This window comes from Cryobacterium sp. TMT2-15-1, assembly GCF_004402345.1.
GTDB lineage: Bacteria > Actinomycetota > Actinomycetes > Actinomycetales > Microbacteriaceae > Cryobacterium > Cryobacterium sandaracinum.
Window position 1 is genome coordinate 1 of record NZ_SOGD01000032.1, and the last position, 57191, is coordinate 57191.

50 protein-coding genes and 3 pseudogenes (1 of these 53 running past the window's edge) are annotated in these 57191 nt (G+C 66.9%); 30 read left to right on the forward strand and 23 right to left on the reverse strand.

The annotated features are described in order from the left end of the window. A partial coding sequence (locus E3O62_RS08320; protein ID WP_134398180.1) for an HNH endonuclease signature motif containing protein occupies positions 1-823 on the forward strand: 823 nt, incomplete at its 5' end. Positions 824-949: 126 nt separating this feature from the next. Beyond that, complete coding sequence (arfB, locus tag E3O62_RS08325) at positions 950-1372, forward strand: alternative ribosome rescue aminoacyl-tRNA hydrolase ArfB (RefSeq protein ID WP_134398182.1); 423 nt, start codon at positions 950-952, stop codon at positions 1370-1372. 103 nt (positions 1373-1475) lie between these two features. Here arfB and E3O62_RS08330 read toward each other — a convergent pair whose 3' ends face one another. Then, positions 1476-3359, reverse strand: coding sequence for an FAD-binding monooxygenase (locus E3O62_RS08330; protein ID WP_134398183.1), 1884 nt, complete (start codon positions 3357-3359; stop codon positions 1476-1478). Positions 3360-3634: 275 nt separating this feature from the next. After that, the gene (locus tag E3O62_RS08335; protein WP_255573791.1) at positions 3635-4483 is read right to left on the reverse strand and encodes a Cof-type HAD-IIB family hydrolase; all 849 of its coding nucleotides are present in this window, start codon (positions 4481-4483) and stop codon (positions 3635-3637) included. Positions 4484-4694: 211 nt separating this feature from the next. On the opposite strand from E3O62_RS08335, the gene E3O62_RS08340 reads away from it, so the two are divergent. Continuing rightward, entirely contained in the window at positions 4695-7682 is a 2988-nt protein-coding gene (locus E3O62_RS08340) for an aminotransferase (protein WP_134398187.1), read from the forward strand. 230 nt (positions 7683-7912) lie between these two features. Beyond that, a complete protein-coding gene (locus E3O62_RS08345) occupies positions 7913-9286 on the forward strand; it encodes an NAD-dependent succinate-semialdehyde dehydrogenase (RefSeq protein ID WP_134398188.1) in 1374 nt (457 codons plus the stop codon). Between the two features lie 188 nt (positions 9287-9474). Here E3O62_RS08345 and E3O62_RS08350 read toward each other — a convergent pair whose 3' ends face one another. The 3 genes and pseudogenes from E3O62_RS08350 to E3O62_RS17100 form a co-directional block, all read right to left on the reverse strand. Further along, positions 9475-10257, reverse strand: a complete 783-nt coding sequence (locus E3O62_RS08350; RefSeq protein WP_134398190.1) for a sulfite exporter TauE/SafE family protein — start codon at positions 10255-10257, stop codon at positions 9475-9477. 386 nt (positions 10258-10643) lie between these two features. Next, positions 10644-11012, reverse strand: a complete 369-nt coding sequence (locus tag E3O62_RS16790) for a hypothetical protein (RefSeq protein WP_198410897.1) — start codon at positions 11010-11012, stop codon at positions 10644-10646. A 67-nt stretch (positions 11013-11079) separates the two neighbouring features. Further along, a pseudogene (locus tag E3O62_RS17100) lies at positions 11080-11858 on the reverse strand (IS1380 family transposase); the annotation flags it as partial. 260 nt (positions 11859-12118) lie between these two features. On the opposite strand from E3O62_RS17100, the gene E3O62_RS08370 reads away from it, so the two are divergent. After that, on the forward strand, positions 12119-13486 hold the full coding sequence (locus E3O62_RS08370; RefSeq protein WP_134398195.1) for an NAD-dependent succinate-semialdehyde dehydrogenase: 1368 nt from the start codon (positions 12119-12121) through the stop codon (positions 13484-13486). 665 nt (positions 13487-14151) lie between these two features. Here E3O62_RS08370 and E3O62_RS16795 read toward each other — a convergent pair. The 3 genes and pseudogenes from E3O62_RS16795 to E3O62_RS08385 form a co-directional block, all read right to left on the reverse strand. Further along, positions 14152-14301, reverse strand: coding sequence for a hypothetical protein (locus E3O62_RS16795; RefSeq protein ID WP_198413769.1), 150 nt, complete (start codon positions 14299-14301; stop codon positions 14152-14154). A 382-nt stretch (positions 14302-14683) separates the two neighbouring features. Next, positions 14684-15586, reverse strand: a complete 903-nt coding sequence (locus E3O62_RS08380; RefSeq protein WP_134398197.1) for an IS982 family transposase — start codon at positions 15584-15586, stop codon at positions 14684-14686. A gap of 112 nt (positions 15587-15698) precedes the next feature. Beyond that, a pseudogene (locus E3O62_RS08385) lies at positions 15699-15941 on the reverse strand (IS1380 family transposase); the annotation flags it as partial. A 285-nt stretch (positions 15942-16226) separates the two neighbouring features. Here E3O62_RS08385 and E3O62_RS08390 point away from each other — a divergent pair. After that, positions 16227-17252: an aldo/keto reductase gene (locus E3O62_RS08390; RefSeq protein WP_134394550.1), complete on the forward strand. Its 1026-nt coding sequence runs from the start codon at positions 16227-16229 to the stop codon at positions 17250-17252. Between the two features lie 109 nt (positions 17253-17361). Next, positions 17362-17859, forward strand: coding sequence for an SRPBCC domain-containing protein (locus tag E3O62_RS08395; RefSeq protein ID WP_134394549.1), 498 nt, complete (start codon positions 17362-17364; stop codon positions 17857-17859). Positions 17860-17891: 32 nt separating this feature from the next. Here E3O62_RS08395 and E3O62_RS08400 read toward each other — a convergent pair whose 3' ends face one another. Both E3O62_RS08400 and E3O62_RS08405 read right to left on the reverse strand, forming a co-directional pair. Then, complete coding sequence (locus E3O62_RS08400) at positions 17892-18398, reverse strand: hypothetical protein (RefSeq protein WP_134394548.1); 507 nt, start codon at positions 18396-18398, stop codon at positions 17892-17894. Between the two features lie 343 nt (positions 18399-18741). Further along, positions 18742-20355, reverse strand: a complete 1614-nt coding sequence (locus E3O62_RS08405) for an isocitrate lyase (protein WP_134398201.1) — start codon at positions 20353-20355, stop codon at positions 18742-18744. Positions 20356-20722: 367 nt separating this feature from the next. Between E3O62_RS08405 and E3O62_RS08410 the strand changes: the two genes are divergently transcribed. Next, the gene (locus tag E3O62_RS08410) at positions 20723-21421 is read left to right on the forward strand and encodes a haloacid dehalogenase type II (RefSeq protein ID WP_134398202.1); all 699 of its coding nucleotides are present in this window, start codon (positions 20723-20725) and stop codon (positions 21419-21421) included. A 313-nt stretch (positions 21422-21734) separates the two neighbouring features. Next, positions 21735-22112: a rhodanese-like domain-containing protein gene (locus E3O62_RS08415; protein ID WP_134398203.1), complete on the forward strand. Its 378-nt coding sequence runs from the start codon at positions 21735-21737 to the stop codon at positions 22110-22112. Between the two features lie 93 nt (positions 22113-22205). Here the strand turns inward: E3O62_RS08415 and trxA are convergent, their stop codons facing one another. After that, a complete protein-coding gene (gene trxA / locus E3O62_RS08420) occupies positions 22206-22586 on the reverse strand; it encodes a thioredoxin (RefSeq protein ID WP_134394544.1) in 381 nt (126 codons plus the stop codon). Between the two features lie 179 nt (positions 22587-22765). Between trxA and E3O62_RS08425 the strand changes: the two genes are divergently transcribed. From E3O62_RS08425 to E3O62_RS08440, 4 genes are read left to right on the forward strand one after another with little or no spacing between them, the layout of a single operon-like run. Beyond that, positions 22766-24127, forward strand: coding sequence for a rhodanese-like domain-containing protein (locus E3O62_RS08425; protein ID WP_134398204.1), 1362 nt, complete (start codon positions 22766-22768; stop codon positions 24125-24127). Between the two features lie 4 nt (positions 24128-24131). After that, positions 24132-25196: a HoxN/HupN/NixA family nickel/cobalt transporter gene (locus E3O62_RS08430; RefSeq protein ID WP_198413770.1), complete on the forward strand. Its 1065-nt coding sequence runs from the start codon at positions 24132-24134 to the stop codon at positions 25194-25196. Continuing rightward, a complete protein-coding gene (locus E3O62_RS08435; RefSeq protein ID WP_370448900.1) occupies positions 25193-25504 on the forward strand; it encodes a rhodanese-like domain-containing protein in 312 nt (103 codons plus the stop codon). The genes E3O62_RS08430 and E3O62_RS08435 overlap by 4 nt, the downstream gene beginning before the upstream one ends. Continuing rightward, positions 25504-26274 carry a sulfite exporter TauE/SafE family protein gene (locus tag E3O62_RS08440; RefSeq protein WP_166784666.1) on the forward strand — a complete coding sequence of 257 codons (771 nt, stop codon included), beginning with the start codon at positions 25504-25506 and terminating at the stop codon, positions 26272-26274. Before E3O62_RS08435 ends, E3O62_RS08440 begins: the two co-directional genes overlap by 1 nt. On the opposite strand, the gene E3O62_RS08445 is transcribed toward E3O62_RS08440, so the two are convergent. Next, the gene (locus tag E3O62_RS08445; protein ID WP_134398205.1) at positions 26271-26552 is read right to left on the reverse strand and encodes a metal-sensitive transcriptional regulator; all 282 of its coding nucleotides are present in this window, start codon (positions 26550-26552) and stop codon (positions 26271-26273) included. The two genes, E3O62_RS08440 and E3O62_RS08445, sit on opposite strands and share 4 nt — an antisense overlap. A 60-nt stretch (positions 26553-26612) precedes the next feature. Here E3O62_RS08445 and E3O62_RS08450 point away from each other — a divergent pair, with 60 nt between their 5' ends. After that, complete coding sequence (locus tag E3O62_RS08450) at positions 26613-27113, forward strand: hypothetical protein (RefSeq protein ID WP_134398206.1); 501 nt, start codon at positions 26613-26615, stop codon at positions 27111-27113. Between the two features lie 108 nt (positions 27114-27221). Here E3O62_RS08450 and E3O62_RS08455 read toward each other — a convergent pair whose 3' ends face one another. Then, entirely contained in the window at positions 27222-29033 is a 1812-nt protein-coding gene (locus E3O62_RS08455; protein WP_134398207.1) for a DEAD/DEAH box helicase, read from the reverse strand. Positions 29034-29088: 55 nt separating this feature from the next. Between E3O62_RS08455 and E3O62_RS08460 the strand changes: the two genes are divergently transcribed. The 3 genes from E3O62_RS08460 (at position 29089) to heR (ending at position 32594) form a co-directional block, all read left to right on the forward strand. Next, positions 29089-30777, forward strand: coding sequence for a long-chain-fatty-acid--CoA ligase (locus E3O62_RS08460; RefSeq protein ID WP_134398208.1), 1689 nt, complete (start codon positions 29089-29091; stop codon positions 30775-30777). Between the two features lie 187 nt (positions 30778-30964). Further along, positions 30965-31750, forward strand: coding sequence for a hypothetical protein (locus E3O62_RS08465; RefSeq protein ID WP_134394537.1), 786 nt, complete (start codon positions 30965-30967; stop codon positions 31748-31750). A gap of 58 nt (positions 31751-31808) precedes the next feature. Beyond that, positions 31809-32594: a heliorhodopsin HeR gene (gene heR, locus E3O62_RS08470; protein ID WP_134398209.1), complete on the forward strand. Its 786-nt coding sequence runs from the start codon at positions 31809-31811 to the stop codon at positions 32592-32594. A gap of 120 nt (positions 32595-32714) precedes the next feature. Here heR and E3O62_RS08475 read toward each other — a convergent pair whose 3' ends face one another. Then, positions 32715-33665, reverse strand: a complete 951-nt coding sequence (locus E3O62_RS08475; protein ID WP_134398210.1) for an FAD-dependent oxidoreductase — start codon at positions 33663-33665, stop codon at positions 32715-32717. A gap of 102 nt (positions 33666-33767) precedes the next feature. Between E3O62_RS08475 and E3O62_RS08480 the strand changes: the two genes are divergently transcribed. Both E3O62_RS08480 and E3O62_RS08485 read left to right on the forward strand, forming a co-directional pair. Continuing rightward, complete coding sequence (locus E3O62_RS08480; protein WP_134394534.1) at positions 33768-34610, forward strand: NAD(P)-dependent oxidoreductase; 843 nt, start codon at positions 33768-33770, stop codon at positions 34608-34610. Positions 34611-34642: 32 nt separating this feature from the next. Continuing rightward, a complete protein-coding gene (locus E3O62_RS08485; protein ID WP_134398211.1) occupies positions 34643-36322 on the forward strand; it encodes an alkaline phosphatase D family protein in 1680 nt (559 codons plus the stop codon). A 42-nt stretch (positions 36323-36364) separates the two neighbouring features. Here the strand turns inward: E3O62_RS08485 and E3O62_RS08490 are convergent, their stop codons facing one another. Next, positions 36365-36997 (reverse strand): histidine phosphatase family protein, encoded by a 633-nt coding sequence (locus E3O62_RS08490; protein ID WP_134394532.1) that lies wholly within the window; start codon positions 36995-36997, stop codon positions 36365-36367. 114 nt (positions 36998-37111) lie between these two features. Between E3O62_RS08490 and E3O62_RS08495 the strand changes: the two genes are divergently transcribed. Together E3O62_RS08495 and metH are read left to right on the forward strand one after the other, a co-directional pair. Further along, positions 37112-37438, forward strand: a complete 327-nt coding sequence (locus E3O62_RS08495) for an antibiotic biosynthesis monooxygenase (protein ID WP_134394531.1) — start codon at positions 37112-37114, stop codon at positions 37436-37438. An 82-nt stretch (positions 37439-37520) separates the two neighbouring features. After that, positions 37521-41132: pseudogene (gene metH / locus E3O62_RS08500) on the forward strand (methionine synthase). On the opposite strand, the gene E3O62_RS17105 reads toward metH, so the two are convergent. Genes E3O62_RS17105 through E3O62_RS17330 form a run of 3 tightly spaced genes read right to left on the reverse strand, consistent with a single transcriptional unit; the run spans position 41020 to position 44500 of the window. Continuing rightward, positions 41020-41940, reverse strand: coding sequence for an ECF transporter S component (locus tag E3O62_RS17105; protein ID WP_241973387.1), 921 nt, complete (start codon positions 41938-41940; stop codon positions 41020-41022). The pseudogene metH and the gene E3O62_RS17105 sit on opposite strands and share 113 nt — an antisense overlap. Next, positions 41937-43946 (reverse strand): ATP-binding cassette domain-containing protein, encoded by a 2010-nt coding sequence (locus E3O62_RS08505; protein WP_241973388.1) that lies wholly within the window; start codon positions 43944-43946, stop codon positions 41937-41939. The genes E3O62_RS17105 and E3O62_RS08505 overlap by 4 nt, the downstream gene beginning before the upstream one ends. Beyond that, complete coding sequence (locus E3O62_RS17330; protein ID WP_134398212.1) at positions 43946-44500, reverse strand: hypothetical protein; 555 nt, start codon at positions 44498-44500, stop codon at positions 43946-43948. Before E3O62_RS17330 ends, E3O62_RS08505 begins: the two co-directional genes overlap by 1 nt. Before the next feature lie 173 nt (positions 44501-44673). On the opposite strand from E3O62_RS17330, the gene E3O62_RS08515 reads away from it, so the two are divergent. Further along, positions 44674-45915 (forward strand): alkaline phosphatase PhoX, encoded by a 1242-nt coding sequence (locus E3O62_RS08515; RefSeq protein ID WP_241973389.1) that lies wholly within the window; start codon positions 44674-44676, stop codon positions 45913-45915. 179 nt (positions 45916-46094) lie between these two features. On the opposite strand, the gene E3O62_RS08520 is transcribed toward E3O62_RS08515, so the two are convergent. Continuing rightward, a complete protein-coding gene (locus E3O62_RS08520) occupies positions 46095-46388 on the reverse strand; it encodes an Lrp/AsnC family transcriptional regulator (protein WP_134398213.1) in 294 nt (97 codons plus the stop codon). A 138-nt stretch (positions 46389-46526) separates the two neighbouring features. On the opposite strand from E3O62_RS08520, the gene E3O62_RS08525 reads away from it, so the two are divergent. Both E3O62_RS08525 and ctlX read left to right on the forward strand, forming a co-directional pair. Further along, positions 46527-47558 carry an ornithine cyclodeaminase gene (locus tag E3O62_RS08525; RefSeq protein WP_134398214.1) on the forward strand — a complete coding sequence of 344 codons (1032 nt, stop codon included), beginning with the start codon at positions 46527-46529 and terminating at the stop codon, positions 47556-47558. 5 nt (positions 47559-47563) lie between these two features. Beyond that, on the forward strand, positions 47564-48514 hold the full coding sequence (ctlX, locus tag E3O62_RS08530) for a citrulline utilization hydrolase CtlX (RefSeq protein WP_198413771.1): 951 nt from the start codon (positions 47564-47566) through the stop codon (positions 48512-48514). 18 nt (positions 48515-48532) lie between these two features. On the opposite strand, the gene E3O62_RS08535 is transcribed toward ctlX, so the two are convergent. The 3 genes from E3O62_RS08535 to E3O62_RS08545 are packed head-to-tail and all read right to left on the reverse strand — an operon-like array spanning position 48533 to position 51031. Beyond that, positions 48533-48760: a hypothetical protein gene (locus E3O62_RS08535; RefSeq protein WP_134398216.1), complete on the reverse strand. Its 228-nt coding sequence runs from the start codon at positions 48758-48760 to the stop codon at positions 48533-48535. Between the two features lie 6 nt (positions 48761-48766). Then, on the reverse strand, positions 48767-50206 hold the full coding sequence (locus E3O62_RS08540; protein ID WP_134398217.1) for a glycosyltransferase: 1440 nt from the start codon (positions 50204-50206) through the stop codon (positions 48767-48769). A 9-nt stretch (positions 50207-50215) separates the two neighbouring features. Next, positions 50216-51031: an alpha/beta fold hydrolase gene (locus tag E3O62_RS08545; protein WP_241973390.1), complete on the reverse strand. Its 816-nt coding sequence runs from the start codon at positions 51029-51031 to the stop codon at positions 50216-50218. A 381-nt stretch (positions 51032-51412) separates the two neighbouring features. Here E3O62_RS08545 and E3O62_RS08550 point away from each other — a divergent pair, with 381 nt between their 5' ends. The 3 genes from E3O62_RS08550 to E3O62_RS08560 all read left to right on the forward strand — a co-directional run bounded on the left by E3O62_RS08550 (position 51413) and on the right by E3O62_RS08560 (position 53628). Next, the gene (locus E3O62_RS08550; protein ID WP_241973391.1) at positions 51413-52270 is read left to right on the forward strand and encodes a transglycosylase SLT domain-containing protein; all 858 of its coding nucleotides are present in this window, start codon (positions 51413-51415) and stop codon (positions 52268-52270) included. Between the two features lie 79 nt (positions 52271-52349). Then, positions 52350-53000: an HNH endonuclease signature motif containing protein gene (locus E3O62_RS08555; protein WP_134398219.1), complete on the forward strand. Its 651-nt coding sequence runs from the start codon at positions 52350-52352 to the stop codon at positions 52998-53000. A gap of 163 nt (positions 53001-53163) precedes the next feature. Continuing rightward, positions 53164-53628 carry an isoprenylcysteine carboxylmethyltransferase family protein gene (locus E3O62_RS08560; protein ID WP_134398220.1) on the forward strand — a complete coding sequence of 155 codons (465 nt, stop codon included), beginning with the start codon at positions 53164-53166 and terminating at the stop codon, positions 53626-53628. 129 nt (positions 53629-53757) lie between these two features. Here E3O62_RS08560 and E3O62_RS08565 read toward each other — a convergent pair whose 3' ends face one another. Beyond that, positions 53758-54063 carry a hypothetical protein gene (locus E3O62_RS08565; protein WP_104101449.1) on the reverse strand — a complete coding sequence of 102 codons (306 nt, stop codon included), beginning with the start codon at positions 54061-54063 and terminating at the stop codon, positions 53758-53760. A gap of 115 nt (positions 54064-54178) precedes the next feature. On the opposite strand from E3O62_RS08565, the gene E3O62_RS08570 reads away from it, so the two are divergent. The 3 genes in view from E3O62_RS08570 to E3O62_RS08580 are tightly spaced (each overlapping or abutting the next) and all read left to right on the forward strand, a layout consistent with a single transcriptional unit that may run on beyond the window. Beyond that, on the forward strand, positions 54179-55681 hold the full coding sequence (locus E3O62_RS08570) for a DUF3375 domain-containing protein (RefSeq protein ID WP_134394521.1): 1503 nt from the start codon (positions 54179-54181) through the stop codon (positions 55679-55681). Then, positions 55674-56375 carry a DUF4194 domain-containing protein gene (locus E3O62_RS08575; RefSeq protein ID WP_134394520.1) on the forward strand — a complete coding sequence of 234 codons (702 nt, stop codon included), beginning with the start codon at positions 55674-55676 and terminating at the stop codon, positions 56373-56375. The genes E3O62_RS08570 and E3O62_RS08575 overlap by 8 nt, the downstream gene beginning before the upstream one ends. Beyond that, a protein-coding gene (locus tag E3O62_RS08580; RefSeq protein WP_134398221.1) for an ATP-binding protein crosses the window boundary here: on the forward strand, positions 56372-57191 show its 5' portion. The gene runs 2561 nt beyond the window's last position; 820 of the gene's 3381 nt are visible here — the first part of the coding sequence; its start codon is at positions 56372-56374; its stop codon lies beyond the right edge, outside the window. Before E3O62_RS08575 ends, E3O62_RS08580 begins: the two co-directional genes overlap by 4 nt.

Genomic DNA, 57191 nt, shown 5'->3' on the forward strand with positions numbered 1-57191 from the left:
GCTCCGCGGCGGCGTCACCGCGGAACTCCGCGGCATCATGAACGCCCTCTTCGACACGTATCTCTCCGCGCACGCGGCGCCCGCATTCCCCACGGCCGAAGAACAAGCGCGCATGGCTTCAGGCCAGCTGATCCCGGGGGCGGAGGCGGCGGCCCTCAGCGACGACCGTGACGGTGGTCAGAAACGTGCCGACATCCTCCGCGGTGTGTTCGAAGCCGCCACCCGTGACGCGGGGACCCCGACCATGGGCGGCGCCGCCCCCACCGTGATGATCCACGTCAACCAGGCCGACCTGGCCGCCGACCAGGGGGTGGGCTGGATCGACGGCGTCGAAGCGCCCATCTCGCTGGTCAGTGTGAAGCAGGCGCTCTGCGCCGGCGGATTCCAGGAGATCCTGTTCGGCGAGAACAACGAGGTCCTTGCCCTCAGCACCGAGAACCGTTTCTTCAACCGGGCACAACGCCGCGCCCTCGCCGCCCGCGACGGCGGCTGCACCATCCCCGGCTGCACCATCCCGGCGGCGTGGTGCGAGGTGCACCACGTGATTCCCTGGTACCGCGGCGGAAAAACCACGATCGACAACGGGGTCCTGCTGTGTTGGTACCACCACCACACTATTGATACTTCCGGCTGGCAGATCCGGATGGTGAGAGGCAAACCGGAGGTCCGGGCACCGTACTGCTACGACCCCACCCGCACCTGGCGGCCTGCCGGGGAACACCGGGCCGGGCCACCACGGTCTCGACAGGCTCGACCACCGGGTGCGTATGTCCCCGGAAACATCGCACCAGGGTCTCGACGGGGTCGACCACCGGCGACGTGAGTGTCCGGCGGCGTGAGTCACCGGGCTCGACCACCGGGGCTCGATCATGGGGCTCAACCACGGGCGAGTTCGGCCGCCGGGGCGCTCCGGCCGACACTGTCGTCCGGATCGTGGCACGCTGATCACATGGATCTGGAGGTGGTGCCCGCGCTCACCATTCCCGAGCGCGAGCTCGGCTGGCGGTTCTCGCGGTCGTCCGGGCCGGGCGGCCAGCACGTCAATACCTCCGATAGCCGCGTCGAACTCTTCTGGAACGTGGCCGAGTCGACGACGCTCTCCGACGATCAACGGATGCGCCTGCTCGCCCGCCTTGCCAAACGTCTCGTCGACGGGGTGATCACCGTGACCGCCTCCGAACGGCGTTCCCAGGTGCGCAACCGCGAGCTCGCCCTGGCGAAGCTCGCCGGTCTCGTGGCCGCGGGCCTGGCTCCCGATGCGGCACCGCGCCGCCCGACCAAGCCCACCCGAGGTTCGGGTCGACGGCACCTCGCAGCGAAGCAACAGCGGTCGGCCACCAAGAGGCAGCGGCAGCGGCCGTCCGCCGAGTAGCCGCGAGTGCGGGTGAATCGCCGTTTGGCCCAGCCGAAGCCGACGTTTCACCCGCACTCGCGGCCGACGGGGTGCCCCGCAGCTGGGAGCCCGCAACGAAGACCTACCGCACCAGCAGCATCTGTCGGAAGAACGCCGCGAGCTCAGCGGTCGCGGTCAGCGGCAGCACGTTCGCCACATACATGTCCGGGCGCACCACCACGATGGCGCCCCCGCGGTCGATCCCGCGCAGCTCGAAGATGTCGCGCGCCGGGTCGGTCGCATAGAGCTTCTCGTAGTCGATCAGCTCAAAGGGGCCTGTTGTCGGCAGGAAAACGCCCGGGACCCGGCCGATGTCCACCCCGGTGTGCTCTTGCTGGTAGACCACCTTGATGTCGAAGACACTGTCGATGTCGCTCCCGGTGGGGGTGTGCGCGAGCAGCGGCGACTCGAGTGAGGTGCGGATCCACTCGGCCCACTCGGTCAGCGCCGAGGCGTCGCCGGACACAGCGGCATCCGCGAACGCGTACAGGCGCCACCGGCCGTCGGCGCGGTGGTGGTGGCCGAGTTGCACGGGGTTGGCATCTCCGACGCGCACCACCGGCGCGGACTTGAAGCGTTTACCGAGCGGGAATCCCGTGGCGAGGTTCTGGTGTGTTGCCTGGCCGGTCAGCATCGACGGCGGGTATTCCGTCATGAAGCCCGATGGGAACTCGGCCGTCTTCGTGTAGAACTCCTCCAGTGGAACCTCCAGGTCCTCCGACTTCGTCGCCATCAGGGTCGACCAGGTCTTGTCGAAATCGATCAGGTTCTTCGCGATGACCTGGCGCTCGGCAGAGTAGGTGCCGAGCAGAGATTCGGGGCTGCGGCCTTCGATCACGTAGCCGAGTTTCCAGGCCAGGTTGAAGCCGTCCTGCATCGACACGTTCATGCCCTGGCCGGCCTTGGCGCTGTGCGTGTGGCAGGCGTCCCCGGTGATGAACACCCGCGGAGTACGTGTGCCGATCTCGTGGGGGAGGAGGTCGTCGAACCGGTCGGTGAGACGATGGGCGACCTCGTACACGCTGTGCCAGGCGACATTCTTCACGTCGAGGGTATACGGGTGGAGGATGCCGTTGGCCTTCGCGATGATCTCCTCGATCGTCGTCGTGCGCACTGCGCCGTTGTCGTCAGCGGCCACCTCGCCGAGATCCACATACATGCGGAACAGGTATCCGCCCTCGCGCGGGATGAGCAGGATGTTTCCGCCGGATTCGGACTGGATCGCGCACTTCATGCGGATGTCCGGGAAGTCGGTGACCGCGAGCACGTCCATCACGCCCCAGGCGTGGAATGCCTGGTCGCCGGCGAGCGTACAGCCGATCGAGTCGCGCACAGCGCTGCGGGCACCGTCGGCGCCCACCACGTACTTGGCGTGCACGACCCGTTCCTGGCCCTGCTTCTCCCCGATGGTGTGCACGAGCGTCACCGTGACGGGATACTCGCCCTTGTCGGTGTTCTCCAGGCTGCGGAAGTCGAAGCCGAAATCCGGCTCCATCCGCGTAGGGGAGTGCGCCATCACCTCGGCGAAGTAGTCGAGCACACGCGCCTGGTTGACGATCAGGTGCGGGAATTCGCTGATGCCGGTGGGGTCGTCTACGGCACGGGCCGAACGGATGATGCGGGTCACGTCGGCGGGGTCCGGTGTCCAGAATGCCATTTCGGTGATGCGGTAGGCCTCGGCGATGATGCGCTCCGCGAAACCGAACGCGTGGAAGGTCTCGACGCTGCGGGCCTGGATGCCGTCAGCTTGCCCGATCGCGAGGCGCTCACCGCGGCGCTCCACGATGCGGGTCGTGATACCGGGGAACTGGGAGAGCTGCGCGGCGGTGATCATGCCGGCCGGGCCCGTTCCGACGATGAGCACGTCGACGTTCTCGGGGAGCTCGCGTGGGCGATTGAGGCCGACCCCGGCGGCATCCTGGATGCGGGGATCGGTGGACACGTATCCGTGGTGGTGAAACTGCACGGCTTCCTCACTTCTTTGTGGGCTCTGCGTGGGTGAATCGGACATCACTGTCGCAACGTTCATGTCCTGACGTGTTCTATAATCGAACACAAAGTTCTATTATCGCTTCTTGGATCATATATCATCCGGTCGGCCAGGACCAGATGGGAGGCGGCGAACCAATTCGACGGAGAATCTCGTTGACAACAGCCATTCCGTCGTGTTCGGGCCCGATAGGGGCTAAAACTCCGTCGACTTCGTTCGGGACGGAGGTGCGGCAGGGAGCTACCGGGCGATCAGGCGGTCACGTGCGCGCTGTGCAGGTGCGGTAGGGCGGCGAGGATGCTGCTGACCACGCCGGCTTCCGAGCTCGACGGCGCGATGTTCGCGGCGCGCGCCAGGATGCTCGGGTGGCCGTTGGCCATGGCGTAGGAGTGCCCGGCGGCATCGAGCATCTCGGCGTCGTTGAGGTAGTCGCCGAACGCCATCGTCTGGGCCCGGCTGATTCCGAGCTGCTGCTGGAGCCGCTCCAACGCTCGACCCTTGTTCGCTCCCTGGCGCATCACATCGACCCAGTTCTCACCCGAGACCACGACCTCCGCGGGCAGCCCAAGGCCGCGCAAGGCCGGTCCGCTCCGCTGTTCGGCGCGGGCAGGGTCGTAGATCGCCAGTTTCAAGATGACATCGTCGAGAGCGGCTGCATGCACATCCGCTACGACCTCGACCGCTGCGTAGTACCGGCGAACCTGGTCGACGAAGTGCTCATCGCTGCGCTCGACGTAGGCGCTCCGGGCGCCGCAGACGACGAGCCCCAAGTCGGCGCCCGCGGCGGCGGTGCCGCGCACCCAGTCCACGATGGGGCCGATGATCTCGGACACGACGGGTTCGACGTCGATGCTGATGCCGTCCTGCACCACGTTGGTTCCGTTTTCCGCGATGTAGATGAGTCCGTCGTGCTCGCCGAAGATGCCGTGCAGTGTCTGATACTGGCGTCCGCTGGCCGGCACGAACAGGATTCCGGCCCGATGGAGGTCGTCGAGGAGCGGCCAGAACGCGTCGGGCACGTTGCCGTCGTCGTCGAGAAGAGTGCCATCCATGTCTGAAACGATGAGACGGATGTCGGAGGGCTCTGCTGGGTGGGTCACTGCGGCGGCTTTCGGTCGATGTTCGATCCCGGAAACGACGAGTGTTCGCGTGCGTCCCTCGGTCTGAGACGACGACGCTGTCTCTCTTGATGATGTCATCCCTGCCCGCCGAGAGCCGAGTTGCGCGCGGACTGAGCGTTGGGCGCATAGAACGAGCGGCCCTGGTGCCAAACTGACAGGATTCATTGCACTATCTGCGAGGAGCGTCGACGTGCCTGGTTTTGATTTCTTCAGCGGCCAGGGGCTCGTGCGCCCGGATATCACCGCGGCCGACGCCGAATCGATGGCGTCCTCGCTCTTCGGGATCACCGGCACGGCCCGCGAACTCGGCAGCCAGCAGGACCGCAACTTTTTGATCACCACCACTGCTGCCGCCACTGCCGCCACCACTGCCCCCACCGGTGACTCCGCGGGTGGAGCGACGCAGCGCTACGTGCTCAAGGTCGACAACCCGGCCTTCTCCGCCGCCGAGCTGGCCGCGCAGGACGCGGTGATGGTGTTCCTGACTGAGCGCGGCATGCGCGTGCCACAGCCCGTGCGGGGGCTGAACGGCCTCAGCCGCCAGCACTGGCACGCAACGAATGCCACCCTCGTCCCGGTGCGGCTGCTCACCTTCGTCGAGGGCCCGTCACTCGAGGCGCGGGGCTATCTGGCCCCGCCGGTGGTCCGGGCGCTCGGCCGGCTCTCGGGCACCACGTCGCTCCACCTGCGTGACTTCGCGGCGGACGGCCTCGACCGCACGCTGCAGTGGGACCTGCGCAACGCGAAAGCCGTGATCGACCTGCTGGTGCGCTGGGTGCCGGCGGAAGAGACCCGGGATCAGCTCCGCGCCATCGCCGACAGCGCCGCCGCACGCCTGGCGACTGTGGCGTCCGCACTGCGGCTACAGACCATCCACGGGGACATCACCGACGACAACGTGATCTGCCGGGTGCTGCCGAACGGCCACCACGTGCCCGAGGGGGTCATCGACTTCGGCGATCTGGCCACCGGCTGGCTGGTCGCGGAGCTGGCGGTCACGGCGGCATCCGTTCTGCACCACATGCCGGACGATCCGCTGGCGGCCCTCGAGGCGATCGTCGCCTTCGACGAGGTCGTTCCCCTGACCGAGGCCGAGATCACCGCGCTCTGGCCGCTGATCGTGCTGCGCGGGGCGGTGCTGGTGGCCAGCGGCGAGCAGCAGGTGCAGATCGACGCGGACAACGACTACGCGAGGCACCGGATGGACGCCGAGTGGCAGGTCTTCGCCGCAGCCAGCGCGGTCGGCTGGGAGGAAGCGGACGCGGCCATACGGCAGGCGCTCGGCCGGCGGCGGCATACTGGTGCCGAACACACGACCGTGCCCGAGACGACCGTGCCGATGATCTCCGCGCTCGCCGACGGCGACTACGAAATGCTCGACTTCGCCGTGACCAGCCCGGCCCTGGCCGACGGCCTCTGGCAGACAACGGATGCCGAGTGGCGGCTCGCGCAGGCCGCCCTCGCCCGACGCGGCGCCGCCGTCGCTCCCTACGGCCAGTTCCGGCTCACCCGAACCCCGCCACACTCGCGCCGGGAACCCGACACGTTCGCGCTGTTCACCGAGGTCTTCCTGCCTGCCGGTTCGGTGATCGTCGCTCCGGCGGCTGCCTCGGTCACCGAGATCGGAGGCGACACCCTGCTTCTGACGCTGGCCGGTTTCGGGCTGCGCATCGGCGGCATCGTGTCGAACCTCGTGCCGGGGGCCGCGGTCGCCGCGGGGGAGCCCGTGGGTGTTGCGGGCCCGGTTGCTCGGGTGACCGTGCAGAAGCTCGCTCGCCCGGGTCTGACGGCCCCGCACTTCGCCCAGGCCTCCCGGGCCGCCGCGTGGGCAACTCTCGCACCGGACCCGGCGCGGCTGCTTGGGTTGGCGCCGCAGGCATCCGTCGTCGATCCGGCGATCGAACTTGCCCGGCGCGGTGCCGTGATGGCCGCGGCGCAGGAGAAGTACTATGAACGGCCGCCGCAGATCGAACGCGGCTGGCAGGAACTGCTGATCGACACTCACGGGCGCTCCTACGTCGACATGGTCAACAACGTCGCCGTGATCGGGCACAGCCACCCCCGGTTCACCCGTGCCGTGAGCGATCAGCTGGCGTTGCTCAACACGAACTCCCGGTTCCTCTACTCGGCGCTGGCCGACCTCTGCGAACACATTGTGGCGACATCACCGGATCCCATCCTCGACACCGTGCTTCTGGTCAACAGCGGCAGCGAGGCCGTGGACCTGGCCCTGCGCCTGGCCCGGATCCACACCGGCCGCAGCAATGTCGTCGCCTTACGAGAGGGCTACCACGGCTGGACGTCGGCCTCCGACGCGGTGTCGACCTCTGCCTTCGACAACCCCTTCTCCTTGGCCTCCCGGCCCGACTGGGTGCACATCGCGGATGTTCCGAACTCCTATCGCGGGACGCATCGCGGTGCCGGGGCGGCAGGGGAGTACGCGGCCGACCTGGCCCGGATGCTGGCCGATCCGGACGGCCCGGGGGAGGACCTGGCCGCGTTCATCTGCGAGCCCGTGCTGGGCAATGCCGGCGGCGTCGTGCCCCCGGCAGGGTACCTCGCCCGTGTCTATGAGCAGGTCCGTGCACGCGGCGCGCTGTGCATCGCCGACGAGGTGCAGGTCGGCTACGGCCGGCTGGGCAGCCACTTCTGGGGCGTGCAGCAGCAGGGTGTCGTGCCCGACATCCTCACGGTGGCCAAGGCGATGGGCAACGGATACCCGCTCGGCGCGGTGCTCACCCGCCGGGACATCGCCGAATCTCTGGCCGGAGAGGGCAACTTCTTCTCCTCGGCCGGCGGCAGCCCGGTCAGCTGCGTCGCGGGGCTGGCCGTGCTCGACGTCATCCGGGACGAATCCCTCCAGCAGAATGCGGATGCCGTCGGCCGGCACCTGGCAGGCCGGCTGGCAGAGCTCGCGGAACGGCATCCGTTGATCGGGATGGTGCACGGCCTGGGCCTGTACATGGGGGTGGAACTCGTGCGCGACCGGGACACCCTGGAGCCGGCGGCCAGCGAGACCGCCGCCATCTGCGAACGGATGCTGAAACTCGGCGTGATCGTGCAGCCCACCTCGGAGAGACAGAACGTGCTGAAGATCAAGCCGCCCCTGTGCTTGAGTCGGGAGAGCGCGGACTTCTTCGTCGACCGGCTCGACGAGGTGCTGCAGGGCGGTTGGTAGCGTGCACGACGTGCGTGATCACCCCCGCGCCGAGCTCGCGGCGCTCTGCGCTGTGCAGCCTGACAGCTGAACGGAATCCGGTGGCAGACCCGGAAGGCCGAAAAAGGTTCACCACAATGGCTGCCCAAAACCCTTGACAGCGGCAGACTGTAACGACACGGGCGGGACCGGCTCCGGCAGCAGCGGTCCCGTCTCAATCGGCGTCAACGAAGCAAGCCTGGGGAGAAAATATGAACAAGTACACAGTCACGAACCCCGCCACCGGGGACAGCGGACCGAGTTTTACTCTGGCAACGGATGCTGAGGTGACCGAGGCCATCGGAGCCGCAGACCGTGCCCACAGCGAGTTCTCTCGCCGCACGTCGGTCGCCGAGCGCGCGGCCCTGATGCAGCGTGTCGCGGACCTGCACACCGAGCGGCGTGAGCATCTGGCCGAGCTCATCGTGCGCGAGATGGGCAAGCCCGTCGCGCAGGCCCTCGGCGAGGTCGACTTCGCGGCCGACATCTACGCGTACTATGCGACCCACGGCGAGGCCTTCCTCGCCGACGAACCGATCGAGCTGCTCGGTGGTGAAGGCTCGGCGTTCATTCGGAGTGCCTCCCTCGGAGTGCTCGTCGGGATCATGCCGTGGAACTTCCCCTACTACCAGGTCGCCCGCTTCGCCGGTCCGAACCTGGTTCTCGGCAACACGATCCTGCTCAAGCACGCCTCGCAGTGCCCCGAGTCCGCTGCCGCGATCGAGGCGATCTTCACGGATGCCGGTTTTCCCGACGGCGCATACCGCAACGTCTACGCCTCCAGCGCTCAGATCTCCGACATCATCATTCCAGACCCCCGGGTCTGCGGTGTGTCGCTGACCGGTTCTGAAGGCGCGGGTGCGGCGGTCGCGGAGGCCGCCGGCCGCAACCTCAAGAAGGTCGTGCTCGAACTGGGCGGATCCGACCCCTTCATCCTGCTCAGCACGGAAAATATGGACGAAGCGGTCGACGCCGCCGTCGACGCTCGCCTCGACAACTCCGGCCAGTCCTGCAACGCGGCTAAGCGCTTCATCGTGATCGACGGCCTGTACGACGCCTTCCTGGCGAGCTTCACGGCGAAGATCACCGGCAACGTTCCCGGAGACCCCACGTCGCCGGACACCACGCTCGGCCCGCTGTCCTCCCTCGGTGCCGCCGAGGACCTCGAGGAACAGCTCCAGCGCGCCGAAGCCCAGGGCGCAACCGTCACCGCGCGGGGAAATCGCAGGGGCGCCTTCTTCTCGCCGACGGTCCTGACCGACGTGTCCCCTCAGAGTGACGCTTACCGGGAGGAGTTCTTCGGCCCGGTCGCCGCCGTCTATCGCGTGGCGGACGAGGCCGAGGCCGTGCAGGTGGCCAACGACGTCCCGTACGGCCTGGGTTCGTATCTCTTCACCACCGACCCGGAACAGGCCCTGCGCGTGGCGGACCAGATCGACGCCGGAATGGTCTTCATCAACGGCTCGCTCCTCGACGGAGCAGAGCTGCCCTTCGGTGGAGTGAAGAGGTCTGGCTTCGGCCGTGAACTGGGACGCTTCGGCATCGCGGAGTTTGCCAACAAGAAGCTCATTCGCATCCTCAGGTGACACGCGGTGGCGCGCCGCCCGTCTCAGACGGTGGCGCGCCACCCGCCTGCGCCAGACTGCGGCATCCGGTCTCCCTGACGAAGTCGACGGAGATTTGGACAACACGGCTCCAAACCTGCCCACAATTGCGCGCTGCCTCAAAATCTCCGTCGAATTGGTTCGGCGCCGGGTCCGGGCGGCTCCGCTCCCTAGCTCAGGAAGAGCACCACCGCGGCGGTCACCGCGACCACGACCAGGATGGTGCGCAGTACCGGCGCGGAGAGCGTGCGGCCGATACGGGCACCCAGCCAGCCGCCCGCCGCGGAGCCGATGCCGATGAGGAGCGCGATTTTCCAGTCCACGGTTCCGCTGGAGATGAAGATGATCGCCGACACGATGTTCGCGACCCCGGCGAGCACGTTCTTGGCGCCGTTGGCCCGGTGCATGTCCGTGGACCAGAGTATGCCCAGCAGCGCGAGCAACACGACCCCCTGGGCGGCACCGAAATACCCGCCGTACACGCCCGTCGCGAGCACCCCGAGGATGAGCCCGAGGGTGAGGGGACGCGTATCCGTTTTGGTCAGCAGTGTGCCGGCGGGCGCCGCCGCCTTGCGTCGCACGAAGCCGGCCACTCGGGGCTGGATCGCCGAGAGCACCGCGGCCAGCAGCAGCAGGAAGGGCACGACGCCGGCGAACGCCTGTGCGGGCAGGGTGAGCAGGAGCAGACCGCCGACGATGCCGCCCACGGCGGAGAAGATCGCCATCACAGCTACGGGGCGCCACTGCGACCGCAACTCGCGTCGGTAGCCGTGGGCGCCGGCAATGGACGCAGGGATCAGGCCCACGGTATTGGACACGTTCGCCGTGATCGGCGGCACGCCCAACGCCAGAAGAACAGGGAAGGTGATGAGTGTTCCGGCGCCGGCGACCACGTTGATGACTCCCGCGGCGAGCCCGGCAATGAGGATGATCGAACCTTCAAGCAAAGTCACATCTACCCCCACCCGCCGTTGGACCGTGCAGGTCAAGGCTAGTTCAGGAAAGCTGGTTCAGGTGGCGGCCGGCGCCGGGGCAGTGGATGCTGCGGCTGTGGCTCGCAACACCGGCTCCCCATCGCGACGGGCATCGCGACGTGACTCAGAACGGGGTCGGAATCTGTCGAACCGTCAGCTTCGGCCCCCGGTCGTCACCGCGGTTCCGGCGCCGGGGGAGCCTGACGTCGAGCCCGGGGAACGGCACGTACGGCAGATTGCTGAGGAGGTGGCTGATGACGTTGAGGCGGGCCCCCTTCTTGTCGTCGGTGTGCGCGACATGCCAAGGGTGCCCAGGCGGTGTCGGTCGCCGCAAACATGGCGTTCCTCGCGCGGGCGTAGTCGGATCAGCGGCTGTAAGAATCGTGATCCATCGGCGAGGGCTTCCACGTCTTGCGCGGATTGTTGATTCGACTCTCGAGCCGCCGAGTCTGATCATTTTTACTGACCTCAAGCCAATACATGAGCAGGATGATTCCGGAGTCGACCATCGACTGCTCGCCCAGCGGCGTCATCCGCAGGAAGTGCTCGGTCTGATCCGGAGTGCAGAAACCCATCACCCGCTCCACGCCCGCATGTTTGTTCACGCTGCGGTCAAAGAGGACCACCTCGCCGGCCGCGGGGAAATGCTCCAGGTAACGCTGGATGTACAGTTGGGACTTCTCGCGATCAGTGGGAATGGGTAGTGCCGCGACTCGGAAGACCCGGGGGCTCACCTGCGCGGTGGTGCGTTTGACGGTGCCGCCCTGCCGCCCGTGTCACGCCCCGCGAACACAAGGCAGCCAGGCGCCCGGTGCTGTCCTCTGCCTTCTTGCGGGACGTGAACGCGGTGAACGGGACCTCGGCGACTACAGCGTTACTGATCCGCATTTTGGTGCCTTCGTTATAGATCGCGCTGGTGTATCAAATCGCTGTCCAGGCGCTGTCGGGGATCGTTCCGATCGCACGTTTGATGGCGGGATCCATGCGCGCGGTGACGGAGACGTCGGCACCGCAGCGCAGTCGTTGACTGTTGATGCCCGGTGCTGACAGGTCTGTTTTCACGGTCGCGATGAACACGTCGAGGCGGCGCACTCCGGAGTAGCCGTAGCCGGATCCTTCCTTCTGGTACCCGTGGACTTCGATGATGGTGTCGTCAATGTCGAGGAAGATGTAGCCGTCGGTGTCGTGCACGAGCAGTGGGATTTCGGCCGCGAGGCCACCCACGAAGCGTGAGGCGAAGGCGTCGAGCTGCCGGACGTGACCGAACGTGAACTCGCGCTAGAACGACCCCAACGTCGACGGCGCGTAACACTTGGTGAAGACCTTCCCCATGCCGCCGTGACGAAGAATCGCAAAGTCGTCGATCGAAGCTACGCCGGCGACCATCCCTCCGACCAGCGAGGTGACTTTGAAGCCGGCCTTGGCACCCTTGTCGGTGGGGACGGTCAGCCACTCATCGACCAGGGTCGCCAGCCCCCTCGGGCGGCCAATTTCATGTTTGGGACCAACCCGGCGCACGACACAAGATTAGGGTCGGTGAATGATGCAGAAACGGCGGGGTTGGTGTGAGTAGCTGGCAACTACAAGATGCTCATCTGTTTGGTAAATTCACACTTTAGACAAGTCATATTTAAGCAGATCAGCTAGGTATTCTCGGTATAGCGCCCCCGTAAAATCTCACGTTGATCCGTGGATTCAGGCTGAAAAGACCACACCGAGACGAAACGAGCCGCCGCAACTTCCGCTGGCCTCATTCGCCTTGACAAATGCCGCGAACATGGTTGGCTCGTGGCAGCGCCAATTTCCGGAACAGTAGTTCAACCGTGAAAGGAGGTGGCTCATGAGCCACCAAGCCGTTGTCAACCCCGCCACAGGCGAAACCATCAAAACTTACCCCCAGCTTTCTGCTGATGAAATCGAGCAGGTTATCGCATCGGCGGATGAGGCCCACCACGGCTGGTCACGCAGCTCTTCAACCAACGAGCGGGCCACACTCCTGCGCAGGGTCGGTGATCTGCATGAGGAGCGCCGCGACAAGCTGGCGGCCATCATCGTGCGCGAGATGGGAAAACCCATCGACCAAGCGCTCGGCGAGATCGATTACTCCGCCGACATCTACCGTTACTACGCCGACAATGCGCAGGAATTTCTGAAGGACGAACCGATCACCCTTCTCAGCGGCAAGGGTTCCGCGTTCATGCGCTCCAACTCTCTTGGCGTGCTGATTGGCGTCATGCCATGGAATTTCCCCTACTACCAGGTTGCGCGCTTCGCTGGACCTAACCTCATGATCGGCAACACGATCATCCTCAAGAATGCCGCCCAATGCCCGGAGTCGGCCGCAGCGATTGAGCAAATCTTCCATGATGCAGGCTTCCCGGCTGGCGCTTACACAAATGTGTATGCGGACAGCGAGCAGGTCGCCACGATCATCGCCGACCCGCGGGTACAGGGCGTCTCTCTCACCGGTTCGGAGGGCGCCGGCGCTGCCGTCGCCGAGGTGGCCGGTCGCCACCTCAAGAAGGTCGTGCTGGAACTGGGTGGGTCAGACCCGTTCATCCTGCTGAGCACCGACGACATGGCCGCGACAGTGGCTGCCGCCGTCGCCGGTCGCCTCCGCAATAGCGGGCAGGCCTGCGACGCAGCTAAGCGATTTATCGTGATTGATGAACTTTACGATGAGTTCACGGAGAAGTTCACCGCCGCCATCCTTGCGAACTCACCCGGAGACCCGACCGTTCACGGTGCCGTCTTCGGACCCCTCTCGTCCCTCGGCGCGGCCGAGCATCTCGAGGAGCAGGTCGAGCGCGCGGTCGCGCAGGGAGCGACCCTGGCGGCCACTGGCAAACGCTCGGGTGCCTTCTACCCGCCTGCCGTGCTCACCGGTGTCACGAAGGACAACGACACGTACCACGAGGAGTTTTTCGGCCCCGTAGCAGCCGTCTATCGGGCAGGCTCAGAAGATGAAGCCATCGCCCTCGCGAACGACACTCCGTTCGGGCTCGGCTCCTACCTGTTCACGACCGATCCCGAACAGGCACTGCGGGTCGCCGACCGAATCGAGGCTGGCATGGTTTATGTCAACCTCGTCGACGCCGGCAGCGCAGAGCTGCCGTTCGGCGGGGTGAAAAGAAGCGGCATGGGGCGCGAACTCGGACGATACGGTGCCAGCGAGTTCGTGAACAAGAAACTCATCCGTATCGGCTAGACCCGCCGCAGACTCGGCGAACGCCGTTCAGTCGCCGAGTCTGCGGTGCGCGAGACCTGCTCGTGCCGCCTCGTGGTCGTCCTGGCGTTCACGCAGCGCCTAGCGACTCCCGTACCCGCGTTTTCCGTGGGCAACCGCGAGTTCGACTTTCGCTTGACCATCGCTCACCAACAGCGAGAGTACCGCGATTATGCGTCCGCCTCCGTCGCCTTGGTGTGGATCTTCACAGTCTGCGCCCGGGCGGGTAATTGTTCCAGGTGCCCTAGCCGGGGTGCCGGGTAAAAGTCGTCGGATATTCGACGAGTTCTCAAGCCACCCTTGGCCGAGGGTGCCTCCGCCAGGGATGCCGACTCACACGCGTTCTGCCACCGGTTCTCCGGGTTGCGCAGACCAGCGCCCACCACCTCTGACGCGGAACGGTGATCAGCCAGGTCGGTGCTGGCCCGCGGACGCCGCGGCCACACTTGCTTACCCGGCGTGATCGCCTCAAACAATGGCCGGCTCGACACGTGCGGGTGCCGCAGCCGGACCCGAAGCGCTGACGTCACCGTGGTTAGCCACGAACAGCATTCATAGATTCGCGCAACGTCGGGCGGATCGCCGCCTCGACTTCGTCCCAGCCCGGCCACATCGGATCGGAGACTCGAGAAATTCACAAGCCACACCTATTTGATGCCGCTGCGCGCGAATCCCTGCACGAAGAAGCGCTGGAACACCAGAAACAGCACCACCATGGGCACCACGTTGATAAGGGCGAACGCCATTGATGCACCGAAATCAAACAGCGGCACCATAATCACCTGCACGGGGATCATCAACGTTGTCAGGGCGATAAGAAAAGCGACGTACGAACCGCGAAACTTGAGATGCGCCAGGGCATACCCGCCTCACAGGTTGACGAGCATCGTGAGAACTGCCACCGTGATCGAGATCGCCAAGGAATTGCTAAACCATGTGGCAATCGGGAATCCTGCGAGGACGCGCTCAAAGTTTCCGATCGTAAGGGTACGCGGCCAGACACGCAGTGTGCCACCCAGCAGCTCGGACCGCGACGAGAACGCGACTACAAGCATCCAGTACAGCGGGAACAGCACAACGAAGCTGAAGAGGATCGCCGCAACGATGCGGGCTACGAGCCCCCGTCGCGAGCCTCTGCGTGACCGCGGCGCCCGAGGCGGTGCTCTAGATGAGTGAGTCCTAATGGTCGTAGGCGATGAGGGATCGTTTGTTGGGGGTTCCGAGGAGCCAGTTGTGCCAGATTCCGGCTGCGAGGGCGAGTAGTCGGCCGGCGACGCGGGAGTAAAGGCCCGGGATGGTGCGTCCGCCGTGGTCTTCGAGGGTGAGTTGGCCTTTGAGGGTGTCGAAGACCTCTTCGACCCACTGGCGGATTCCGCCGAGTTTCCCGAAGCGTTTCTTCTCGTCCTTGCGGTCGGGTCGGATCAGGTGTGCGCCGAGTTCGTCGGTGATGAACCCTTCGAACTCGCGGCCGGCGAACCCTTTGTCTCCGACGATGACTTGGCCCTGCTGGATCAGGTGTCGGTCGTGGCGGAGCATGGCTTGGGCAGCTTCGCGTTCGCCGATTTTGGGGTTGGCCAGGCCCCAGACAACGGGCATTCCGTCGGGGGTGCAGATCAGATAGAGGCGGAATCCCCAGAAGTAGCGGGAGTGGGAAGCGCAGTATCCGTAGCCGGCGTGGCCGGCGAGGTCGGCGCAGTTCACGCTCTCCCGGGACTTGCCGCAGGGCACCGGGGTGGAGTCGATTAGCCGCGTGATCTCGCCCCAGGACGGGGTATCCCGGGCCAGTTCGGTGATCACTGCGGAGAGGAGCCCGGTGGCTTGGCAGACGCGTTTGCCCCACCCGGATTGTTGGGGCAATCGCGGGAACATGCTCTTCAGATGCGTGTTCGCGTAGCGGATCCATTTTCGGTCCGAGGCGATGCCGAGCAAGTGTTGGGCGACGATAAGGCAGAGCAACTCGATGTCGGTCAGGGCCGGTGGGCGCCCGGGCCGGCCGTGTCTGGAGCACCCCAGCGCGGGGATGATCCGGTCGTCTAGATGGACGTACAGTGTGGTCAGGAGGGTGTTTAGATCTGTCTTCACAAACAGGGTTTGACACCTTCCGCCTTCGATTAACAGCGTCCACGCGGCGCAAATCAGATCCAACTAACCGGGCGCCATCCAAGCCAAAAGATTAGGACTCACTCATTTAGCCGGCATTCACGAGCGCTATCGCGGCGTGAGCGCGGTGGGTTGTGTCGGCGGCGACGGTGTGGACGGTGTCGACGGTGCTGGTGGTGAAGTAGGCATGGAATCGATGGGTGTCGAACAGGGTCGGCTGGCCGAAGTTTTTCTTGTTCAGTTCCGGGATCCGTCGCACGACCAGGCGCACGGTGTTCTGCTCGGCCTTCTTGCGGGACGTAAACGGGGTGAACGGAACCTCGGTGAACGATGCAGAAACGGCGCGGTTGGTGCGGGCTGCTTGCTTCTACAAGATGCGCATCTGTTTGGTAAATTTGAACTTCAGACGAGTCCAATATTGCTTGATCAGATGGGCAGTCTTGGTTTAATGCGCCGTCAAAACCTCAGGTCGATTGGTGGATTCAGGCTCAGGGCAGGTGTCGAACAGGGGTGCCCGGGGTGGCCCTCAGGTCAACGGACGGGCGGTCTCGACGTAGTCGAGCGTGTGAGACTGATGGCAGGGTCTCGGGCACCCCGCCTCGAATAAGAACAGGAATCGCACATGGAATATCGCACACTCGGCAACAGCGGCGCGGTCGTTTCGACCTACGCCCTCGGCACCATGACTTTCGGCGCGGAGGCCGATCAGGAGATGGCACACACACTCCTGGACACATATGTAGAGGCAGGCGGCAACTTCGTCGACACCGCGGATGTCTACAGCGCCGGGGTCTCGGAGGAAATGATCGGGTGCTGGCTGGCATCGCACCCGACCGAGCGTGAGCAGATCGTTCTCGCGACCAAGGGCCGGTTTCCGATGGGCACCGGCCCCAACGATCGGGGAACCAGCCGCCGGCATCTGAACCGGGCACTCGACGATTCGCTGCGCCGGCTGGGCACGGATCACGTCGACCTGTATCAACTGCACGCCTGGGACGCGTTGACGCCGCTGGAGGAGACCCTGCGCTTTCTCGACGACGCCATCCGGAGCGGGAAAATCGGCTACTACGGCTTCTCCAACTTTCTGGGTTGGCAGCTGACGAAGGCCGTGTACGTGGCGCGAGCGCTCGGTTTCACGCCGCCGGTCACCCTGCAGCCGCAGTACAGCCTCCTTGTGCGCGAAATCGAATCGGAGATTGTGCCGGCTGCGCTCGACGCGGGCCTGGGGCTTCTGCCCTGGTCGCCCCTCGGCGGAGGCTGGTTGTCGGGTAAGTACCGGCGCGACACGCACCCCACCGGAGCCACGCGCCTCGGCGAGGATCCCGCGCGCGGAATGGAAGCCTGGGGTCCGCGCAACAAGCAGGAACGCACCTGGCGCATCATTGACGCCGTCGCTGAGGTTGCAGCCGAGATCGGTGCCACGAGCGCGCAGGTGTCCCTCGCCTGGCTTGAGGTGCAACCGGCGGTGACCTCGGTCATCCTCGGGGCGCGGAGCGTGAAGCAGCTGGCGGAAAACCTGTCCGCGGCCGACGTGCAACTGAGCCCAAAGCACCTGGAACTGTTAGGCGCACTCAGTTCACCGGTCGTTTCCGACTATCCCTACGGTGAGGCGGCGGTCGCGCAGCGCTTGCGGGTGGTCGGCTTCTAGGCCCGGTGCTCGAGCCGGGCTATTTTCATACCCACGGGGTATTCACCACGGAAGCCATAAGCGACATCCTGTTCTGAGACCAGGAAGCGAAAACCCCGAAGGAGACATCATGACCGTCATCAGTTCGAACACCGACACCGAGGCGCTGACCCTCACCTTCGTGGCCGATTTCGACGCGAGCCCGGAGCGGGTGTGGCAGCTCTGGGAGGATCCGCGTCAGCTCGAGCGCTGGTGGGGCCCGCCGACCTGGCCGGCCACCTTCGAGCGGCACGACTTCGTGCCCGGCGGCCGGTCGAACTACTACATGACCGGCCCGGACGGCGAGAAGGGGCCCGGCTGGTGGGTGACCACGCTGATCCAGCCGCCGCGCCGGTTGGAATTCGAGGACGGCTTCGCCGACGAGAACGGTGACCCGATTCTCGAGATGGGCTCGGTGCGGGCCGTGGTGACTCTGGAGGAGGCCGACGATCGTACCCGCATGACCACGGTGTCGACGTTTGCGAGCCTCGAGCAAATGCAACAGATTTCCGAGATGGGTATGGAGGAGGGTATGCGCCAGGCCCTGGGGCAGATCGACAGGCTTCTCGCCGAAGACGGCAGCGCCTGACCGGAGCGCCGTCGCCGGCGGTCGCGCCTCGCTCAGTGCACCAGCGCCTTGAGTGCGATCAGTGCCAAGCCCATACCCGCTGTTCCCGCCGCGGTGGCGAGCTTCGCGCGTGAACCGGCCTGCCGTTGCCGGGCAGCCCACCAACCCAGCACCGCGAGGGTGACCACAGCAGCCCACAGAGAGAGGTCTACGGCCGCATCCATCGACCACCCGAGGAGTGCCGCGACGATCAGGCAGGCTACCGGAACGATGAGCGCCCATAACAGCCCGGCTGAGCGTTGTAGCGCCTCACGGATCGCCTCCCGCCAGCTCATGTCCCGATTGCCGACGACCTCGGCGTACACATGCGCGCCCCAGAACACCAGGACGGTTCCCACGGTACGGGCGATGAGGGCCGGCAGGCCGGGGTTGTACAGGGAGAACGCGGAAATGAGACCCGCGGTCAGCACAGTGCCGTAGACGGCCTCCGCGTTCATGGCCCGCGACACCCACGGGTAGCGCCGCAACCGGGCATCCAGGTCGAACCCCGAAGGCTTCATCGCCACCGCCATTTCCGCATTGGCAACGCGCTGCCGCCGCGGTCAGCATAGTCGGGCGAGCTGCGGATGACCCTGCATCAGCAACCACGCCGCGCCGGGCGCCGCGCACGCGGACATGCTGACGGGATTCGGACGCGACGCGGCGAAGAACGGGGCCCCGGTGACCGCTGCTCAATCGGCATCGGCAGGCGGTCGGCCAGGCTCGAGCGGGCGACGACCAGGTGGAAGCCATTGCGGGCAAGGATAGGCACAACGTCGGCCCGACGGCCACGGTGGAGGGTCAGCGAAGAAGCCCCAGTGCTGCGACTGGGGCTTCTTCATTACGACTTCTGCAGAACTCGGACTAGTGGCTCAGTGCCGGTTCCTCGAACTGGTTCATCGTGTTGTTGGTGCCGCCGGCCTTCAGCGCGGCCTCGCCGGCGAAGTACTCCTTGTGGTTGTCACCGATGTCGGAGCCGGACATGTTCTGGTGCTTGACCGTGGCGATCCCCTCACGGATCTCGCGACGCTGCACACCCTTGACGTAGGCGAGCATGCCCTGGTCGGCGAAGTAGCCCTTGGCCAGGTCATCGGTGGACAGCGCGGCCGTGTGGTAGGTCGGCAAAGTGATGAGGTGATGGAAGATGCCGGCCTCGGCCGAGCCGTCGCGCTGGAAGGTGCGGATGCTCTCGTCGGCGATCTGAGCGAGCTCGGTCTCGTCGTAGGCGACGCTCATCAGCTTCGCGCGGTCGTAGGCCGACACGTCCTTGCCCTCGGCGAGCAGGTTGTCGTACGCCTGCTGACGGAAGTTGAGCGTCCAGTTGAACGACGGGCTGTTGTTGTAGACCAACTTGGCGTTCGGGATGACCTTGCGCACCTCGTTCATCATCCCGGCGATCTGGGCGACGTGCGGCTTCTCCGTCTCAATCCAAAGCAGGTCCGCGCCGTTCTGCAGCGAGGTGATGCTGTCGAGCACGCAGCGGGCTTCACCGGTTCCCTGACGGAACTGGAACAGGTTGCTGGCCAGGCGCTTGGGGCGCAGCAGCTTGCCGTCGCGCTTGATGACGACATCCCCGTTACCCAACTCGGCCTCGGTGATCTCGTCGACGTCGAGGAAGGAATTGTACTGGTCGCCGAGGTCCCCGGGCTGGTAGGTCACGGCGAGCTTCTGCGTCAGGCCGGCACCGAGCGAGTCGGTACGCGAGACGATGATGCCGTTGTCGATGCCGAGCTCGAGGAACGCGTACCGCACGGCGTTGATCTTCGCGATGAAGTCCTCGTGGGGAACGGTGACCTTGCCGTCCTGGTGGCCGCACTGCTTCTCGTCCGAGACCTGATTCTCGATCTGGATGGCGCAGGCGCCTGCCTCGATCATCTTCTTGGCCAGAAGGTACGTCGCCTCGGGGTTACCGAAACCGGCGTCGATGTCCGCGATGATCGGCACGACGTGGGTCTCGTAGTTGTCGATCTGTTCCTGGATGTCCGCGGCCCTGGCGTCGTTGCCGGCGGTACGGGCCCCGTCCAGGGCGGTGAAAAGCAGATCCAGCTCGCGGGCGTCGGCCTGGCGAAGGAAGGTGTAGAGCTCCTCGACCAGCGCGGGAACGGCTGTCTTCTCGTGCATGGACTGGTCGGGCAGCGGGCCGAAGTCGCTTCGCAGAGCAGCGACCATCCAGCCGGACAGGTACAGGTAGCGCTTATTCGTGGTCTTCAGGTGCTTCTTGATCGAAATCATCTTCTGCTGGCCGATGAAGCCGTGCCAGACTCCCAGGGACTGTGTGTAGACGGAGGAGTCAGCGTCGTACTCCGCCATGTCCTTGCGCATGATGTCGGCGGTGTACTGGGCGATTTCGAGGCCGGTCTTGAAACGGTTCTGTGCACGCATGCGGGCGACCGACTCAGGGTTGATCGCGTCCCAGCTGCTTCCGGCCGCGTTCTTGAGAGCTTCGACAGCCTGGGTGTCGTCTTGATAGATGGTCATGTGCATTCCTTCGACGTTGAATTGTGCAGAGCGTTGGACGGCTTCCGGCGGCCCGTTATCGGCTGCTACTTGAAGACTGCTGCAATAACAAGCGGTCTTCTTCACGATCCCCAGCAGAACTTTTGTGGTTCTTCTGCGTTTGAGAAGAAATCCCGGAGTGAGCCGGTCCGGGTCCGGGAATATGCCGAAATCGACGACCCAGGGGGGATCGGTGGGAAGGCCACCCCGGTGGATCCCTCCCCGCGCGACTAGGGTATTGCGCGGAAGAAAACTTTGACAGGAGGACCAGCCGAGCCCTGACCGTGGCTGGAATATTCCTCGCGGGAAAGGCACGGCGGCAGAACCGCACCAAGCAAAGGAAATCGCTATGAACAGCACACCCTCAGTGATCGTTTTCGACGTCAACGAAACCCTCTCCGATATGTCCCCGCTGAGCGCCCGGTTCGTGGAGATTGGAGCCCCGGCCTACCTGGCCCGGGTCTGGTTCGCCTCGCTGCTGCGGGACGGCTTCGCCCTCGCCGCCGCGGGCGGAACCGCACAATTCTCCACGATCGGATCCGAGATCCTGCGCGGGGTCCTCCGCAACGTCGACCTGACCCGTAGCCTCGACGACTCGGTGCACCACGTGATGGCCGGCTTCGAGACGTTGAGCCTGCATTCGGACATTGCCGACGGCATCCGTGATCTGAAAACTGCGGGGTTGCGCCTGGTGACCTTCTCCAACGGATCCGCGCAGGTGGCCGAGTCCCTCCTGACCCGGGCGGGTCTCCGAGGCGAGTTCGAGGCTCTGCTCACGGTGGAAGACGCCCCGGCCTGGAAGCCGGTTCGGGCCGCCTACGACTACGCCGCGGATGTCTGCGGAGTGAAGCCGGGCGACCTTCTCCTGGTGGCCGTGCACCCCTGGGACATCCACGGGGCCGCGCAGGCAGGCCTCCGCACCGCGTGGCTGAACCGCGCCGATGAGACCTACCCCAGCTTCTTCGCGGCACCCGACCACACCATCACCGCCCTCGGCGAACTGGCCACCCAGCTCGCCCACGACTCGCACCCCACCCATCGCCCCTAGCGAATTCACGGAGATTTTGGCTCTGGAGTCCAGGCCAACACCGGCCCACAATCGGAAAATCTCCGTCGAATTCGTTGGGCCGGGCCGTGGTCTGGGGGCACGGGCTGCCGGGAAGGATACCGAGGCCGATGGTGGCGCTCGTGATACCCTAGGGGGTATATTAATACTTTCATTGAATCGAGAAGGAGTTACCTATGTGCAGCCCCATTCGTTGTAACCGTTGCGGCAAGATCACCTGGACCGGCTGCGGCGAGCACGTCGACAGCGTCATGGCCGACATCCCGCCCGCTCAGCGCTGCGCCTGCAACGAGGCATGAAGAACCTCGTCGCAGCACTCGTCCTGGCCGGTGCGGCCCTGTTCGGCCTCACCGCGTGCTCAACCCCGGCCGCCCCGGCGGCTGAGTCCGCCATGGCGGCCGACACCGTCGTGATCGACGTGCGCACCCCCGGGGAGTACGCCGCCGGTCACCTCAAAGGCGCGCTGAACATCGATGTGCAGTCATCCGACTTCGACAGCCAGGCCTCGGCGTTGCCGACCGACGAAGACTACATCGTGTACTGCCGCTCGGGCAGCCGCTCGGCCGCCGCGGCGGCCCGTCTGGCCGATCTCGGGTTCACCTCGGTGACGGATGCCGGCGCCATGTCTGCCGCCACCGTCTCCACCGGTCTCCCGATCGTCACGACCCCGTAGTACCCGCACCACCGGCAGCACTCACAACACCGCGAAGGGCACCCACGAGCGTGGGTGCCCTTCGTTGTGTCATCGGTAGGGCGGAGGGGCCGGTCAGGCAGACGCCCGGTCGGCGGCCTGGCGGGCGGCGATGCTGGCGTGCACCTCGTCCATGTCGAGGCTCCGCACGGCGGTGATGACCTCTTCCAGGGAGGCGGCGTTCAGGGCGCCGGGCTGGGAGAACACCAGCACCTTGTCGCGGAAGGCCATCAGCGTCGGGATCGAACGGATGCCTGCGGCCGCGGCCAGGCTCTGCTCGGCTTCGGTGTCGACCTTGGCGAACACGATGTCGGGGTGCTTCTCGGACGCGGCGGTGAAGGTGGGCGCGAACATGCGGCACGGGCCGCACCAGGCCGCCCAGAAGTCCACCAGCACGATGGAGTTGTCGGTGATGGTCTGGTCGAAGGTTTTCTCGGTGGTGTCAATGGTTGCCATGACTCCAGAATATACCCCATGGGGTATTGTGGTCAAGCGGCGGACGACGCCCGGGGCGGAGCGCCAGGTTGCTTTTCGGATACCCCTGGGGGTATCGTGTTCAACGTGCGATCCGATCGCACGCACGACGCAGGCAAAACGTCAGCACGACGCACGCACGACTTGGAGGACTTCGAACCATGGACGTTATCGTTATCGAAACCCCGCAGCTGGGAGACCGCAGCTACCTGGTGCACGACGGCGCGGTCGCGCTGGTCATCGACCCGCAGCGCGACACCGACCGGGTGGAGGGCGCGGCGCGCGAGGCCGGGGTCACCATCACCCACGTCGCCGAGACCCACCTGCACAACGACTACGTGACCGGCGGCTTAGAGCTCGCCCGGGTGCACGGCGCGAAGTACCTGGTCAACGCCGCCGACACCGTCACTTTCGAGCGGGAGCCGGTCACCGACGGCCAGGTCATCCCTATCGGCGGCCTGACCGTCACCGTGGTGGCCACGCCGGGGCACACCCACACGCACGTGTCCTACATCGTCAGCGACGGCAGCGAAGAGGCGGTCTTCTCCGGCGGCAGCCTGCTGTTCGGCTCGGTCGGACGCACCGACCTGGTAGCCACGACCGACACGGTCGGGCTCACCCACGACCAGTACGAGTCGGTACGCCGGCTCGTGCACAAGGCCGAGCACGACGCCGCGCTCTTCCCGACCCACGGGTTCGGCTCCTTCTGCTCCAGCGGACCCGCCACCGGCGCCGGCGCATCCACCATCGGCGAACAGCTCACGGCGAACCACGCCCTGACCGACTCCGATGAGGAGCACTTCGTGCGCGACCTGATCGCCAACCTCACCGCCTACCCCTCCTACTACGCGCACATGGCCCCCGCGAACACGCAGGGTCCCGGCCCCGCGAACCTGCAGGTGCCCGAGTCCCTCGACGCCGCCGAGCTCACCCGGCGCCTGGCCGAGGGGGAGTGGGTCGTCGACCTGCGCAACCGGGTCGCGTTCTCGAGCAACCACCTGCAGGGTGCCGTGAGCTTCGAATACGGCAACGGCTCGAACTTCACGACCTATCTGGGCTGGGTTCTGCCCTGGAACGAGCAGCTCACCCTGGTCGGCGACCGCGCAGACGTCGAGGACGCCATCCGTGACCTGTCGCGCATCGGCATCGACTCGCCGGATGCCGCCATCGGCACCGAGCCGCACGCCCTGGCCCCGGATGCCCCGGTCGACTCCTACCCGCGTGTGGGCTGGGTCGGGATGCTGCAGGGCCGCGCCGAACAGGATGTCCTCCTGGACACCCGTCGCGCCGACGAGTTCGCCGGTTCCCACCTACTCGGTGCGGTGAATGTTCCGCTGCACGAGTTGCTCTCCCGGATGGACGAGGTCCCGGCCGGCACAATCTGGGTGCACTGCGGTTCCGGCTACCGTGCCGGGGTCGCCGCCAGCCTTCTGCAGCGCGCCGGCCGTGAGGTCGTGCACGTCGACGGGAACTTCGACGAGGCCGCGGGTGCCGGACTCACCCTGGCCGAGCTGACCGTCTAACCCCATGACGGGGAAGCGAACGGCGATCCACCCGGCCGAGAAGCGCAGTCTTCTCGGCATGGGCGCCGCCGTGGTGGCCCTCCACCTGGGCGGCTGGGGAACCCTGTTCCTGCTGGTGTTGCCGCAGCTGTCGCGCACGGGCGGCGACACCGCGGTGATGCTCGGACTGGCGGTCAGCGCCTACCTGTTGGGGGTGCGGCACGCCGTCGACGCCGACCACATCGTCGCGATCGACAACACCACCCGTCGCCTGGTCGGCGCCGGCCGCCGATCGGTGTCGGTCGGGTTCTGGTTCGCCCTGGGGCATTCCTCCGTCGTCGTGGTCTCCGTGGTCCTGCTGGTGCTCGGCGTCAACGCCTTCGCCGGAGGCCTCGCGGACGACACTTCCGCTCTCCGGCAGGTCACCGGCGTGTGGGGTGCCGCCGTCTCCGGCGTCTTCCTGATCCTGATGGGCGCGCTCAACCTGTCCTCCCTGAAAGGGCTGCGCCAGGTGCTGCGCGACGTGCGGACCGGGCGCTTCGTGCAGAGCGAGCTCGATGGGCACCTCGACAATCGCGGCGTGATCAACCGGCTGCTCCGGCCGATGTCCCGGCTCGTGGACCGGCCCTGGAAGATGCTGCCGATCGGCCTGCTCTTCGGCCTCGGCCTCGACACCGCCGCCTCGATCAGCCTCTTCGTCTTCGCCGGGGTGCTCACGCCGGGCCTGCCCTGGTACGCGGCCCTGGTGCTCCCCGTCGTCTTCACGGCCGGCATGACCCTCTTCGACAGCGCGGATGGAATCCTGATGAACCACGTCTACCAGTGGGCCTCCGCCGACCCGCTGCGGAAGGTCCATTACAATCTGATCGTCACCGGCGTATCCGTCTTCGTCGCCTTCTTCGTCGGCGGGATGGGCCTGATGGCCATGCTCACCGACCTCGGCATCGGCGGCGGAACCCTCCAAATGCTCACGGCCGTCGACCTCACCTTCCGGGGACCGGTCCTGTTCGGCGTTTTCGCGCTGACCGGACTCCTCCTGGTTCTGTGGGCTCGTTTCCGCCCTAGTCTGTCCCTGGAAAGGCACTCATGATGGAACTCACCCCGCAGCAGGTCTTCAGCCGCCTGGCCGCGGTGCAGATAGTCGATGTTCGGGAAACCCCCGAGCTTCTCGACGGCATGATCGCCGGAGCCCGGCACATTCCGCTCAGCACGATCACGGAGAACACCGCCGCTCTGGACCCGCAGCGACCCGTAATCCTGGTCTGTCGCAGCGGGAGTCGCAGCGCCAGCGCCGCCGACTACCTCGCTGCCGCCGGGTTCGACACGATCAATATGACGGGCGGGATGCTCGAGTGGACCGCTGAACGGCTGCCGACTGTTCTGCCTCAGCGACCGTGATCATTGCCGCACTCGTCCTGGGGCTCATCGTCGGGTCCCTGCTGGGCCTGGTCGGCGGCGGCGGGGCAATCATCGCCGTGCCGGCCCTCGTCTACGGGGTCGGCCTGCCGTTGGAGGAGGCGATCCCCACCTCCCTGATCGTGGTCGGAGCGGCCTCCGCCGTCGCCGTTCTCCCGCGGCTCCGTCGCGGCGTCAACTGGCGGCTGGCCTTGATCGTCGGCTCCGCCGGGGTGGCGACTGCCTACCTCGGCACTATGGTCAACCGGCTGCTTGACCCGGGGAGTCTGCTCCTGGCCTTCGCCGTGATCATGGTGATCGCCGGCATCCGCATGCTCATGCCGATCCGGGGTGGCGGCGGCCCCTGTGCGCTCCCGGGCGGGGGAATCAGGTGGCGCAGCTGCCTGCCCCGCGCGCTCGCCACCGGTGCGGTGGTCGGTTTTCTGACCGGGTTGCTCGGCGTCGGCGGAGGCTTCCTCATCGTGCCCGCGCTCACCCTCATTCTCGGCCTGCCCATGAGCGTGACCGTGGGAACCTCGCTGGTCATCATCGTCATCAACTCGATGGCCGGGTTCACCGCGCACCTGGGTGACGTGCAGATCGACTGGGCCGTGACCGGCGCGTTCGCCGTGACGGCCATGGCGGCGTCACTGATCGCCGGCCGGCTCGCCCGCGGACTGTCCGACACGGTGCTGAAACGCGGATTCGCCGTTCTCGTCCTGATCGTCGCGGTCTACGTGGCCGTGCAGGCCGTGATCGTGCTGGTCGACTAGGACAGGGCCAGGAACAGTTTCTCGAGTTCCTCCACGCGGAGGGGCTTCTTGTCACCGGTGTCGCCCTGGTCGGTGAGACACTCCTTCATCGCGGAGCTGATGATCGTGAAGCCGGCGCGGTCGATGGCGCTGGAGACGGCGGCCAGCTGGGTGACGACCGCCCGGCAGTCGGCGCCTGATTCGACGGCGGCGATCACCGCGGCGAGTTGCCCCTGGGCTCGCTTGAGCCGGTTCATGGTCTTGCGCAGATCATCTGGCTTTGTCGGGTCTGACTTCATGTGTATAAAATACCCCATGGGGTATCAACTCTCAATAACAATCGAGGAATCAGCCACACCATGAGAATTTCGGCAGCGTTCACCGAACTCCGCACCTGGCCTCGTCGAAGACGGATGGTCGCAGCCGGCATCGGCGCGGCGGCGTTCACCGCGCTGACCCTCGCGTCGGGCTCCGTTGCCGTGGCCGGCGGATCACTGATGTTCCCCGGTGCCGTCTGGGCCTATGCGGTCACGGTCGTCGGGGCCGGGCTGATCGGCCTGGTCGTCGCCAGCTACTTCGACGCCCCGATCGGCGGGGAAGCCACCCGGTGTGACGTGCGCTGGCCCGTGCTCGGCCTGATCGCGGTCTACCTCACCACCGAACTGTGGGAGGCCGTGCCGCTTATCGCCGGCGCGGTTCGCCCGGTCGTCGCCGTCGCCGCGATCGCGCTACTGGTGTGGGCACTGCTCGAACGCCTGGGCAGTGAGCACCGTGCCGTCAACGACCGGAATGAAAACGACGAGGACGGCGAGGTCTGCACGACCTGCAAGCCGCTGTTCCCGGCGACGCGGAGCCGCTGACGCCGTCCGGGCACCTGAGCGTCCACCCAACCGGCAACCCACGGGAACCGGATAGCCCTCGGCAGGGCAGCGGGGCGCGGATACCCCGTGCCCTGCCGAGGCAGGTGCCTAGTAGCTGCGCGGCTGGCGCGGCGGGCGTTCGGTGCGACCCTCGCGACGGACCGGTCCGCCGCCGTCGGCACGGATTTCGATGAGCTTGCCGCTGATGCGGGTGTTCTCCAGTCGGCCGAGCACGTCGCCCGGCATGTCGGCCGGCAGCTCGACGAGCGAGTATTCCGGGTTGATCTGGATGTGACCGAAGTCTTCGCGGCTCAGGCCACCCTCGTTGGCGAGAGCGCCGACGATCTGGCGCGGTTCCACCTTGTGGCGCTTGCCGACCTCGATGCGGTACGAGGCCATCGCGCGGTTGTTGTCGCGGGGGCGGCGTTCCACCCGTTCCACCCGTTCGCCTCGCTCTGCGCGTTCGTCACGGCGGTCGCCGCGACCGGCGTCGGCGCGGGCGCGCTCTGCCCGGTCGCCGCGGTCGGCGCGCTCGGGCCGCTGCGCGCGGGCATCCGCCTGGGTGAGCAACAGGGGAGTCTCCCCCTGGGCGACGACCGCCAGGGCCGCCGCGACATCCGCTTCGGGCACGTCGTGATGGGCGACGTAGTGACCGATGATGTCGCGGAAGGCGCCGATCCGTTCGGCCTGGCCGAGGGCCTCGGTGATGGCATCGTCGAAGCGTGCCAGACGGGTGACATTGACGTCTTCGAAGCTGGGCAGCTGCATCTGCGTCAGCGGCTGGCGGGTCGCCCGCTCGATGGCGTTGAGCAGGTGGCGCTCGCGCGGCGTGACGAAGCTGATCGCTGCGCCGCTGCGGCCGGCGCGGCCGGTGCGGCCGATGCGGTGCACGTACGACTCGGTGTCGATCGGGATGTCGTAGTTGACGACATGGCTGATGCGGTCGACGTCGAGGCCGCGCGCGGCGACATCCGTTGCGACCAGGATGTCCAGCTTGCCGGACTTGAGCTGGTTGACGGTGCGCTCGCGCTGCACTTGGGCCACATCGCCGTTGATGGCAGCGGCGGAGTAGCCGCGTGCGCGCAGCTTCTCGGCGAGCAATTCGGTCTCGTTCTTGGTGCGGGTGAAGACGATCATGCCCTCGAAGTTCTCCACTTCGAGGATGCGGGTGAGCGCGTCGACCTTCTGCGGGTACGACACCATCAGGTAGCGCTGGGTCGTGTTCGCAGAGGTCGTGGTCTTGTTCTTGATCGTGATCTCTTCGGGGTCGTTCAGGTACTTCTTCGAAATCCGCCTGATCTGCGGCGGCATGGTCGCCGAGAACAGGGCGACCTGCTTGTCGTTCGGGGTGTCGGCGAGGATCGTCTCGACGTCCTCGGCGAAGCCCATCTTGAGCATCTCATCGGCCTCGTCGAGCACCAGGTACTTCAGCTGCGACAGATCGAGGGTGCCCTTTTCGAGGTGGTCCATGATTCGACCGGGGGTACCGACCACGATGTGCACGCCGCGGCGCAGGGCGGAAAGCTGGACGCCGTAGCCCTGTCCACCGTAGACGGGCAGAACGTGCACGCCGCGCATGTGGGCGCCGTACTTCTCGAAGGCCTCACAGACCTGGAGGGCGAGTTCGCGGGTGGGGGAGAGTACGAGTGCCTGCGGGGACTTCTGCGCCATGTCGAGGCGCGCGAGGATGGGCAGCGCGAACGCGGCCGTCTTACCGGTTCCGGTCTGGGCGAGGCCGACGACGTCACGCCCGGCGAGAAGAGGGGGGATGGTGGCAGCCTGGATGGCGGAGGGAGTTTCGTACCCGACGTCCTTCAGCGCCTTGAGCATCGCATCATTGAGCCCGAGGTCGGCGAAGGTTTTCGTGTCGCGGGCAGTATCTGCCTCGCTCTGCGTAGAGGTGGTGTCAGGGGTGTGCATACTACAACGGTAATCCATCGGAGAGAGCCCCCCGTTCGTGCGCGAGGATAAGACCATGTCGACTATGCAGCAGCAACCCTGGGTGAAGAACTACCAGCCGGGTGTCCCGGCCGAAATCGAGCTCCCCACGGAGTCGCTCGTGGCGATGCTCGAGCGGTCCGTATTCGAGGCCGGAGACCACCCCGCACTGGAGTTCTTCGGGCGCCGCACCACCTACACCGAGCTCGGCGACCAGATCGACCGGGCTGCGGAGGGGCTACGGCACCTCGGGGTGCGTGCGGGCGACCGGGTGGCCCTGATCCTGCCGAACTCCCCTCAGCACGTCGTCGCCTTCTACGCGGTGCTGCGCCTGGGCGCCGTGGTGGTCGAGCACAACCCGCTGTACACCTCGCGGGAACTCCGCCACCAATTCGAGGACCACCAGGCCCGCATCGTGATCGCCTGGGACAAGTCCGTGGCCTCCGTTCGCGCCTTCCCGCACGACATCGAGATCGACCACATCGTCTCCGTGAACCTGCTTCTGGCGTTCCCGACCCTCAAGCGCCTCGCCCTGCACCTGCCGGTGAAGAAGCTGCGCGAATCCCGCAAGGCCCTCACGGCTGCCGCGCCGGGCACGATCCCGTGGAAGGAACTGCTCAGCCACGACCCGATCGACCCCGAGCATCCCCGCCCGTCGGTCGACGACCTCGCGGCCCTCCAGTACACCTCGGGCACCACGGGCCAGCCCAAGGGCGCCATGCTCACCCATTTCAACCTGTACGCCAACGCCCTGCAGGGCGAGGCATGGATGCACGGGGCCGAGTACCGCAAGGAGGTCTTCTACGCGATCCTGCCGATGTTCCACGCGTTCGGCATGACCCTGTACCTGACCTACGGCATCCGTAAGCAGGGTCTGCTCGTCTTGTTCCCCAAGTTCGACCCCAACTTGATCCTCGACGCCATGAAGAAGTCTCCCGCCACGGTGTATTGCGCGGTGCCGCCGATCTACGAGCGCACGGCCGTGGTGGCGAAGGAGCGCGGAATCTCGCTGCGCTCCTGCAAGTACTGCATCTCGGGTGCGATGAACCTGCCCGACCATGTCGTGGAACTGTGGGAGTCGGTGTCGGGCGGGCTGCTGGTGGAGGGCTATGGCATGACGGAGACGTCGCCGGTGGCCCTCGGCAACCCGTTCCACCCCACCCGCCGGCCCGGCACGGTCGGCGTGCCCTTTCCCTCCACGCTGATGAAGGTGGTCGACCTGGACGACCCCGCCGTGGAGGTGGTTCAGGGCCGGCCCGGAGAGCTGCTGCTGAAGGGCCCCCAGGTTTTCCAGGGCTACTGGAACAACCCCGAGGAGACCGCAAAGGCCCTCCTCCCCGGCGGCTGGCTGCGCACGGGGGACATCGTGACCGTCGACGCAGACGGCTTCACCACGATCGTGGACCGCGCCAAGGAACTCGTCATCACCGGCGGCTTCAACGTCTCGCCCTCGGAGGTCGAGGCGGTGCTGCGACTGCACACGGATGTCGTCGACGCCGCCGTCGTCGGCAAGGCTCTCGAACGCGGCGGGGAAATGGTCGTCGCGGCAGTCGAGCTGAAGCCCGGAGTGCCGATCGATGAGGATTCATTGCGGGAGCACTGCCGCGAGCACCTCGCCGCCTACAAGATCCCGCGCCGGATCGTTTCGATCGAGGACATGCCCCGCTCCATGCTTGGCAAGATCCTGCGCAAGCAGGTGCGCGAGCAGGTTCTGCCGGGGCTCTGAGGCTGGGCCCGTTCGAGGGAAGCCCCGAGCGTTCGGGCCGTTTTTTCAGGGGGCACTAGCACTGGGGATGCTGTCGCTGCGGGCAGTGTCCCTTCCCTATGGCAGCGTATTGTACATGTCCATTTCACAGCCGCCAGCAGCCCCGGCACAGCAGACCCCCGTCCCGCCCCACGTCCCTGGAAGCCCGATGCCGGTGAAGAAGTCCGGCAACGGTCTCGGCCTCGCCGCTCTGATCGTCGGTCTCGTCGCGCTGCTGTTCGCGTTCATTCCGGCCATCAGCCTGGTGGCCGGCTTCATCGGCTTTGTTGGCCTGGTCCTCGGCGTCATCGCCATCTTCCGCAAAGGAAGGTCGAGGGGTGTCGCCATTTCCGGCACCGCTGTTTCGCTGATCTCCATCATCGTGGCGATCATCATGTCGATCGTCTATGCGGCGGCCTTCATCACCGCCGTCGATGACGCGATCCAGAGCGAATCCAGCGTGACGGAACCAGGCGTAGCCGCAGCCGACGACGCAGCGGAACCCGTCGAGGCGGGCGACGTGGGCACCCGTGCCAACCCGGCCCCCGTCGGTTCGACGGTGACCATTGAGGAGTTCGGCACCCCGACGTGGGAGGTCACGCTTGGTGCGGCCACGTTGAACGCGACGGATCAGGTGAAAGCTGCGAACGAGTTCAACCCGGACCCGGAGCCGGGAAATGCGTACGCGATCGTACCCGCTACTGTGAAGTACATCGGAGCGGAATCCGGCAACCCGAACTTCAGTCTCGACTTCACGTATGTGTCCTCGGATGGTCGGTCGTACGACGGCGGATTCGTCTCGATGGATGGGCAGCTTTCGGATGTCGCTGATCTCTATACGGATGCCACCGCAACCGCAAACGTGATCATCGAGGTGCCCGCGACCGGTCCGGAGGCCGGCCTGTGGGGCGTGTCCTACATCGGCGGCGATCCGGTCTTCCTCGCCGTGCAGTAGCTGGTTCGACACGGACTTCGAGGGAGGCCCGGCGGACCCGCGCCGGTATTCTGAGATGATGACGACGGCACCCGAGAACGTCATGACGGATGCCCGGTTCACCCGCCTGCGCGCCGTGAACCTCGTCGTCGGCCTCCTCCTGCTGGCACAGGCCGTTCTGGTCTCCGTGGTCGTCCTGGCCCAGAGCGCCCCGGTGCTGCTGCCGGTCACGGCCGGCTTCCCCGGCGGGTCGGTGGATTCCCAGGCCGAACCGCAGGTCGTCGACCTGGCCGCCGTGAACCTCGGGGTAGCCGTCGCCATCCTGCTCGCCTTTTCCGGGCTCCTGCGCCTCGCCGCCGTGACCCCGACGTTCGCCGGCAGTTACCGGCGCGGTCTGGCCGCCGCACGCAACCCGCTGCGCTGGGTCGAGTACTCGCAGGTCTCCGCGATCACCGTGTTCCTGGTCGCCCAGCTCAACGGCGTCACGGAGGTGGGCACGCTGGTGGCGCTCTACGCCGTCACGGCCGGTGCCACGCTCTTCCTCGCCCTCACGGAGCGCGAACCGGCAGGCGGCTCGCTTCGGCCCTTCGTCTTCGGGGCCATGGTGGGCATCGTGCCGTGGGGAATCATCGCGTTCTATCAGATCGGCGCCGGAGTTCGCGGTGACGTGCCCGAACTTTTCGTGCGCACCGTCACCCTTTCGCTGCTCGCGGTGGCGGCCCTGGTCTGGACCAACGCGTGGCTCGGGCGGACAGGCGACAGCGCGTGGGCGCATCCGCACCGAGTGGAGATGGTCCAGATCGCCCTCGTCACGCTCGGCACCACGCTGCTGACCGGGCAGGTGCTGTGGGGCGTGCTGCTCTAGTTCGAGGCCTGGCCGGTAACGAGGCTCGTGGCGCAGGGTTTGGAAGTGGGCGCAGGGCAGAACGTGCGCCTGCTTCTACACGGTGCGCCGTGACCGATGCGGGCGCCGGGCCAAGGCGGGCTAGGTGAGCGCCCGGGCCACGTCCAGCCCGGAGCGCACGGCACGGGAGACCCCCGACGGATGCCCGTGCAGCCGCCCGAAACCGTCTCCCGCCACGAAAATGCCCGGCTGGTCCGCGCGGCGGGAGAACGTGGCATCGGGCACCGACTCCACCGCATTCGCGTACCGCCAGCGCTTGAGCTCCGAATCCACGACGGGCGCTCCGGGCAGCAGGCGGATCAGCTCGAACAGGAGCGCCGCCCGCGCGAATGTGGCGTCGGCTTCCCAGGTCGCCTCGGTCCACTGCGGGCTTGCGAAGACCTCGAGCCAGAGCTGGCCGGCGTCGTCCCGGTGCCTGACCCGAACCGCCTCGATGACGCCGTCGGGAGTCGACCGGCCCACGAGGTGACCCGGGAGATCACCCTGAGCGCCACCGTCGACGACGCAGAGCAGAACGGCCCGCTTGTCGTAGGTCACCTCGTGCAGCTCGGGAGCCACGAGAAGCCCGCTTCCGCGCAGGATCTTCACACTCTGCGGAACCGGTGCGGTGAGAACCACCGCCCGGCCGGCGAACGGTGCCCCGGAGCCGTGCGGCACCACGTGGATGAGCCCGGACTCCTGCACGACCAGGTGAGTGACGAAGGTGCTCCGCAGCGTCGTGCCGGCCGCCCACCGCTTGGCGATGTCGCCCGCGGGCTGGTCGAAAGCCCCGTCCGCGCGGCCCTCGGTCACAGGCGTGAACCGGGCGCCCGTTCGGTGCATGATCTCCTGCGTCACCTCAGGGTCGTGGCTGCGAACCGTGTCGACGGACGGGTTCAGCAGCCGGCCGTCGAGGGGCCGGCTGGACAGTCGACCGCCCGGACGGGAGCCCTTGTCGAGGAGCAGCACCGAACGGCCGCGCTCCTGAAGGTTCTGGGCGACCGTCAGCCCGCACACACCGGCACCGACCACGACGACATCCCACGTTTGCATGTCTGGAGGCTAGTGCACGCAGTCGTACGCTTGTTCTTGTTGCCACCGCCGCCGACATCGGCACGGATGCAGCAGCTCGCCGACCATGAAGAGGAGTCCCGCATGAAGATCGTTGTCACAGGTGGAAGCGGAAAGCTCGGCCGGACCGTCGTGAAGTACCTTGTCGCCGAAGGTCACGAGGTGCTGAACCTCGACCGTGACGGTGCCCGCAGCCATGACCTGGTGGTCGTGGACCTCACAGACTACGGCCAGGTCGTCGACGCGGTCCTCGGTATTGACGACCGGCACAGCGGGTTCGACGCCATCGTGCACCTGGGCGCGATCCCGGCCCCTGGCCTGGTTCCCGACGTGGCCACGTTCCACAACAACATCCTCTCCACCTACAACGTTTTCCAGGCGGCCCGGCGTGCGGGCATCACGAAGCTGGTCTATGCGTCCAGCGAGACCGTGCTCGGTCTGCCGTTCGACATCGACCCGCCTTACATTCCCGTGGACGAGGAGTACCCGGCCCGCCCCGAGAGCACGTACTCGCTGGTGAAGCACCTCGAGGAGCAGATGGCGATCCAGCTCACCCGGTGGGATCCCGAACTGAGCATCACGGCGCTGCGCTTCTCCAACGTGAAGGACCCGGAGGACTACGCGGTCTTTCCCGCCTTCGACGCCGACGCCACCCTGCGCAAGTGGAACCTGTGGGGCTACATCGACGGCCGTGACGGTGCCCAGGCCGTGCTGCGGGCGCTGCAGAACGCGAAGCCGGGCTTCGAGACGTTCATCATCGCCGCCGCCGACACGGTGATGAGCCGGCCCAACGCCGAGCTGGCCGCCGAGGTCTTCCCCGGCGTCGAACTCCGGGAGGTCGGCGAGAACGACACCTTGCTCTCCATCGACAAGGCCCGACGGATGCTCGGCTACGCACCGGAGCACAGCTGGCGCGACCACGTGTAGCCGTCGCCCGGAGGGAGCGGTAGAACTGTGGCATGACGACGACACCTCTCGTGCTGGGTCCCATGTTGCGGTACGTGGACACGGTTTCGGCGAGCATCTGGGTCGAGACCCGGGGCACGGCATCCGTCGGGGTCGACGCCGGGAACCGATCGTGGACGGCGCGGACCTTCGCCGTGCACGGCCACCATTACGCGCTGGTGCACGTCGACGGCCTGGGACCGGGCACCGTCACGCCCTACACCGTGTCAATCGACGGGGCACAGGTCTGGCCCCCGGCTGATTCGGTCTACCCGGCCTCCGTCATCACTACGCTGACGCCGGGCGCACCCCTACGGCTGTCTTTCGGATCCTGCCGCACCAGCGTGCCCCACGACAAGAAGGGCACGCGCACGCACGGGGTGGATGCCCTCAGGGCGTACGCCCTGCAGATGGCGGAGGGCGACGGAATCCTTTCCTGGCCGGACCTGATGCTGTTTCTCGGCGACCAGGTCTACGCCGACCTCACCAGTGAGGCGATGCAGGAGTTCATCCGCGATCGCCGCGACATCAGAGAGCCGCCCGGCGAAGAGCTGGCGGACTTCGAGGAATACGCGCACCTCTACAACCTGGCCTGGTCGGACACGGCGAACCGATGGCTGTTGGCCACCGTGCCCGTCGCGATGATCTTCGACGACCACGATGTGCGCGACGACTGGAATGCGTCGCTCAGCTGGAAGCGCCGGATGGAAGCCACGTCCTGGTGGCACGGACGGATCGTGGCCGGGCTGGCCTCGTACTGGGTCTACCAGCATCTGGGCAATCTCTCACCCGGGGAGCGTGCCCACGACGAGGTGTGGCAGGCAATCCAGACGCATGACGGCGCCGAAGAACTCGACCTCAGCTCGGTGCTCGACGGGTTCGCCGAGCGGTGCGACCGGGAGCCGACCACCTACCGGTGGAGCTATTGCCGCGACTTCGGTGAGGACCGACTGATCGTCCTCGACTCCCGCGCGGCGCGCGAACTCGATCCCCGGCGGCGGGCGCTGGTGGACGAGCAGGAGACGGCCTGGTTTGACGAACGGATGCAGGGCGGGTTCCGGCACCTGGTGGTGGCGACCTCCCTGCCGTTCCTGCTCCCACCGGGACTGCATCATCTGGAAGCCTGGAACGAGGCAATCTCCGAGGGAGCCTGGGGCAGGCTCGCCGCCCGGGTGGGGGAACGGCTGCGCCAGGCGCTCGACCTCGAGCACTGGGCCGCATTCCAGAGAAGCTTCCGGCGCGTGGCGGACATCATCACCGACGTCGCTGACGGCAAACGGGGCGCGGCTCCGCAGACCGTGACGTTCCTGTCGGGCGACGTGCACTACTCCTACGTGTCGGAGGTGGACCGCACCTCGGGCAGTCGCATCATCCAGGCCGTCTGTTCGCCGATTCGCAACCCGCTGCCCATCCTGTTGCGGTCCGTCTCCGCCGTCCTCTCCTATGGAATGTCCACCCGGCTGAGCGCGCTGCTGTCCCGGTCGGTGGGGGTTCCTCCTCCGCCGTTCCACTGGTCGGGCATCATCGGGCCCTGGTTCGACAACTGCCTGGCGACCGTCGCCGACACCCCCGATGGGCTGCGGCTCTCCTGGGCGTCCGGAGTCGTCGATGGCGGTGATCCGGCTCACCCGACGGTCACGGAACGCGCCGCGATCACGGTGGCACCGCGCCGCGACGCAACACTCGGCCGATGAAAGTTGTATTCGGTATTGAGGGCCGGTAGCTGGTTGGTGCACCTAGAGCGCCAGCAGCTGCGGTCCGCCCGGTGAGCCCACGCTGAGGCCGGCCCACGACACGAGGGTCCAACCGCCTTCGGGAGAGCCGGACAACTCGACCATCCCCGTGTTCTCGAGGTCGGTCGTGCCCGCGAACAGGGGCGACACATTGCTGGCGCGGGCCGCGGTCCACACGCGGATCGCCGCGCCGTGGCTGAACACCGCCGCCGTGTCGGCACCGGCGGCGGCAGACGCGATATCGGCGTCGAACCGGGAGAAGAAGCTGTTCCCGTCCAGGCCTTCAGGCATCCTGGCTGTCAGGTCCCCGGTGACCCAGGTCAGCACGGTTTCAAAATAGGTGCGAATGGATGCCCGGTCACTGAGTCCCTCGAGCGCGCCCGCTTCGATCTCGTGCAGCCCGGTGGCCACCTGAACGTCGAGCTGCAACGCGGTCGCCAGCGGCTCGGCCGTGAGCTGGGTGCGTACGAGCGTCGACGCGAAGATGACGTCGATGGACTCGAGGCGCAGGGCATCCGGAATCACCGAGGCCTGCCGGGACCCGAGCTCGGTCAGGCCGGGACCGGGGTGAGCGGTGTCGAGCTGGCCGAGCACATTCGCGGGCGTCTGGCCGTGGCGGATCAGGAAGAGTCGCATTATGCCCCCAGCATAGGCATCGCGGTCGGCGAGCGTCCGCAGGGTGAGGTCTTCGCAGCCGAGGGTGACAGCATGGGGGGAGCAGGCAGTGCATCCACGAGAGGGAGAAACCCCATGACGATCGTCAAAATCAACGCCATCACGGTACCCGGCGACAACGGCGACGAGCTGGCTCGACGGTTCGCCGCCCGAGCCGGTGCGGTCGACGACCGACCGGGTTTCGAGGGTTTCGAACTGCTCAAGCCCACGGATGACCGCAGCACCTGGCTGGTCGTCACCCGCTGGGCCGACGAAGAGTCCTTCCAGGCCTGGCTGACCTCGCCGTCCTTCGCGCAGGGTCACCGCGGCGACGACCCCACCGATGGTGCGGCGCCGGCGCGGCCCGTCGGCATCAGCAGCGAGCTGTGGTCCTACGAGATCGCCGGCGGCTCGACGGCCTGACGCATTCGCGTCCCCTGCGGTGCCCGAGGCCACGGCGCGTAACACGCAGCCGCGCGGCGAGAGGCCCGGTTAAGCTGGGCCGATGAGCGAACCCCGTGCACACGACGCCACGCAATTCGACGCCGTGCGCCCGGTCCGGTCCCTGGCTCTGCTCGATGCGTTGGCCATCCGGGTCGTCATCGCCGACGGCGCCATGGGCACCATGCTGCAGGAGCACAATCCCACCCTCCTGGACTACCAGCAGCTCGAGGGCTGCAACGAGATCCTCAACGTCAGCCGGCCCGACATGATCGAAGCCATCCACGATGCCTACCTCGAGACCGGCATCGACGCGGTGGAGAGCAACACCTTCGGCGCAAACTGGTCGAACCTCTCGGACTACGGGATCGAAGACCGCATCGAAGAGCTCGCCCGGCTGGGAGCGTAAATCGCCCGCCGGAGCGTGGACGCCTTCGAGGCCCGTGACGGCCGAATGCGCTGGGTGCTCGGCTCGATGGGCCCCGGCACGAAACTGCCCAGCCTCCGCCACACCACCTACGCCCACCTCAAGGCGACGTTCGCCGAACAGGCGCACGGTCTCATCCGCGGCGGCGCCGACGCCTTCCTGATCGAGACCTCCCAGGACCTGCTGCAGACCAAGTCCGCGGTGAACGGGTGTAAGCAGGCGATCGCTGAGACGGGCATCCGGCTGCCGATCTTCGCCCTGGTCACGGTCGAGACCACCGGCACCATGCTGATGGGCAGCGAAATCGGCGCGGCGCTCACGGCCCTGGAGCCGCTCGGCATCGACGCCATCGGCCTCAACTGCGCCACCGGCCCGACCGAGATGAGCGAGCACCTCCGCCACCTCTCCAAGTATTCGCCTGTGCCCGTGATGTGCATGCCCAACGCCGGCCTGCCCCAGTTGACCGCCACCGGTGCGAGCTACCCGCTCACCCCCGAACAGCTGGCCACGGCGCACGAACAGTTCGTCAAGGAGTTCGGGCTGGGCCTGGTCGGCGGATGCTGCGGCACCACGCCCGCGCACATGACCGCCGTGGTCGAAAGGTTGCGTAGTGTCACGGTGAAACCCCGCACCCTCGAACAGGACGCGGGTGTCGCGAGTCTGTACCAGCACGTCAGTTTCGACCAGGACAGCGCATTTTTGGCCATTGGAGAGCGTACCAACGCCAATGGATCGCGCGCTTTTCGTGATGCCATGCTTGCTGAAAACTGGGACGACTGCGTCGACATCGCCCGCAGCCAGGTGCGTGACGGCGCTCACCTGCTCGACGTCTGCATCGACTACGTCGGTCGCGATGGAGTCGCCGACATGAAGCAGGTCCTCTCCCGACTGGCCGGCGCCTCGACCCTGCCGCTCGTCGTCGACTCCACTGAGCCGGCCGTGCTGCAGGCCGGCATGGAACTCATCGGTGGGCGTCCGGTCGTGAACTCGGTCAACTTCGAAGACGGCGAGGGGCCCACGTCGCGGTTCGGCCGCATCATGCCGCTGGTCAAGGAGCACGGCGCGGCCGTGATCGCCCTGACCATCGACGAGGAGGGCCAGGCCCGCACCGCCGAACACAAGGTGCGCATCGCCACCCGTCTGGTGGACACCCTCGTGAGCACATGGGGCATGCGGGTCGAGGACATCATCGTCGACGCGTTGACCTTTCCCATCGCGACCGGCCAGGAAGAAACCCGTCGCGATGGCATCGAGACCATCGACGCGATTCGCCAGATCAAGGCGAAGTATCCCGGCATCCACACGACGCTCGGCGTCTCGAACGTGTCCTTCGGGCTCAACCCCGCGGCCCGCTCGGTGCTCAACTCGGTCTTTCTGCACGAAGCCACGGAGGCGGGCCTCGACTCGGCCATCGTGAACTCGGCCTAAATCGTGCCGCTCGCTTCGGTGCCCGCCGACCGCCGCAAGGTGGCGCTCGACCTGGTCTGGGACCGCCGCGAATACGACGCCGAGGGCACCCTCACCTACGACCCGTTGGTGGCCCTGCTCGACCTGTTCGCCGGCGTCGACTCCGCCGCCCTGAAAGACGAGCGCGCCGCCGAGCTCGCCGCCCTGCCGGTGGGCGAACGCCTGGAACGACGCATCATCGACGGTGAGGTCAAGGGGCTCGAGGCTGACCTCGACCTCGCCCGTGCCGGGGGGTTGAGCGCCCTCGATATTGTCAACGTGCACCTGCTCGTTGGCATGCAGGTCGTCGGTGCCCGGTTCGGCAGCGGCGAGATGCAGCTGCCGTTCGTGCTGCAATCCGCCGAGGTGATGAAAGCCGCCGTGGCCCTGCTCGAGCCGCACATGGAGAAATCTGAAGCGGCCGGCAAGGGCACGATCGTGCTCGGCACCGTGCGCGGTGATGTGCACGACATCGGCAAGAACCTCGTCGACATCATCCTCACCAACAACGGCTACGACGTGATCAATATCGGCATCAAGCAGCCGATTGCCGAGTTCATCCGGGTCGCCGAGGAGAACAACGCCGATGTCATCGGTATGAGCGGGCTGCTCGTGAAGTCCACGGTGGTCATGAAAGAGAACCTGCTCGAGCTCGAGTCCCGCGGTTTCGCCGACAAATGGCCGATTCTGCTCGGCGGCGCGGCCCTCACCCGCTCCTACGTCGAGGAGGACCTTGCCGCATTGTTCGACGGCACGGTGCGCTACGCGCGGGATGCCTTCGAGGGCTTGGCATTGATGGAACCGCTGGTCGCCGTCGCGCGGGGCGCCGACCCGGCATCCGTGAGTCTGCCGCCGCTCAAAATGCGCATCCACAAGCGCAGCCTGCTCACTGTCACGGAGCCGGACGCCATGCCCGCCCGCGCCGATGTGGTCGCCAACAACCCCGTGCCCATTCCGCCGTTCTGGGGCACCCGCATCGTCAAGGGGATCGCGCTGGCCGAGTACTCCGCGTTCCTCGACGAGCGGGCCACGTTCATGGGGCAGTGGGGTCTGAAGCCCAGCCGCGGCGACGGCAAGAGCTACCAGCATCTGGTGGAAACCGAGGGCCGACCCCGGCTGCGCTACTGGCTCGACCGCATCCTCTCCGAGGGTATGCTCGACGCCTCCGTCGCCTACGGCTACTTCCCGGCCTACAGCGAGGGCAACGACCTCGTCGTGCTGCACCACGGCGACGACCTGTCGGGCGTGCTGGGGGTCGCCGGCCTGCTCGCCCCCGACGGCGGCTCCGGCGGCCCCGTGGGTTCCGAACGCCTGCGATTCGTTTTCCCCCGGCAGCGGCGCGACCGGCACCTGTGCCTGGCGGACTTCCTTCGCCCACGCGAATCCGGCCAGACGGATGTCGTCGCCCTTCAGCTGGTCACGGGCGGAGCCAACGTCGACACGGTCACGGCGAAGCTCTTTGCCGAGAACAAGTACCGTGACTACATGGAGCTCAACGGGCTGACCATGCAGCTCACCGAGGCGCTGGCCGAATACTGGCACTCCCGGGTGCGGGAGGAGCTCGGCCTGGGTGCCGAAGACCCGGCCGAACTGGCCGGCATGTTCAAGCTCGAGTACCGCGGCGCCCGGTTCTCGCTGGGCTACCCGGCCTGCCCCGAGATGGAGGACCGCCGTACGGTGGTTGAACTGCTCAGGCCCGAGCGGATGGGTGTGGTGCTGTCGGAGGAGCTGCAGCTGCATCCGGAGCAGTCGACGGATGCGTTCGTGTTCCACCACCCGGAAGCGAAGTACTTTTCGGTGTAGCCGGTTCGGCCTGGGGTGGTCGGGCGGCCCTGCCCGGCCGGCCCAGCTTCGCTCGCCGGAGCGCGGCCAGTGCGGCCGGGCCCACCAGCACGATCCCGACCGTCGTGGTGATGGCGCGCACGGTGTCCCAGGTGAGGGTCGACGTCACGAGCGTGTACAGGGCGAAGGAGGCGAGGTTCTCGCCGAGCGTGGCATCGGCCGCATAGGAGATGTCGGTGCCCGAGCCCACCGCGAACGGCCAGAACCAGAGGTTCATCACCAGTCCGAAGAGGTAGGACGCCACGATGCCGTAGGCCACGAGCATCGCGATCTCGAGGCGGGCCGCGCCGATAGGTGCGGAACGGATGCGCGGCAGCAGCGCCGCCCCGGCTCCCACCCAGCCGCAGGCGAACATCTGGAACGGGGTCCACGGGCCGAATCCACCCCACAGGGCCGAGGACACCGCGATGGTGAGCAGGCCGAGCAGGAACCCGAAGCGGGCCCCGTAGGCGCGACCGGCCAGGATCAGCAGGATGAACACAGCCTCGACGCCGCCGACGCCGGTGCCCGCGATGCGCACGGCGGCGCCGACCGCGGAGAGCACCCCCAGCAGGGCCACGGTCTTGGCCGTGTACATCTGCCCGTCGAGGGTGAGCGCGAGGGCCACGATCAGGGCCGGCACGAGCGCGAAGGCCACGACCGGCGCGGCCGCCTGGGCGTTCTCCGGCAGCGCCGAGGCGAAGAACGGCCAGGCGAAGCCGGCGGCGGCGAGGATACTGCCGCCGCCGAGCACCCAGGCGGTCCAGCCCGTCCCGCCGGTGCGCCTCATGACCGCACCCGTTCCGGTTCGGTGAGAAGGCCGGCGGCCATGATGACCGTCTTCGTCGCCAGGGAGCGGGCGAAGTCGCGGTCGTGGGTGGCGAACAGGACCGCCGACGTGTCACTCGAGGCGTGCACTAGCGCGGCGGCGACGAGCGCCCGGGCCTGTGGATCGAGGCCGCGCGTCGGTTCGTCCACCAGCAGCACCCGCGGCTCGGCGGCCAGCTGGATGGCCATCACGAGGCAGAGGCGTTCGCCGGCCGAGAGGTCCCGCGGATGCCGCCGCATCAGGTGCGCCGCCTCCGCCACGGTGCCGAGCCCGAGCAGGTTCGCGAACCGGAGCGCGGTCCCGATCCCGGTTCCCCTCCCGGCCGGGGTCTTCAGCCGGCGGTCGGCCCGGCGGCACTCCTCGGCCACCGTGACGGCGAAGAGTAGATCGTCGAAATTCTCCGGTACCAGGGCCACGGCCGTGCGGCGGTATCGGGGGCGCAGCTGCGCCACGTCCCGCCCGGCCACGAGCACGCTGCCTCGCGTCGCCGAGAGGGCGATCGCGCGCAGCAGGCTGCTCTTGCCCGCGCCGTTCCGACCCTCGAGCGCCACCAGGTCGCCCGCGTAGAGGTCCAGCGACACATCGTCGACCGACCGCTCGCTCCCGTGCAGGACCGTGAGGTGACGGATACTCGCGAGCGGTCCCGCAGGCCCGGTGCCGGGGGTGGTCAGGGTACTCTGACCCTGCTGTGCCGCCCGCTGTGCCGCCTGCTGTGCCGCCTGCTGTGCCGCGACCAGCGCACTCGGCCGCTCGCCCGGGCCGAGCGCATGCACGCGCGCACCGCGGAGCTCGAGCCAGGCATCCGCCGCATTCGACCACTCCCGGGTGTTGTGCTCGGCGACCACGACGCAGACCTGGGTCTCGTGGGCCAGGCGGTCGAGCACCTGCACCACCCGCTCCCGGGCCGGGGTGTCGAGATCGGCCAGAGGCTCGTCCACGAGCAGCAGGATCGGCTGGTCGACCAGGGCGGCGCCGATGGCGACGAGACTGGCCTCGCCCGCCGAGAGCTCCGAGGTGCCGCGGCCGAGCAGATGCTCGATCCCCAGCCGCTCGGCCACCTCGCGCACCCGCTGCTCCACGAGGACCGGTGCGATGCCGCGCACCGCGAGGGCGAAGCCGATCTCGTCCGGCACGGTTTCGGCCACGAAGGAGAGCCGCACGTTCTGGGTGACAAGTCCGACGAAGCCGGCCGTTTCGCGCGGGGGAGTGGCGGCGCGGTCGGCGCCGCCCACCTCGATCGAGCCGTGCTGGGTGCCATCGGCGAAGTGCTGGAAGAGACCGCTCATGCTGTGCAGCAGGCTGGTCTTTCCCGATCCGGTCGGACCGACGATCACGGTCAGCGTGCCGGGAGCGAGGTCGAGGGTGAGTCCCTCGAGGTGCCAGCGCTCACCCTCGAAGCCAAGTGCGGCATCCGTCATCACGACGGGCTTCTCACACGCGCCGGCTGCCGCCCGGGTGGCGGCGAACCCGCGGGACTCCATGGACGCAGCAAGGCCGAGCGCCCGTTCCACGGTCTGCTCGAAGACCGGCACCAGCAGGGCCGGTGCCGACCGTTCGCCGCGCAACGCACCGGCCGTGCGTACCCGGCGCACCGCGTCGATCAGTGCCGGGAACGTCGCCCAGGCGATCACGAGCGACCGCGACAGGGCGCGCAGCGGGCCCCGGTTAGCGCCGCGGGCGAAGAAGCGGCGCACGTCGACGAGCGCGTTGAGCACACCGAACCCGAGGATCACCAGAGCGAAGGGCAGCGCGCTCAGGGCGGCATTGCCGAGGCCTCCGGTCGTGACGGGCCCGAACAGCGCAATGTGGTTGAACGGCCCATCGAGCGGCAGGCGCGGGAGGTCGAGCAGCAACAGGCCACCGCCGGGTGCCCCGCCGAAGGCCACCCGGTAGATCACGCGGATGCCCACGAACGCTCCGGCGAGCAACGCCGCCGAGCGCAGGGGGGAAAACCGGAAGCGCAGCACTAGCTTCCGGGGGTGGGCGTCTCGGTGCCGGTCGTGAAGACAAGGCCGACGGACTGGCCTGGTTCCAGTTCGAGGCTGCCGAGGCCCTCCTCGGCGTACTCCCACTCCGCGTCGGCGGTGGGCTTGACCCAGAGCGCCCAGTAAGCGGCGGCGGCGGGCATGGACGCGCAGGATTCGGTGAACGGGGTTTCGCCGGCCACGTCGATGGTTTCGTCGGCGGCCGGGCGGCCACTTACGCGGCAGACCACCTGGTCGCCCCACTCCGCGGTGCCCTCGGTTGACACACCGGCGGTCTCCAGGACCGTGCTGGCCGCGATCGTCTCGGCGGTGGCGGTGGCGACGCAATCCCTGATCTCGGGGGCGTCGAGCGCGCCGAAGTCGACGACGACGCTCACGCCGGCACAGGCCCCGTCGGCCGGAGCGGCGGTGGCGGAGGCGGAGGCGGTGGCGGAGGAGGCGGCGGGGGTGGTGTCGGTCTCGGGTGCGCCGGTGGTGCATCCGCTCAAGGCCAGCGCTCCCACCAGGATCAGGGTGGCCAGTGCTGTCAGCTTCATGTGCTCCAGAATACCGAGCGGCGGGTGAAGTCTGGTTTCTGTCACGCGCCGAGACGGGGGCACCGAGTGTTCACCGGGCCGACACCGGTTGGAGACCGGGAGACCTCCGGGCGTCAGCTTGAGGCTCATAGATTCGATGGCGTTGTACCTACCCCCTATGAAGGAGTCGCGCCTTGCGCAAGAAGATCGCTGTCTTTGCCCTTACCGCCACCGCCACTGCCACCGCAGTCGTCGGCATCGCCCCTGCCGCGCTCGCCGCGACCGGCCCGTTCGATTTCGTGCCTCTCGCCGGTTCCGCCTACGGCATGGGCAGCACCGACTGGACCCAGCCGTACCTGCTCCCGGAGGGTTTCACCCAGACCCTCGTGCACGACGAAACCGTGCTCGACGTCTACCCCGGCGTGGACGACCTGCATGACATGAATACCCAGAACGAGACCGGTGCCCAGGCCGGCCGCTACCTCTACAACACCTACGAGGTCGGCTCGAACGGTGCCGTCTCTGTGACCGACCTGAAGACCGGTGCGGTCAGCGTCATCGCGCAGCGCGCGGACTGGAACCGTCTCGACGGCATCCGCTGGACCCCCTGGGGCAGCCTCCTCGTCACGGAAGAGACCACCGGCGGCAAGGTCTTCGAACTGTTCTTCGCGAAGAACGACCCGACCACGGTCGAGCGTATCGAGGAGCGCACCGAGCTCGGAGCCCAACGTCACGAGGGCATCGACGTCACGGCCGACGGGTCCGTCATCGTCATCGACGAACTCAATGGCGGCTCAATCTTCAAGTTCGTGCCGACCGTTCGCGGCGACCTCTCCCAGGGCCAGATGCACGCCCTCAAGATCACCGGGCTGACGGATGCCGCTCAAAAGTGGAACCAGACCACCTTCACCGAGAAGGTGGGCGCCTTCGAATGGGTGGCCCTCGACCAGGCGCAGGTGCGCGTCGACGCGGATGCCGCGGCCAACGCGGTGAGCGCCACCGAATTCGGTCGCCCGGAAGACGTCGAGGTCATCGGCCAGACCCTGTACGTGGCCAACACGTCCGAGGAGCGCGTGGTCGCTATCGACCTCTCGAAGCTCACCGTCAGCAGCTTCGTCGAGGCCGGCGTGAACGTGCCGGTCGAGGACAAGGCCGCCGGGGTCAGCGGGTTCAACAACCCGGACAACCTTGCAGAGGGCCCCGATGGCGCCCTCTGGATCACGGAAGACAACAGTTTCAGCGACATCTTCCGGGCCGAAAAAGACCGGGACCACGACGGAGCGTCCGACAGCGTCGAGCTCTTCGCCTCGCTGACGGATGAAGGCGCCGAGACCACCGGGATCTACTTCGGCAAGAACCCGAAGGAGCTGTTCGCTACGGTGCAGCACCCCGACAAGGACCTCGCCGACGGCATCTGGAAGATCACGCGCGACTAGCCCCACCCCGGCGGCAGGCTCCTGCCGCGCCGAGGTCAGCCGCGCGAGGCCGTCGAGCATGGTCTTGCTGGGGGGCTCGGTGCTCCGGTCCGGCGGCGTCAGCTCCCGGCTGACCTCCCGGTAGCCTGCCTCCACCTCCACCTCCCGCATCCGGTCGACGGACGTGCGTCCACGCACCATCAGGGAGGTTTCGACGTCGAGTGCAGGGCCTTCACCTCCGGAAAGCCGCGAAGGGCGTGGATCACCTTCGTGTTCGCGCGCCCCTCCACCTCGATCAGGGTGACCGCCCAAATCGAGTTCGGGTCGCGGTCCTCCCTGATCCGCACGCCGAAACCCACGACGGTTCCCGAATCGGTCAGCCTCTCGAGCCTGCTGTCGACCGTGGACCGGGTGACACCGAGGTCGCGGGCGAGGCTGGCCACGGGCTCGCGGCGTTCACGCGGAGGGCGGAGAGCAGGCGGCGGTCGAGTCATCAAGGGGATACATTGCACATAGTGTATGTATCCAGAGGGCATAATGCATAGTCACCTGGGCAGAATGCGGCAATAATCGAATGGCGGCTGCACATTGCCCACGCATAGTGTTGTAATTCTGAACGAGGGGAGACGCGCGTGGTGCGCTTTGTAGACGTAGGAAACATCAACCGGTGGGCCGCCGCGACCGGTGTGGAACGCATCCTCACCGACATGGTCGAGTACCTCGAGCGGGACTTCCGCCGCTGGCCTACCTTCGACAAGGCACCGCGCGTCGCCAGCCACTCACCGCTCGGCGTGATCGAACTCATGCCCACGAGCGACGGCGTCACCTACGGCTTCAAGTACGTCAACGGCCATCCGTCGAACCCGTCGCGCGGCCTGCAGACCGTCACCGCCTTCGGCGTCCTCGCCGACGTGCAGAGCGGCTACCCCACGTTCTGGTCCGAGATGACCGTGCTCACGGCCTTCCGCACCGCCGCGACCTCGGCCATGGTCGCCCGCGTGCTGGCCCGCCCCGACGCCCACACCATGGCCATGATCGGCACGGGCACCCAGTCGGAGTTCCAGGCGCTCGCCTTTCGCGGGCTCCTCGGCATCAACCGGCTCCGCGTCTGGGACACCGATCCCGATGCCCTCGCCAAATTCGTGCGCAACCTGACTCCGCTCGGTTTCGAGATCCTGGTCGCCACCGGGGCGACGGATGCCGTGACCGGTGCCGACATCATCACGACCTGCACCGCGGACAAGGCGAATGCCACCGTACTCACCGACGCCATGGTCGGCCCCGGCGTGCACATCAACGCCATCGGCGGCGACTGCCCGGGCAAGACGGAGCTCGACGCGGGCATCCTGCACCGCGCCGACGTCTTCGTGGAATTCACCGCGCAGACCCGTATCGAGGGCGAAATCCAGCAGATGCACCCCGAATTCCCGGTCACCGAGATCTGGCAGGTGCTCCTCGGCGAGGCCGCCGGCCGCACCTCGGCAGCGCAGATCACGGTCTTCGACTCCGTAGGCTTCGCCATCGAGGACTTCTCGGCGCTCCGCTTCCTGCAGGATGCCGTCGACCAGACCTCGTTCTACACCGACATCGACCTCGTCGCCGACCCCGATGACCCGAAAGACCTCTTCGGTCTGGTCACCGCGGGCGCGCCCGTCCTCGTCTGACCCCGGTGTCCGTGCAGGCCCCGTCGGCCGTGGTGCTCATCCGGCCACATTTATTCTCGCCGAACCCCGAGACGGCCCATGACAACGCTTTCCAGTCACGGGACGCCGGGCACGACGCCGCCCTGGTGGCCGAGGCCGCCTACGCCGAGGTGACCCAGGTAGCAGGCACCCTGGAGGCGCAGGGCATCGCGGTGCACCTGTTCGATGACGACGGGCCGGGCCGCCCCGACAGCGTGTTCCCCAACAACTGGATCTCGACCCACGCCGGGGGTCACGTGGCGCTCTATCCGATGCACGCGCCGAACCGGCGCACCGAGCGTCGGGGTGACATCGTCGAGATGCTCAAGCAGCGCTACCGCGTGCAGGATGTCGTCGACTACTCCGGTCTCGAACTTGACGACGTCTTCCTCGAGGGAACCGGCGCCATGGTTCTCGACCATGCGGCGCGCATCGCCTATGTGGCCCGGTCGCGGCGGGCCGACCCGATTGCGCTCGAACGGTTCTGCACCAACTTCGGCTACGAGCCCATCGTCTTCGACGCGTCTGACGAGAACGGCACGCCGATCTACCACACCAACGTCATGATGTGCATCGCCACGGACTTTGCCCTGGTCGGTCTCGACCTGATCGAGTCGCCGGCCCGGCGCAGCCACGTCGTGGAGCGCCTGGCCGCGCAGGATCGTCAGGTGATCGCCCTCGACCGCGATCAGATCCGCAACTACGCCGGCAACGCGATCGAACTGCACGGCCGGAACGGACGGATGCTGGCGCTCTCCCGCCGCGCCCTCGGCAGTCTGACTGCCGAGCAGCGCCGGATCATCGAGCAGAGCTGCGCGATCCTGCCGCTTGACGTGCCCACGATCGAACTCGCAGGCGGCTCAGTGCGGTGCATGCTCGCCGGGATCCACCTCGACCGTCGTGCTGCGCTCACTTCTCAGGCGGCCGCTGCCGCCTGAGAGCTCAGGCGTTCCACGCTAGAGGCGTTCGTCCGGATGGATGCTCCTGGTTGCAGCCCGGCGGTTGCGTCCGCGAAACCAGTCCGTGGGGTGCACCTTCGGGAGGATCTTCGCAACCGCGAGTGCGGCGAACATGACCGTATTGATGGCGACGAACGCCGCAAGGATGGCGAATTCGTCCGATTGAAGCACCGTTGACGGAAGGAGGATTCCGACCGGAACCAGGGCGGGGAGAGCACCAACCATGATGGATCAGTCCACCCTTCGCAGTTCGTCGTGGGGTGCGGAGTGGACGACATGGCCCCACTGTGCCTGCCGGCCCAGGGTGATGTCGATGATCCCCTTGACGTAGACGAGGTCGAGGAACACATCGAAGATCAGCTCGGGGAAAAGCGTAAGCGCCAGCAGGCGTGCCCGTCGGCCGCCCGCCCAGACCGACACGACACGTTCGGCGATGAAAACGAGACCGAGGCCCAGCCAGAACGGAAACCAAACCCACGAATCGATCGCCAGAAGCGTCACGAGCACGAGCAGCAGGAACGCGCTGAGCGCGATGACGCTGTAGCCCAGGCCCAACTGCTGGGCCCAGTACCGGAAGGTGGACGGTGAGACGCCGTACGCCCCGATGTTCTCCAACGCGCCCCGTTGCCAGCGCAGACGTTGCACCCACAGAGTGCGAACGGTTGGCATTACCTCGGTGACGACCGTGCACTCCGAGGGAGAGATGATGAGCGCGCCCAGCGACTTCAGGGCAATGGTGAGCTCGTTGTCTTCCGTGAGCGCAGCCGTGTCATAGACATCCCCGCTGGCACCGGGAATCGTGTCGCCGCGACTTTCAGCCACCGTACGCAAGGCGGCGGGCCGGAATAGCGAAGCGGTGCCCGTGAGAACGAAGACGTGGCCCCGGCGACGGCGAATGTCACGGGAGTACCGAATGTACTCGTTGCGCTGGAACTGACCGAGAAGCCCGGAACCTTCCTCGCCGTAGAACAACCCACCGACCGCCATCAGCGCACGATCGCTGGTGAAGCGACCGACGGCGGCCTCCAAGAAGCCGTCGTCGAGACGTGTGTCGGCATCCAAGACCATGATGAGGTCGTTGTCGCCCTGGCCCGGTAGGAGCACCTTCAGGATCTGATTAAGTGCCCCGGCTTTCTTGAATGTGTTCCGGCGAGATTCGAAGATCTCCACCCCCAGCGATCGGGCAATGTCGACGGTCCCGTCGGTGCAGTTATCCGCCACGACCACGACGCGTTCCGGGCGGTGCGACTGGGCGAGCAGCGATGAGAGTGTCGCGAAGATCGAAGCCTCTTCGTTGTGCGCGGGCACCAGAACGGTGACGGTCACGGCGCCGGCGAAGACTCCGCGCGTTCGTGCCATTACGACTCCCGCCGAGAGGGGCGTGGTGCGCTGGTTTAAGGATCGACGGGCCTTGCTGGACGTTCCTCGTTCGAGCATTGCAATTCCTGCGGCGAAGAGGAAAGCCAGAGCAACGGCGCCGAGGATGACCCGCGGCGTCGGTGCCGCCAAATCATAGAGCACCCGCCACATTCCGAGCAGCAGCCCTTGGGAGGGCATTTCGCCCGCCGTCGGCGTTCCGGCGGCGACGACGAACCAGAGGAGGGCCGCTGCGCCTCCAGCCACAAGCCCGATGACGACGCCGACGCCGCGATCGAAAGTCTTTGCCCCCATGAGCGCAGACTAGCAGAGCAGGGGAACCTCGACCCTCCCGCTGCTGCTTCCGCTGCGGAAGAACTCGATCGCCGCCTCCCGGAACGCGCGTGACGTCGGGGCGTTGAAGTTATTGCGCCCGGGGACCTCGAAGAATTCTCCGCTCGGTGTGGCCGCGGCGAGTGCCTTGGAGGCCTCGAGGATGCTGTCTTTGGTCCCGGTGGCGAAGAGCAGGGGCTGCGTCGGCGCGTTGTCCGCGCCGGGTTGGGGGCCGCCGCGCATTCCCTCGACGAGGGCCACGAGGGCTTTGAGGTCGTTGCCGGGCAGCGCGCGGGCCATGGTCAGGTAGGCGCCGGTAAGGCGGTCGGCGACCTCGGTGCCGTGCTCGATATGAGCGCGGGCATCCGTGATCTTGAAGCGTTTGAGGGGGTCACCGTCGGGTATGCCGCCGAGCACGGCCCGCGAGATGCGTCCCTCCAGTTCGCGGGCGGCCTGCCAGCCCACGCGGGCGCCGAGGGAGTATCCCGCGTAGGCGACCTCGTCGAGCAGGTAGGCGTCGAGTACCCGCAACACGTCGTCGACCAACGCCTCCATCGTGTAGTCGGCGGGGGAGCGGGGCTTGTCGCTCAGGCCGTGCCCGCGCTGGTCGATCGCGATCACGTGGAAGCCGGCGCGGATGAGATCGCGCGTCCAGCCGGTGACGTGCCAATTGGCGACGGCGCTGGAGGCGAAGCCGTGCACGGCGAGCACGGTGGGGGCCCTCGAATCTCCGAATTCGTAGGTGGCCAGGTTGACTCCATCGGCCGAATAGACGAAGCGGTGCGGTGGTGCGGTGCGTTGTGACATCACGGACCATTGCATCACGACCATCCGGATTTCGGCCCACCAGATCAACTCTTGAGCAATCCCGCCACCCCGCTTTGCCAGCACTCTGCCAGCTTAAAATGAGGATACGTCCAGAAATTCCGGGCAGTCTTGAAACTTCGCCCGGCCGGATCCCCGACCGTGGAACGTCAAAAAAGAATCGTGAGCGCAGCCGCGCGCGCGCTTCGCCCTGTGAAAGTTATGCCAAACTCAGACTCGTCTTCCCCTTCGTCCGACCTTTTCCCCAGTTCAAAACCTGAATCGGACGCCATGCCGATCCGTGCGGCAGCCGCAATCGGCACCGACATCGGATTCACCCGCCATCAGGAAACGCGTCGCCGGCGTGGACGAAGTCGCCTTTTCGTGGCCGGTGCCGTCATCGCCGTCGGCGCCATCGTGGGCAGTGGATTCTCCGCCCAGTCTGCGTCGCAGGCTGCCGAGGCCGAGCAAAAGAAACGCATCATTGCCACCGCAGCTCTGGCAGCCGCCACCGGCCCTCATCCCGAGCAAGCAGGCAGTCTCGAGGGAGTCGTCCCGGCCCACGCCTCCGCGAGCGCCCGCACCACCCTTGCCGGTGCCACCGGCGTGATCGCGGCGGCCCAGGGCAAGACGGATGTCTCGGCCCTCTCGAGCACCGTCGCCTCGCTCAGCGAGTACACGCTTCTGGCCCCCGAGCGAGTTTTCGATCTTGTGGAGACGGTCACTGCCCAAGCCGAGGTCGTGAAGGCCTCGACCGCTGAGGCCGATCGCCTCGCCGCGGAGCAGGCTGCGGCTGCCACAGCGGCTGCCGCAGCTGCTCAGGCTGCCGCGGATGCCCAGGCGCAGGCTGCTGCCCAGGCGGCGGCTCCGAAGCCGGCAGCACCGAAGCCGGTCGCTCCTTCCCCGGCACCGCCCCGCCCCGCCGCCCCCACGAACCCCAGCGGAGCCCAGGCGATCGCCCGGGACATGATGGCGTCCAAGTACGGCTGGGGCGCCGACCAGCTCGGATGCCTGGTCAGCCTCTGGAACAAGGAGTCCGGCTGGAACGTCAACGCCTACAACGCCTCGAGCGGTGCCACCGGCATCCCGCAGGCCCTGCCCGGCAGCAAGATGGCCTCGGCCGGCGCCGACTGGGCGACCAACCCGGCCACCCAGATCTCCTGGGGTCTGAACTACATCGCGGAGCGCTACGGCGACCCCTGTGGAGCGTGGAACAAGTCGGTGGCCTCGGGCTGGTATTGATGGTCAACATCTTCGAAAAGTAGCGCACATTTGCGGCGCGCTACTAGAACTGAGATTTCATCAGTGCTGAAATTGGGGTATGGAAAACCTGGCCGATCTCAGCGACATCGAGGACTTCGACCGTCAGAACTTCGACATCAAGGAGCTTGACGACGGTGGCGTGCTCGGCGTCGTGACGGCCGAGACGTCCGGCGACGCGGCGTCCCTCGCTCGCAGAATGAGCGTCCTGGCCCAGCTCAGAGCGGATGCCTTCGCGGCACTGGTAGTCGACGGCGTCACCCCCGCGGGGCTCGGCCGGGGCATCCGCGCCACCGTGAACGTGACGGTGCCGGTGCCGGTGCTCACCCTCCTCGGCCGCGGCGACGAGCCGGGTCACCTTGAGGGGTGCGGGCCGATCGACCCCGAGACGGCCCGGGAACTGGCGGCCGGAGCGCCGAGCTTTACCCGCATTCTCGTCCATCCCGAGACCGGCGTGATGCTGTCGGTTGGCCGACATCAGTACCGGGTACCGAAGGACCTCCGACGGCTCCTTGTTATTCGAGACGAAACCTGCCGATTCGCCGGCTGCAACCGACCGGCGGCCCGCGCCGAGATGGACCACAGCCACGAATGGCGAGAAGACGGCATCACTCGGTACGATAACCTCGCCAGCCTCTGTGCGCCCGACCACCGGTTGAAGACCCAAACCAACTGGACGGTGACCCAGTCGCCGGGCGGCGAGCTCCACTGAACTGCGCCCAGCGGTCTCCACTACAGGTCCGATCCGGCAATACCCTTCGAGCCTCCGGGCGCCGTCGACGACCCACCGCCCTTCTCGGGCCGGCGTTCAGGGTCACAATGTCTGCGGAAGCTCCCTCTCGTGCTCACGCGAGCCCAGGGCGTAGCCTTAAGCCATGAAGCGCGCGCTCGCAATTGCCCTGGTGTCGGCCCAGTTCCTGCTACTCCTGGCGCTGGCCCTCCTTCCCCACGGCACACTGTGGCCGGCGAACCTCGCCGTTGTCGTCGCCGCGATCGTGCTCGCTGTCGTAGGCGCGGTCTTCGCCGTGCTCGGCGTGCTCGGCCTCGGACCGGCCCTCACCGCGAGTCCGATTCCGCGGGAGCACGCGCCGCTGGTCACCACCGGTGTATACGGTCTCGTGCGCAGCCCCATCTACACCGGTCTGATGATCGGCGGCCTGGGGCTCGTGCTGCTCGGCGCATCGGTCTGGCATCTCGTAGCCTGGCTCGCCCTCGTGCTGTTGCTGGCGGGCAAGGCGCGCTGGGAAGAGCGGATGCTCGTGGCCGAGCAACCGGACTACGCCGCTTACGGCGCCCGCGCCGGCCGCTTCCTCCCCGGGGTGGGCCGGCTGAAGCCGTGACGTGGTGAACCAATCGACGGAGATTTTGGAGCACAGTGCTTTTCGGCCGGGTTTTGGGACATTTCGGCCAGATTCACCGTCGAATTCGTTCAGGACGCGGAGCGGAACACGAGGGCTAGAACATGACGGCTAGACGAAGACCAGAACCAGCCGCACGACGACAGCCAGAATCGCGACTCCCGACAGAGCCAGCGACGCGAGCACCAGCCCTCGCCCTCGGGCGCCGGCCGGGATCACACTGAAAGCCCGCAGTGAAAGGGAAAGCCCGATCAGGGCAACGAACAGCGCGGGAAACGGCAGCAGCACCGCGAGGACGACGCTGACGACCGACACCCAGAAACCCGGCACCCGGCCGGGCGTCTTCGACCAGTCCAGGTGCGGCGCACCGAGATTGAGCAGGTTGTTGCCCTCCATGTTCGCGCGCGGGTCGGTCACGTGTCGCTCCTTCAGCTTGTCCTGCCAGTCTCACACGCGCCACGAGCGCCTGCCCGCGTGCCGGCCCGCACGCGGGGACCGTTACCCTTGAGGAGGCCCGGGAAGGAACTTCGATATGAGCGAGCTTGCGGGTGAACTGGCGCGGGTGCGCGAAGCCTTCGACAAACCCACCCTGCGCCTGCTGGACCGCAAGTGGGCGCCGTTCGTGCTCGTCGTGTTCAAGTCCTCCTTCAGCCGCGACCGGCGCAGCGTGCGGGCCGATCTGCTGCACACTCAGGTCGACGCCTACCTTGCCGACCTGCGCTCGGTCGGCAGCGATGTGCCGGGCAAGACCGGTCGGGCCCTCTGCGTGCAGTGGATGAACGACCAGTGGCTTTTCCGCGAAACGGGGGAGGGCGACGAAGAACACTACTCGCTCACCTCGCACGCCCTCGAGGCGCTGCTCCTGGTCGAGAGCCTGTCCCGCGATCGGGCTTTGATCAGCGAATCCCGTCTCACCACGATCGTCGATACGGTGCGTCACCGCGCCACGCAGGCCAACCCTGATCGGGAGGAGCGCATCCGTCGCCTCGACCGGGCGATCGCCGAGAACGCCGCCGAGCGTGACCGCCTCGCAGCCGGCGGCGAGATCGCGCCCGTCTCGAACGAGCAGATGCGCGAGGGCTACGCCGACCTGGTCGACCTGATCGGCCAGCTGCCCAGCGATTTTAAACGCGTCGAGGAATCCGTCGCCGCCATGCACCGGCAGATCGTCAACGATTTCCGCGGCGAGGAACGCCCGATCAGCGAGGTACTCGACGAGTACCTCGTGAAAACGGATGCCCTGATGACCTCGACCCCGGAAGGTCGCGCCTTCGAGGGGGCCTTCACCCTGCTGCGCGACGACGACCTGCTGCGGGAGCTGGGGGACGACCTGGAGACGATCCTGCTGCATCCGTTCGCCCTCGAACTCAGCGCCACCGACCGCCGCAGCTTCATGGGCACCGTGCGCCTGATCCGCAAGGGCATCGATGATGTGCTCACCCAACGCAACGGGTTGACGACCACCCTGCGCGAGCACATCGTCAACCACGACGTGGTCAAGGACCGCGAACTCGAGCGCCTGCTGCGCGAGATCAACAAGGAACTCGCGACCTGGATGCAGACCGCCGGGCCCCGCAGCACGGTCACCGCCGAACTCATGCCGGGAACCCTCGACGCCCCGCACCTCCGCGAACGCTTCTACGACCCGGGCGCCCACCGCGCGCCGCCCGAGCTGCAGGATGTCTCCGACGACGCCCCACCGCCACCGAGTCTCGACGAGATGCGCACGCAGGGCGGCCCGCTGCTGGGGGAGCTGCGCGACGCGATCGTGACGGCCTTCAACCACGGCGACGCCGCATCCGTCGGTGACGCCTTCAACGACCTCGACGTCACCCTGCGCCGCCCGGTCGAGATCCTGGGGATGCTGCAGATCGCCACCCAGATCGATGCGGTCAGCCGGTCCCAGACGCTCGAACGCTTCGAAACCGTGCGACCCGACGGCTCCACCCGCAGCTTCGAGGTGCCCCGAATCATGCTCAGCGACGACGAAACTGCGGCGCTGTCCGCCCTGAACTACGGATCCGACAATGACTGACGAGCCCACCGCCGAGCACACCGACATCGATTCGCCCAGCTTGTCCCTCTTCGAGGGCGACGAGGGCGGGCTCACCGTGGAGCAGCGTCGCACCCTGGTGCTGCTGCTGAAGCACCGTTACATCTCCGCCGCGCTGCAGCCGGCCGAATGGCAGACACTGCTGCGCTCCCAGAGCCTGCTCAAATCGCGACTGAACGACATGTTCCTCGATCTGCATGTCGACCTGCACTACGAGGTGGCATTCAAACGGCAGGCGGTCGCCGAGGGCGGAGACCGATTCCCGACCCTGCTGCACGACGTGTCCTACACGCGGGAGGAGACCATTCTGCTCGTGCTGCTGCGGCAGCGATTCCGCAGCGAGCGTGCCAACGGCCATGACATCGTCATCGTGGACCGCGACAACCTGGTGGAGAACGTCGGTCATTTCCGGCCCGAACACGCCACCGACCGCTGGGGCGACGCCCGAAAGGCCACGGCCGCCGTCGACAGCCTCGCGAAGGCGCGGGTGCTGCTGAAGACCAGCGACCCCGACCGATTCCGCATCTCCGCCGTGATCGAGGTGCTGCTGCCGGTGGAACGGCTGAGCGAACTGCTGGAGTGGCTGGTCACCCAGAACTCCGATTCCGGCTCGGAAGCCACCGATCTCGACGATCTGCGTCTCCTGTCCGAAGCCCTGCCGGAGGCCCTGTCATGAACGATTCCCCGCTCTTTTATGTCGATGGCCTCACCGAGGGCACCACGCAGTGGCGCGCCGAGTCGTTCCAGATGGTGAACTGGGGTGGCTTTCAGGGCCACCACGAGGTTGCTTTCGCGCCCAGCGCCACCCTGGTGTCCGGGGCGTCCGGAACCGGCAAGAGCAGCCTGCTCGACGCCTACCTCGCCCTGATGATGCCGTCGGACACCCCCTTCAACGGCGCCTCCAACGACGCCGGTTCCGGGCGGGCGCGCAGCGCCGACCAGCGCAGCCTGATGACCTACCTCAAGGGCAAGACCGACGCCAACCGGGAGGCCGGCACGGGCGAGCTGCAGGACCAGGTGCTCCGCGGTGCCCACGAGTCCACCTGGGGTGCCGTGTCGATGACCTTCATCGATGACAACCAGCGCCGTTTCACCGTGTTGCGGGCCTACTTCGTGCCCCGCGGCAGCACCCGGTTCGGCGACATCACCATGAAGATGGCCACGATCGACGGATACCTCGACCTGCGCGACCTGGCCGAGGTGACCGAGTCCCGGTTCGACAAGCGCGCTCTCAAATCCCGGTTCCCCGAACTGGATGTCTTCGACACCTATGCGGCGTTCGCCCAGACCCTGTACACCCGCCTGGGCATCGGCGCCAACGGTGAGGGCGGCAAGGCGCTCCGGCTGCTCGCACGCATCCAGGCCGGCCAGCAGGTGAAGACGGTCGACGGGCTCTACAAGTCGATGGTGCTGGAGGAACCGTCCACCTACGCGGCCGCCGACAAGGCCGTCGCCCACTTCGAAGACCTCGAACGGTCCTACGGCGCCATGG

Excerpts from the sequence above, each read along its gene's own strand:
- E3O62_RS08570 (WP_134394521.1), top strand. The coding sequence starts at position 54,179 with ATGAGCGAGCTTGCGGGTGAACTGGCGCGGGTGCGCGAAGCCTTCGAC.
- E3O62_RS08540 (WP_134398217.1), bottom strand. The coding sequence starts at position 50,206 with ATGGGGGCAAAGACTTTCGATCGCGGCGTCGGCGTCGTCATCGGGCTT.
- heR (WP_134398209.1), top strand. The coding sequence starts at position 31,809 with ATGACGACGGCACCCGAGAACGTCATGACGGATGCCCGGTTCACCCGC.
- E3O62_RS08555 (WP_134398219.1), top strand. The coding sequence starts at position 52,350 with ATGGAAAACCTGGCCGATCTCAGCGACATCGAGGACTTCGACCGTCAG.
- E3O62_RS08475 (WP_134398210.1), bottom strand. The coding sequence starts at position 33,665 with ATGCAAACGTGGGATGTCGTCGTGGTCGGTGCCGGTGTGTGCGGGCTG.
- E3O62_RS08450 (WP_134398206.1), top strand. The coding sequence starts at position 26,613 with ATGAGAATTTCGGCAGCGTTCACCGAACTCCGCACCTGGCCTCGTCGA.
- E3O62_RS08485 (WP_134398211.1), top strand. The coding sequence starts at position 34,643 with ATGACGACGACACCTCTCGTGCTGGGTCCCATGTTGCGGTACGTGGAC.
- trxA (WP_134394544.1), bottom strand. The coding sequence starts at position 22,586 with ATGGCAACCATTGACACCACCGAGAAAACCTTCGACCAGACCATCACC.
- E3O62_RS08425 (WP_134398204.1), top strand. The coding sequence starts at position 22,766 with ATGGACGTTATCGTTATCGAAACCCCGCAGCTGGGAGACCGCAGCTAC.
- E3O62_RS08345 (WP_134398188.1), top strand. The coding sequence starts at position 7,913 with ATGAACAAGTACACAGTCACGAACCCCGCCACCGGGGACAGCGGACCG.
- E3O62_RS17330 (WP_134398212.1), bottom strand. The coding sequence starts at position 44,500 with ATGAAGCTGACAGCACTGGCCACCCTGATCCTGGTGGGAGCGCTGGCC.
- E3O62_RS08465 (WP_134394537.1), top strand. The coding sequence starts at position 30,965 with ATGCCGGTGAAGAAGTCCGGCAACGGTCTCGGCCTCGCCGCTCTGATC.
- E3O62_RS08445 (WP_134398205.1), bottom strand. The coding sequence starts at position 26,552 with ATGAAGTCAGACCCGACAAAGCCAGATGATCTGCGCAAGACCATGAAC.
- E3O62_RS08430 (WP_198413770.1), top strand. The coding sequence starts at position 24,132 with ATGACGGGGAAGCGAACGGCGATCCACCCGGCCGAGAAGCGCAGTCTT.
- E3O62_RS16795 (WP_198413769.1), bottom strand. The coding sequence starts at position 14,301 with ATGATCCCCGTGCAGGTGATTATGGTGCCGCTGTTTGATTTCGGTGCA.
- E3O62_RS08395 (WP_134394549.1), top strand. The coding sequence starts at position 17,362 with ATGACCGTCATCAGTTCGAACACCGACACCGAGGCGCTGACCCTCACC.
- E3O62_RS08560 (WP_134398220.1), top strand. The coding sequence starts at position 53,164 with ATGAAGCGCGCGCTCGCAATTGCCCTGGTGTCGGCCCAGTTCCTGCTA.
- E3O62_RS08545 (WP_241973390.1), bottom strand. The coding sequence starts at position 51,031 with ATGTCACAACGCACCGCACCACCGCACCGCTTCGTCTATTCGGCCGAT.
- E3O62_RS08520 (WP_134398213.1), bottom strand. The coding sequence starts at position 46,388 with ATGACTCGACCGCCGCCTGCTCTCCGCCCTCCGCGTGAACGCCGCGAG.
- E3O62_RS08415 (WP_134398203.1), top strand. The coding sequence starts at position 21,735 with ATGAAGAACCTCGTCGCAGCACTCGTCCTGGCCGGTGCGGCCCTGTTC.
- E3O62_RS08575 (WP_134394520.1), top strand. The coding sequence starts at position 55,674 with ATGACTGACGAGCCCACCGCCGAGCACACCGACATCGATTCGCCCAGC.
- E3O62_RS08370 (WP_134398195.1), top strand. The coding sequence starts at position 12,119 with ATGAGCCACCAAGCCGTTGTCAACCCCGCCACAGGCGAAACCATCAAA.
- E3O62_RS08410 (WP_134398202.1), top strand. The coding sequence starts at position 20,723 with ATGAACAGCACACCCTCAGTGATCGTTTTCGACGTCAACGAAACCCTC.
- E3O62_RS08455 (WP_134398207.1), bottom strand. The coding sequence starts at position 29,033 with ATGCACACCCCTGACACCACCTCTACGCAGAGCGAGGCAGATACTGCC.
- E3O62_RS17105 (WP_241973387.1), bottom strand. The coding sequence starts at position 41,940 with ATGAGGCGCACCGGCGGGACGGGCTGGACCGCCTGGGTGCTCGGCGGC.
- E3O62_RS08480 (WP_134394534.1), top strand. The coding sequence starts at position 33,768 with ATGAAGATCGTTGTCACAGGTGGAAGCGGAAAGCTCGGCCGGACCGTC.
- E3O62_RS08400 (WP_134394548.1), bottom strand. The coding sequence starts at position 18,398 with ATGAAGCCTTCGGGGTTCGACCTGGATGCCCGGTTGCGGCGCTACCCG.
- E3O62_RS08390 (WP_134394550.1), top strand. The coding sequence starts at position 16,227 with ATGGAATATCGCACACTCGGCAACAGCGGCGCGGTCGTTTCGACCTAC.
- E3O62_RS08405 (WP_134398201.1), bottom strand. The coding sequence starts at position 20,355 with ATGACCATCTATCAAGACGACACCCAGGCTGTCGAAGCTCTCAAGAAC.
- arfB (WP_134398182.1), top strand. The coding sequence starts at position 950 with ATGGATCTGGAGGTGGTGCCCGCGCTCACCATTCCCGAGCGCGAGCTC.
- E3O62_RS08490 (WP_134394532.1), bottom strand. The coding sequence starts at position 36,997 with ATGCGACTCTTCCTGATCCGCCACGGCCAGACGCCCGCGAATGTGCTC.
- E3O62_RS08535 (WP_134398216.1), bottom strand. The coding sequence starts at position 48,760 with ATGGTTGGTGCTCTCCCCGCCCTGGTTCCGGTCGGAATCCTCCTTCCG.
- E3O62_RS08495 (WP_134394531.1), top strand. The coding sequence starts at position 37,112 with ATGACGATCGTCAAAATCAACGCCATCACGGTACCCGGCGACAACGGC.
- E3O62_RS08460 (WP_134398208.1), top strand. The coding sequence starts at position 29,089 with ATGTCGACTATGCAGCAGCAACCCTGGGTGAAGAACTACCAGCCGGGT.
- E3O62_RS08435 (WP_370448900.1), top strand. The coding sequence starts at position 25,193 with ATGATGGAACTCACCCCGCAGCAGGTCTTCAGCCGCCTGGCCGCGGTG.